Origin of the sequence: Anaerotalea alkaliphila, assembly GCF_010179735.1 — a bacterium.
Taxonomy (GTDB): Bacteria; Bacillota; Clostridia; order Lachnospirales; family Vallitaleaceae; genus Anaerotalea; species Anaerotalea alkaliphila.
This window is the reverse complement of record NZ_JAAEEH010000003.1, coordinates 55563-113233: the sequence shown is the minus strand read 5'-3', so window position 1 is coordinate 113233 and position 57671 is coordinate 55563. Positions and strand designations below refer to the sequence as shown.

General features: G+C 58.8%; 45 protein-coding genes and 1 riboswitch (2 of these 46 cut by a window edge). Of the genes, 7 read left to right on the top strand and 38 right to left on the bottom strand.

Annotated elements, in window-relative coordinates; translation table 11 throughout:
• Together GXN74_RS02195 and GXN74_RS02190 are read right to left on the bottom strand one after the other, a co-directional pair.
• Window positions 1-765, bottom strand: the 5' portion of a protein-coding gene (locus tag GXN74_RS02195) for an ATP-binding protein (RefSeq protein ID WP_162369288.1). 1374 nt of this gene lie to the left of the window's left edge; only the first 765 of its 2139 coding nucleotides appear in the window; its start codon is at window positions 763-765; its stop codon lies beyond the left edge, outside the window.
• Window positions 766-781: 16 nt separating this feature from the next.
• Entirely contained in the window at window positions 782-2374 is a 1593-nt protein-coding gene (locus GXN74_RS02190) for a response regulator (RefSeq protein ID WP_162369287.1), read from the bottom strand.
• A 292-nt stretch (window positions 2375-2666) separates the two neighbouring features.
• Between GXN74_RS02190 and leuC the strand changes: the two genes are divergently transcribed.
• Both leuC and leuD read left to right on the top strand, forming a co-directional pair.
• Complete coding sequence (leuC, locus tag GXN74_RS02185) at window positions 2667-4067, top strand: 3-isopropylmalate dehydratase large subunit (protein ID WP_162369286.1); 1401 nt, start codon at window positions 2667-2669, stop codon at window positions 4065-4067.
• Window positions 4068-4079: 12 nt separating this feature from the next.
• The gene (gene leuD, locus GXN74_RS02180; RefSeq protein ID WP_162369285.1) at window positions 4080-4673 is read left to right on the top strand and encodes a 3-isopropylmalate dehydratase small subunit; all 594 of its coding nucleotides are present in this window, start codon (window positions 4080-4082) and stop codon (window positions 4671-4673) included.
• An 89-nt stretch (window positions 4674-4762) separates the two neighbouring features.
• Here the strand turns inward: leuD and GXN74_RS02175 are convergent, their stop codons facing one another.
• Window positions 4763-5173, bottom strand: coding sequence for a DUF3785 family protein (locus GXN74_RS02175; RefSeq protein WP_162369284.1), 411 nt, complete (start codon window positions 5171-5173; stop codon window positions 4763-4765).
• Window positions 5174-5295: 122 nt separating this feature from the next.
• On the opposite strand from GXN74_RS02175, the gene GXN74_RS02170 reads away from it, so the two are divergent.
• On the top strand, window positions 5296-5721 hold the full coding sequence (locus tag GXN74_RS02170; protein ID WP_162369283.1) for a 23S rRNA (pseudouridine(1915)-N(3))-methyltransferase RlmH: 426 nt from the start codon (window positions 5296-5298) through the stop codon (window positions 5719-5721).
• On the opposite strand, the gene GXN74_RS02165 is transcribed toward GXN74_RS02170, so the two are convergent.
• Entirely contained in the window at window positions 5696-6169 is a 474-nt protein-coding gene (locus GXN74_RS02165; protein WP_162369282.1) for a 23S rRNA (pseudouridine(1915)-N(3))-methyltransferase RlmH, read from the bottom strand. The two genes, GXN74_RS02170 and GXN74_RS02165, sit on opposite strands and share 26 nt — an antisense overlap.
• A 1014-nt stretch (window positions 6170-7183) precedes the next feature.
• Between GXN74_RS02165 and GXN74_RS02160 the strand changes: the two genes are divergently transcribed.
• Window positions 7184-9676 (top strand): DsrE/DsrF/DrsH-like family protein, encoded by a 2493-nt coding sequence (locus tag GXN74_RS02160; RefSeq protein WP_162369281.1) that lies wholly within the window; start codon window positions 7184-7186, stop codon window positions 9674-9676.
• Window positions 9677-9888: 212 nt separating this feature from the next.
• Here GXN74_RS02160 and hslO read toward each other — a convergent pair whose 3' ends face one another.
• From hslO to addA, 3 genes are read right to left on the bottom strand one after another with little or no spacing between them, the layout of a single operon-like run.
• On the bottom strand, window positions 9889-10767 hold the full coding sequence (gene hslO / locus GXN74_RS02155) for an Hsp33 family molecular chaperone HslO (RefSeq protein WP_162369280.1): 879 nt from the start codon (window positions 10765-10767) through the stop codon (window positions 9889-9891).
• 9 nt (window positions 10768-10776) lie between these two features.
• Window positions 10777-11559: a class I SAM-dependent DNA methyltransferase gene (locus GXN74_RS02150; protein WP_162369279.1), complete on the bottom strand. Its 783-nt coding sequence runs from the start codon at window positions 11557-11559 to the stop codon at window positions 10777-10779.
• A 1-nt stretch (window position 11560) separates the two neighbouring features.
• A complete protein-coding gene (addA, locus tag GXN74_RS02145; RefSeq protein ID WP_162369278.1) occupies window positions 11561-15184 on the bottom strand; it encodes a helicase-exonuclease AddAB subunit AddA in 3624 nt (1207 codons plus the stop codon).
• A 192-nt stretch (window positions 15185-15376) separates the two neighbouring features.
• Between addA and pyk the strand changes: the two genes are divergently transcribed.
• The gene (gene pyk / locus GXN74_RS02140; protein WP_162369277.1) at window positions 15377-16795 is read left to right on the top strand and encodes a pyruvate kinase; all 1419 of its coding nucleotides are present in this window, start codon (window positions 15377-15379) and stop codon (window positions 16793-16795) included.
• Here the strand turns inward: pyk and folK are convergent.
• The 22 genes from folK to GXN74_RS02030 all read right to left on the bottom strand — a co-directional run bounded on the left by folK (window position 16792) and on the right by GXN74_RS02030 (window position 37893).
• Entirely contained in the window at window positions 16792-17598 is an 807-nt protein-coding gene (gene folK / locus GXN74_RS02135) for a 2-amino-4-hydroxy-6-hydroxymethyldihydropteridine diphosphokinase (protein WP_162369276.1), read from the bottom strand. The genes pyk and folK overlap by 4 nt on opposite strands.
• A complete protein-coding gene (folP, locus tag GXN74_RS02130) occupies window positions 17588-18454 on the bottom strand; it encodes a dihydropteroate synthase (RefSeq protein WP_162369275.1) in 867 nt (288 codons plus the stop codon). Before folP ends, folK begins: the two co-directional genes overlap by 11 nt.
• 4 nt (window positions 18455-18458) lie before the next feature.
• Complete coding sequence (locus GXN74_RS02125; RefSeq protein ID WP_162369274.1) at window positions 18459-18941, bottom strand: HD domain-containing protein; 483 nt, start codon at window positions 18939-18941, stop codon at window positions 18459-18461.
• Entirely contained in the window at window positions 18929-19714 is a 786-nt protein-coding gene (locus GXN74_RS02120; RefSeq protein WP_162369273.1) for an aminotransferase class IV, read from the bottom strand. Before GXN74_RS02120 ends, GXN74_RS02125 begins: the two co-directional genes overlap by 13 nt.
• Window positions 19695-21104 (bottom strand): aminodeoxychorismate synthase component I, encoded by a 1410-nt coding sequence (gene pabB / locus GXN74_RS02115; RefSeq protein WP_162369272.1) that lies wholly within the window; start codon window positions 21102-21104, stop codon window positions 19695-19697. Before pabB ends, GXN74_RS02120 begins: the two co-directional genes overlap by 20 nt.
• On the bottom strand, window positions 21101-21688 hold the full coding sequence (locus tag GXN74_RS02110) for an anthranilate synthase component II (protein WP_162369271.1): 588 nt from the start codon (window positions 21686-21688) through the stop codon (window positions 21101-21103). Before GXN74_RS02110 ends, pabB begins: the two co-directional genes overlap by 4 nt.
• Window positions 21672-22253, bottom strand: coding sequence for a GTP cyclohydrolase I FolE (gene folE, locus GXN74_RS02105; protein WP_246208553.1), 582 nt, complete (start codon window positions 22251-22253; stop codon window positions 21672-21674). The genes GXN74_RS02110 and folE overlap by 17 nt, the downstream gene beginning before the upstream one ends.
• Before the next feature lie 122 nt (window positions 22254-22375).
• The gene (locus tag GXN74_RS02100; RefSeq protein WP_162369270.1) at window positions 22376-22987 is read right to left on the bottom strand and encodes a V-type ATP synthase subunit D; all 612 of its coding nucleotides are present in this window, start codon (window positions 22985-22987) and stop codon (window positions 22376-22378) included.
• 2 nt (window positions 22988-22989) lie between these two features.
• On the bottom strand, window positions 22990-24387 hold the full coding sequence (locus tag GXN74_RS02095; RefSeq protein WP_162369269.1) for a V-type ATP synthase subunit B: 1398 nt from the start codon (window positions 24385-24387) through the stop codon (window positions 22990-22992).
• A complete protein-coding gene (locus tag GXN74_RS02090; RefSeq protein WP_162369268.1) occupies window positions 24384-26174 on the bottom strand; it encodes a V-type ATP synthase subunit A in 1791 nt (596 codons plus the stop codon). The genes GXN74_RS02095 and GXN74_RS02090 overlap by 4 nt, the downstream gene beginning before the upstream one ends.
• A 14-nt stretch (window positions 26175-26188) precedes the next feature.
• On the bottom strand, window positions 26189-26785 hold the full coding sequence (locus tag GXN74_RS02085; RefSeq protein ID WP_162369267.1) for a V-type ATP synthase subunit E: 597 nt from the start codon (window positions 26783-26785) through the stop codon (window positions 26189-26191).
• Window positions 26786-26794: 9 nt separating this feature from the next.
• The gene (locus GXN74_RS02080; RefSeq protein ID WP_162369266.1) at window positions 26795-27103 is read right to left on the bottom strand and encodes a V-type ATP synthase subunit F; all 309 of its coding nucleotides are present in this window, start codon (window positions 27101-27103) and stop codon (window positions 26795-26797) included.
• Between the two features lie 27 nt (window positions 27104-27130).
• Window positions 27131-27556 (bottom strand): ATP synthase subunit C, encoded by a 426-nt coding sequence (locus GXN74_RS02075; RefSeq protein ID WP_162369265.1) that lies wholly within the window; start codon window positions 27554-27556, stop codon window positions 27131-27133.
• A gap of 18 nt (window positions 27557-27574) precedes the next feature.
• Window positions 27575-29485, bottom strand: coding sequence for a V-type ATPase 116kDa subunit family protein (locus tag GXN74_RS02070; protein ID WP_162369264.1), 1911 nt, complete (start codon window positions 29483-29485; stop codon window positions 27575-27577).
• Between the two features lie 27 nt (window positions 29486-29512).
• On the bottom strand, window positions 29513-30568 hold the full coding sequence (locus GXN74_RS02065; RefSeq protein ID WP_162369263.1) for a V-type ATPase subunit: 1056 nt from the start codon (window positions 30566-30568) through the stop codon (window positions 29513-29515).
• A gap of 4 nt (window positions 30569-30572) precedes the next feature.
• On the bottom strand, window positions 30573-30884 hold the full coding sequence (locus GXN74_RS02060; protein ID WP_162369262.1) for a hypothetical protein: 312 nt from the start codon (window positions 30882-30884) through the stop codon (window positions 30573-30575).
• Between the two features lie 121 nt (window positions 30885-31005).
• Entirely contained in the window at window positions 31006-34422 is a 3417-nt protein-coding gene (locus GXN74_RS02055; protein ID WP_162369261.1) for a PD-(D/E)XK nuclease family protein, read from the bottom strand.
• A gap of 1 nt (window position 34423) precedes the next feature.
• A complete protein-coding gene (locus GXN74_RS02050; protein WP_162369260.1) occupies window positions 34424-34699 on the bottom strand; it encodes a hypothetical protein in 276 nt (91 codons plus the stop codon).
• 168 nt (window positions 34700-34867) lie between these two features.
• Entirely contained in the window at window positions 34868-35284 is a 417-nt protein-coding gene (locus GXN74_RS02045) for a secondary thiamine-phosphate synthase enzyme YjbQ (protein WP_162369259.1), read from the bottom strand.
• 6 nt (window positions 35285-35290) lie between these two features.
• Entirely contained in the window at window positions 35291-35770 is a 480-nt protein-coding gene (bcp, locus tag GXN74_RS02040) for a thioredoxin-dependent thiol peroxidase (RefSeq protein ID WP_162369258.1), read from the bottom strand.
• Window positions 35771-35784: 14 nt separating this feature from the next.
• On the bottom strand, window positions 35785-36822 hold the full coding sequence (locus GXN74_RS02035; protein ID WP_162369257.1) for a Gfo/Idh/MocA family oxidoreductase: 1038 nt from the start codon (window positions 36820-36822) through the stop codon (window positions 35785-35787).
• A gap of 60 nt (window positions 36823-36882) precedes the next feature.
• Window positions 36883-37893, bottom strand: coding sequence for a substrate-binding domain-containing protein (locus GXN74_RS02030; RefSeq protein ID WP_162369256.1), 1011 nt, complete (start codon window positions 37891-37893; stop codon window positions 36883-36885).
• A gap of 203 nt (window positions 37894-38096) precedes the next feature.
• On the opposite strand from GXN74_RS02030, the gene GXN74_RS02025 reads away from it, so the two are divergent.
• Window positions 38097-40004 (top strand): amylosucrase, encoded by a 1908-nt coding sequence (locus tag GXN74_RS02025; protein ID WP_162369255.1) that lies wholly within the window; start codon window positions 38097-38099, stop codon window positions 40002-40004.
• Window positions 40005-40036: 32 nt separating this feature from the next.
• On the opposite strand, the gene GXN74_RS02020 is transcribed toward GXN74_RS02025, so the two are convergent.
• The 9 genes from GXN74_RS02020 to GXN74_RS01980 form a co-directional block, all read right to left on the bottom strand.
• Window positions 40037-40954, bottom strand: a complete 918-nt coding sequence (locus GXN74_RS02020) for a metallophosphoesterase (protein ID WP_246208552.1) — start codon at window positions 40952-40954, stop codon at window positions 40037-40039.
• Between the two features lie 118 nt (window positions 40955-41072).
• On the bottom strand, window positions 41073-44609 hold the full coding sequence (gene nifJ, locus GXN74_RS02015; protein WP_162369253.1) for a pyruvate:ferredoxin (flavodoxin) oxidoreductase: 3537 nt from the start codon (window positions 44607-44609) through the stop codon (window positions 41073-41075).
• Between the two features lie 313 nt (window positions 44610-44922).
• Window positions 44923-45615 carry a Crp/Fnr family transcriptional regulator gene (locus tag GXN74_RS02010; protein WP_162369252.1) on the bottom strand — a complete coding sequence of 231 codons (693 nt, stop codon included), beginning with the start codon at window positions 45613-45615 and terminating at the stop codon, window positions 44923-44925.
• 84 nt (window positions 45616-45699) lie between these two features.
• On the bottom strand, window positions 45700-46095 hold the full coding sequence (gene mscL, locus GXN74_RS02005) for a large-conductance mechanosensitive channel protein MscL (RefSeq protein WP_162369302.1): 396 nt from the start codon (window positions 46093-46095) through the stop codon (window positions 45700-45702).
• Between the two features lie 90 nt (window positions 46096-46185).
• Entirely contained in the window at window positions 46186-47280 is a 1095-nt protein-coding gene (locus GXN74_RS02000; protein ID WP_162369251.1) for an iron-containing alcohol dehydrogenase family protein, read from the bottom strand.
• Window positions 47281-47307: 27 nt separating this feature from the next.
• Window positions 47308-49266, bottom strand: coding sequence for an ATP-dependent helicase (locus tag GXN74_RS01995; protein WP_162369250.1), 1959 nt, complete (start codon window positions 49264-49266; stop codon window positions 47308-47310).
• Between the two features lie 2 nt (window positions 49267-49268).
• Window positions 49269-50198 (bottom strand): AmmeMemoRadiSam system protein B, encoded by a 930-nt coding sequence (amrB, locus tag GXN74_RS01990; RefSeq protein ID WP_162369249.1) that lies wholly within the window; start codon window positions 50196-50198, stop codon window positions 49269-49271.
• A gap of 23 nt (window positions 50199-50221) precedes the next feature.
• Window positions 50222-55078 (bottom strand): Ig-like domain-containing protein, encoded by a 4857-nt coding sequence (locus GXN74_RS01985; protein ID WP_162369248.1) that lies wholly within the window; start codon window positions 55076-55078, stop codon window positions 50222-50224.
• A 106-nt stretch (window positions 55079-55184) separates the two neighbouring features.
• Window positions 55185-56954: a glycoside hydrolase family 10-like protein gene (locus GXN74_RS01980; protein ID WP_162369247.1), complete on the bottom strand. Its 1770-nt coding sequence runs from the start codon at window positions 56952-56954 to the stop codon at window positions 55185-55187.
• Window positions 56955-57093: 139 nt separating this feature from the next.
• Window positions 57094-57277: riboswitch (Lysine riboswitch) on the top strand.
• A 115-nt stretch (window positions 57278-57392) separates the two neighbouring features.
• Between GXN74_RS01980 and dapA the strand changes: the two genes are divergently transcribed.
• Window positions 57393-57671, top strand: partial view of a 4-hydroxy-tetrahydrodipicolinate synthase gene (dapA, locus tag GXN74_RS01975; RefSeq protein ID WP_162369246.1) — the 5' portion only. It continues 606 nt past the right edge of the window; the window shows 279 of its 885 coding nt (coding positions 1-279); it begins with the start codon at window positions 57393-57395; its stop codon lies off the right edge, out of view.

Sequence of the window (57671 nt, the reverse complement as noted above, 5' to 3'; positions counted from 1 at the left end):
CCGTACCGGTTGGCTGACGGTGGAGAGGGGAGAGAAATCGAACTGCACCGGCCTGATATCGTCGTACCCCAGGATCTTCATGTCTTCCGGAATCCTGTATCCCCGCCGGATAAGCTCCTCCATGGCTCCGATGGCCATTTCGTCGTTGGCGGCAAAGATCGCTTCAAAGGTGGCCTTGTTCTCGTCCAGCAGCTTGGCCACACCCTGTCGGCCGGATTCCACCGTATAGTCCCCCTGGACCACCCGCTTCTCGTCGTAGGGGATTCCATACTCCTCCAGCATTTCCTTGTAGGTGTTGAACCGGTTGACGGCATGCCTGTGGGTCTTCTCCCCGTTGATGATGGCTATTTCCCTGTAATCGTGGTCTTCGATCAGATGCCGCAGGGCTCCCCGCAGGCCGCTCCTGCCGTCCTCCACCACCGTGGTTACCCCCTCCAGGTCGTTTCCGACGCACACCAGGGGATGCTTTCCGTATTTCTCGAAGACCCGCCGGAACTGTTCCTCCTCCTCATAGATGGAGATGGCGTTGTTCATGAGCACAAGCCCGTCGATGGCATTGCTGTTCAGGAACTGGAAGGCGATGTTGGTCCCCTTCTTGTCCGATCTGAACCGGGTCGCCAACTCCTCAGGGAACAAAAGCAGGTTCAGGTCCATCTTGTTGCAGAGATAGGCGAATTCCTGCTCGAAATACTCGTCAAAGGCGTTCAGACTGTCCATCAGCACGCCGATGGTGGGCCGTTTGTTGTCAAATACCTTGAAGCTCATAGGATCACCCCGTTCATCATTCCATGGTGTTGGAAGCGGCCTCGTCGTACCGCTTCTTGATTTCCAAAAACTCTTCCATATTCCCAAGGAAAAGGTCAACCAGCCAGGGGTCGAAGCGCTTTCCCTTTTCCGCCTCGAAGAACTCTCTGATCCGCTCCATATCCCAGGACTTCTTGTAGATCCGGTCGCTGGCCAGCGCGTCGAAAACATCCGCAATGGCCGCTATCCTTCCGTAGATGTGGATCCCCTCCCCTGCAAGCCCTTCCGGATACCCTTTCCCGTCATAGCGTTCGTGATGCTGTCCGGCCACGATGGCTCCGGCCTTGAGCACGAAGCGTTTGGAATTCCTCAGGATTTCCTTTCCGGCCCGGGCATGATCCTTCATCACCTCGTATTCCCGGTCGTCCAACCTGTCCGGCTTGTTGAGGATGCGGTCCGGCACCGCCAGCTTGCCGATGTCGTGGACAGGAGAGGCAAGCCAGAGCATTTCCGCCTCCTTCTCCGGCATGCCCGCCTTCAATGCCAGCAACCTGCAATAATCGGCAACCCGGTGCACATGGTCGCTGGTCTCCTTGGACCTTGCCTCCGCAATCTCTCCTAGGGTGAAGAGGATTTCCCTCTGGGTGGCCTCCAGCTCATCGGTCAGCGAAATGTTGTTCATGGCGATGCTCATGTTGTGGACCAGGATCTCCATCATGTACTTCTCCCAATCCCCCAGGGCCTTCTTCCGGTGCAGCAGATACGCGTAGGACAGCTGCTGGTCCACTTCGATGTACAGGCATACGTTGTTCCCTTCGTATTTGGTCTTCCGCTCCCGGGCAGCAGCCTGGACCAGCTCCCGCATCTCCCGGTCCTCCACCTCCTCCAGGAGCTTCCCCTGGAGCGGGACGTGCTGTCCCGTACCGATCATGGCCTTGAACGGCCCTTCCTGGACACTGGCGAACAGGACCGCAGCCGAATCCTTGGAGAAATCCTCCAGCTTCCAGGACATGACCTTGCATACGCTCTGCAGGATGCCCTCCGCAAACCGCTGCAACGCCCTCTCCTGGAAGATCTTTGCGGACGCTTCGATGATCTGCTCCAGTCCCTGCTCGTTCTTCACCAGCGCCAACAGGTCCTCGTAGGAACGCAGTGCGGTCACGACGGAAACGAACAGTTTGTCCGCCGTCAGCTCCGTCTTCAGCTTGTAGTCGTTGATGTCGTAGTCCACGATCACCTGCCGCTCCGGCGCCCTTCCCGGCTGTCCCGTCCGCAGTATGATCCGCACCAGCTTGTTCTTCAGTTCTTCCCGGACGTATTGGACAAAGGTCAGCCCCGCATCGTGGGCCTCCATCACCACATCCAGAAGGATGAGGGAGATGTCCGGATGCTGCCGCATCAGGTCCATGGCCTGGACCTGGGAAAAGGCGCTGTACAAGGACAGCTTCCTTCCGTTGAACTCGAAGTTGTCCAGGACCAGCCTTGTCACGCTGTGCACCGAATCCTCGTCGTCCACGATCAGGACCTTCCAGGACTCTTGCTGCTCCTCGACCGGAGCCTCCTCCTCTTCCGGCTCTTCCTCGTAGAATGTCAGGTACTCTTCCTCCTGCCGGTTTTCTTCCGCTTCCATGGAACCACCCCCTTGCATCAGAGTCGCTTGTATATTCCGACAATGTCCTTTCCTTTGTTTTTTTCAAGCGCAATTCAACGGTTCCGCTGTCTATATTATACAACATTTTACGTTCCAATTGTAGTTCTAATGGAAATGGCCGGCAATTCCATTAGACTTTTTCCTACTTTCACTTTATAATGGATTGCATCAGGGTGCGTGCCCCGCACGCACCCCAACAGGCACGAACCATGTCTGCGTCAACCGTCAACAACAGGACAGAACGCATGTCCAGAATGGAAAAGGTGAAGGAATGGCAGGTAAAACGCTCTACGAGAAAATCTGGGACCAGCACTTGGTCCATTCTGAAGAGGATGCCCAGAGCATCCTTTACATCGATTTGCATTTGCTCCATGAAGTCACGTCCCCCCAAGCCTTTGAGGGATTGCGCCTTGCAGGGCGGAAAGTCCGCAGGCCCGGACGCACGTTCGCGACCATGGACCACAACGTACCCACCAAGGACCGCTACAACATCACGGACCCCATCTCCAAGAAGCAGATCGAGACCTTGTCCCAAAACTGCGCGGATTTCGGAATCACCCTATATGACCTGAACAGCCCGGAGCAGGGAATCGTCCATGTCATCGGACCCGCACTGGGCCTGACCCATCCTGGAAAAACCATTGTCTGCGGCGACAGCCATACGGCCACCCACGGAGCCTTCGGAGCCCTTGCGTTCGGCATCGGCACCAGCGAGGTGGAGCACGTCCTGGCCACCCAGTGCCTTCCCCAGAAGAAATCCAAAACCATGAACATGGCTGTGAAGGGGCGCTTCGGCTACGGCATCACCGCCAAAGACCTGATCCTGGGAATCATCGGAAAATACGGCACGGACTTCGCCACGGGCCATGTCATCGAATTCACGGGAGACGCCGTCAAATCCTTGTCCATGGAAGGCCGCCTCACGGTCTGCAACATGGCCATCGAAGCCGGCGCCCGGGCGGGACTGATCGCACCCGACGAGACCACCTTCAACTACCTGGAGGGACGCCGGTACGCACCCCAGGGCGTTGCCTTCGACGACGCCGTGGAGCGTTGGAAATCCCTGGTTTCCGATCCGGACGCCGTCTATGACGCGACCCTGGAATTCGACCTGGATTCCTTGGCCCCGCAGGTGACTTGGGGGACCAGCCCCGGAATGGGCGCAGGCATCAACGACCTTGTGCCCGACCCGAAATCCTTCCCCACAGCGGAAGAGCGGAAATCCGCGGAGAAGGCTTTGGAATACATGGGCCTTTTTCCCGGCACCCCCATGAAGGAAATCCCCATCGATTATGTCTTCATCGGATCCTGCACCAACGGACGGATCGAGGACCTGCGTGCGGCAGCCGCGGTCGCCAAAAGCCGCAAAGTTGCTGAAAACGTCACCGCCATCGTCGTTCCAGGTTCCCAGAAGGTCAAGCTTGCCGCCGAGGCGGAAGGCTTGGACAAGGTCTTTGAGGCAGCCGGTTTCGAGTGGAGGGAATCCGGCTGCAGCATGTGCCTCGCCATGAACCCGGATGTCCTGCAGCCTGGACAGCGCTGCGCATCCACATCCAACCGAAACTTCGAAGGACGCCAGGGAAGGGGCGGCAGAACCCACCTGGTGTCTCCCGCCATGGCTGCGGCAGCCGCAGTCACCGGCCATTTCACCGACGTGCGCACACTGGATTAGGAGGAGAGAAGCATGGAACCATTCGTAAGGCAAAACGGTCTCGTGGCCCCCATGGACCGCACAAACGTGGATACGGACGCCATCATTCCAAAGCAGTTCCTGAAACGGATCGAACGGAGCGGCTTCGGCCAATTCCTGTTCTATGAGTTCCGTTTCGACGAGGCCGGAAAGGAAATTCCGGATTTCACCCTGAACCTGCCCCGCTACAGGGGCGCTTCCATCCTGATCGCCCGCGCAAACTTCGGCTGCGGCTCTTCCAGGGAGCATGCCCCCTGGGCCCTACAGGATTACGGATTCCGGGTCATCATCGCCCCAAGCTTTGCGGACATCTTCTACGGCAACTGCCTGAACAACGGCATCCTGCCCATAAAGCTCACCAATGGGCAGATGGACGTGCTGTTCGAGCGTACGGGAAGCACCGAAGGGTACCGCTTGCTGGTGGACCTGGAGAACAAGACCATCACGGACGACCAGGGTCTCGCCTACACCTTCGAGCTGGACGACTTCTACACGGAGAAGCTTCAAAAGGGCCTGGACGACATCGCCCTCACCCTCCTCCACGAAGAGGAGATTGAAGCATACGAAAAGGCCCACGGCATCGCGTAGGCCTGGAAAAGGAAAAAAGCTGGACAGGGGGCGACCTTGTCCAGCTTTTTTCCTTTTCCAAGCATGCTTTCTCGTGGGGGCGGCATTTGCTAGAAGTCGCAGGGAAGGACTTCGATGGAGTATTCTCCGCAGTTGGGGCACAGTACCACCTCCACCAGCAGGCTTCCGTCCACCATCCCCTTCTTCTCCATGGCCAGCACCCCATGCTCCTGGTAATCCTTGTCCAGGCTGCTTGCCACTATGCGCCCCTCCTTGGTGAAAATATAGAAGTCGAACGCCAGGAACCGGTAACTCTTGGCCTTCCCTCCTTTTCCATGTTCGCAGTTTTCACACCAGCTGTCATAATAGGCGGGCTCGAACTCCAGAACGCCCCCTTCTTCCATGAAACCGGACACACGCTCGAAGTCGAGGCCCTCCACTTCCAGGCCCTCCCCAATCTCAAAGGCATAGCACCCCGCCTCTTCCAAAACATATTCCTTGCCTTCTGCCTTTATCAGCATCGCATCCTCCTCCTTGTTCCGATCGGCCTTTGCCATCCCCCCCATTATAACATTCCTACCGGTAGTGTAAAACACCCGTTTGTGGTAAAATATCCACATCATCCAAAAAGGGGGAACATCCCATGATGCACCTGCGGGTTCTGGTGGCCACAGGCCACAAAAACAAGGACATGCTGGCTGCCTTGCAGGAATATGGCAAGCGGCTCGGCAAATACTGCAAAATTTCCCTGCGCTGCTGCACCGAAGGGGCAGCCTTGGCCAAAGACCTCAAATCCCGGGGACAGACCTACACCATCGCAATCCCCACCGCCGGTCCCTTCCGGAATGTCCGGGAGATGGACTCGGAATCCTTTGCCGAAACCCTGGAATCCCTGGCCATAAGCGGCACATCCGACGTCACTTTTCTGGTGGGCCCCACCGGCCTCCCCGCCGACACCGCCATCGCCCTCAGCCGAATGGACACGGATCCCCTATTGGCTGCGGTGGTCCTCTATGAACAGGTCTACCGGGCCTTTAGGATCCTCAACAACCATGCCTACCACAAGTAGGCGACACCCTGGCCAACTGTTCCATCAGCAGGACCTTCATCAGCTGGTGGGGAAACGTCATCTTCGAGAAGCTGAGCAGCAGGTCCCCCCTGGCCAAGACCTTCTCCGACACGCCAAGGGAACCGCCGATCACAAACGCCACATGGGGCTTCCCCTGGTCCGCCCAGGTCCGCATCTGCCTTTCCAGCTTCGGCGTGTCCCATTCCCTTCCTTCGATGGCCAGAACCACCAAGGTCATTTCCTTCCGCACCTGCTGCAGGATCCTTTCCCCTTCCCTTTCCTTGACCTGCCCCTTCTGGGCCTCGCTCAAGTTCTCCGGCGCCTTCTCATCCGCCACCTCGATGGCCTGGAAGGGGATGCGCCTTTCCAGGATTCTTCCATAGGATTCCAACAGATTGGCGTAATGGGACTCCTTGACCTTCCCCACGCTGATGACCGTAACCTTCATGCTTCCCTCCCTGTCCACGCACAGGAAGAAGGCAGGGACCGGATTTTCACTCCTGCATCTCTGCCTTCCTCTCAAAGTCCAGATATCGTACGTAGGACTTCTTATTATTCAGTTTCATCAAATTCCACTTCATGTCCACAGCATATCGACAGTTGCAGGTTTTACTGTTTTGAACAACTTCCTTGTCGGACAATTTATCAAACGGTTAAACTGCTACTTGCCACGTCACAATCAACTACGCGACCGGATTGGAACTCTTCCTTGTGAAGACCATTCCTACTCCTGATTTAAATTCCTGCCATCATCTACCCTTCGGCACTGTCTCGCGCTGCGAACGATCCTTTCATCGAACCTGTTCGCGTGCTGCAATCCGTCCCGAATCATATCCGTAAACTATGCTTAGACTTTAAATGTGTCTCATATTGATTGCAACTGTCAGCCGACCGTTGTGACCTTTTGATTGCACCATGGTCTTTGCCATGCACCAATCCTACTTCGTATCAAACAAGTCGGTTACCACAATCCGTCTTCTTTACGGCGGGGATGCGGTTACATGCTGCTTCTGGCCCCGCTCCGCTTGGGGGCTTAATTTACTGCCCTTATGAACCCTACCATCTGGAGTATGCTTTTCACAATCACCACTCCTTTTCTGGATGCCGTAAGCTGCTTACGATTGGTTGGTTATAAAGGTTGAAGGTTCCAACCTTTGATTTATTATACATCAGATAATTCCGTTTGGCAAGCCTTTTTTATAAGATATTTAAAGACTAAATTTTCTCATTGTTCGAATATTCTGCTTTCCATATTGTCAGCTGAAACCCTTTCCAGATTCCGGAAAACAACCTTCCAGGAACCTCTTGACATAATCATTCAATTATTGTAATATATAGATAACTGGTTCTTGCGGGGATGGCCCGAAACCAATTTTGGCCCGTCTTGTTAAACCGATAACAAACTATTTGCCGGTCCAAGGCCGGCTGCACATCAACCAAAGACATGGAGGAGATTCGAAAAATGGCTAAAAAAATCTTGATTGTAGGCGGCGTGGCCGGTGGGGCCACCACCGCCGCCAGACTCAGAAGGATCGACGAGGAGTCTGAAATCATCCTTTTCGAGCGTGGCAAATACATTTCCTTTGCAAACTGCGGCCTCCCCTACTATATCGGCGGCGTGATCAAAGACAGGAACGCACTGCTGGTCCAGACGCCGGAAGCCATGGGTGCCCGCTTCAACATGGACGTGCGCATCGAAAACGAGGTGACCGCCATCCACCGGAAGGAAAAAAGCGTTTCCGTGCGCAACCACGCCACCGGGGAAACTTACAAGGAAACCTACGACGTACTTGTGCTCTCCCCAGGCTCCTCTCCCCTGAAGCCCCCCATCCCCGGCATCGACAGCCCCAACATCTTTTCCCTGTGGAACATACCGGACACGGACGCCATCAAGGGCTATGTGGAAAAGAACCAGGTGAAGACGGCCACGGTCATCGGCGGCGGATTCATCGGAATTGAAATGGTGGAGAACCTCCACGAGCTCGGCATCGACGTCACGCTGGTGGAGATGGCGGACCAGGTGCTGACGCCGGTGGACTTCGAAATGGCGCAGCTGGTCCACAGCCATGTGTCCAGCCAGGGCGTGAAGATGTACCTGAAGAACGGTGTCAAGTCCTTCACCTACAAGGATGGCAGCACCACCGTCGAACTCCAGGACGGAACCAAGGTGGATGCGGACATGGTCATCCTGTCCATAGGCATCCGCCCCAACGGGGAGCTGGCCAAGGATGCAGGACTCGACGTCAACCAGAGGGGAGGCATCGTCGTGGATTCCCATCTGAAGACCAGCGACCCGGACATCTACGCGCTGGGCGACGCCATCGAGGTGGTGGACTTCGTGAACGGCGTACCCACAATGATCCCCCTCGCGGGCCCCGCCAACAAACAGGGAAGGATTGTGGCCAACAACATCGCCGGACGTCTTGAACCGTACGAAGGCACCATGGGCACCTCCGTCGCCAAAGTCTTCGACCTGACCGTAGCCTCCACCGGCGCCAACGAAAAGGCCCTCCATCGGCTGGGCAAGGTCTATGGAAAGGATTATTTCGTCACGGTCATAGAACCCAAGTCCCATGCAGGATACTACCCCGGAGCCATGCCCATGACCTTGAAGCTGATCTTCACCTCCGACGGAAAGATTCTGGGAGTCCAAGCCGTAGGATACGACGGCGTCGAAAAACGGGTGGATGTCATCGCCACAGCCATGCGCCTGGGGGGCACCGTCAGCGACTTGAAGAAGCTGGAGCTGGCGTACGCCCCTCCCTTTTCCTCCGCCAAGGATCCCGTCAACATGGCCGGATTCACCGCCGAAAACATCCTGAACAAGGACCAGGAGGTTGTGCGCTGGGACGAGGTAGGGAACTTGAGCGCCGACGACACCCTGGTTCTGGATGTCCGGGAGGATGTGGAAAGGGAACTGGGCTTCATTCCAGGCTCCATCCACATCCCTGTGAACGACCTGCGCCAGCGGCAAGGAGAGCTTCCAAAGGACAAGACCATCGTCGTCTATTGCGCTGTCGGCCTGCGGGGCTATGTGGCCGCCAGGATCCTGAGCCAGCTGGGCTTCCAGGCAAAGAACCTTCTTGGAGGATACAACCTCTACAAATACTTCTACAAGGACTACACCAATCCCCTTTGCGTGGTGACGGATACGGTCCATTCCCTGGGTGACGACGGAGCCCCCGAGTTCGTGGAGCCCAAACCCGAAGAGGCCCTGCAGGGCGTCCAGACCGTCCAGCTGAACGCATGCGGTCTGCAATGCCCCGGCCCCATCATGCAGGTGAACAACACGATGCCTACCCTGAACCCCGGCGACATTCTGGAGGTTTCCGCCACCGACCCCGGCTTCATCGTGGATGTGCAGGCTTGGGCCAAGAAGACCGGCAACACCTTTCTGAAGAGCGAAAAACGGAACAGGGAATTCGTTGCCTACATCAAGAAGGGCGCCCCGACGCTGGCAGGCCACCGGGCCGCCGCGGCGGAGAAGAATGGCAGCACCATGGTTGTCTTTTCCGGCGATCTGGACAAGGCCCTGGCGTCCCTGATCATCGCCAACGGCGCGGCTGCCATGGGCAAGAAGGTCACCATGTTCTTCACCTTCTGGGGGCTGAACATCCTCCGCAAAGCCGAAAAGGTCCCTGTGAAGAAGACCTTCCTGGACGCCATGTTCGGGGCCATGATGCCCAGAGGCACCGGCAAGCTCCCCCTGTCCAAGCTGAACATGGGCGGAATGGGAACCGCCATGATGAAGATGACCATGAAAAACAAGCATGTGAACACCCTGGACGAGCTGATCGCATCCGCACAGAAGGCGGGAGTGAAGTTCGTGGCCTGCACCATGTCCATGGACGTCATGGGGATCACCGAGGAGGAGCTGATTGACGGCGTCGACTTCGGTGGCGTGGCGGCCTATCTGGGCGAAGCGGAAGACGCCTACCACAACCTTTTCATCTGACCAAAGGTAGGCGCAGCAATAAAGCTGGTCGATAAAAGCGGCTCCCCGCAGGACCTTCCTTTAATACAATAAACAAAGGGAACCCGACAGGTTCAGGGATTTGGAAAATCCTGAACCTGTCGGGTTCCCTTTTTGCAGGGTGGGACACTTCGTCCGAGCCCGCTTGGGACCAGACTTTGCTTGCAGGCAAAGCGGCGGGCGCGCCGGGCCGTCTAACCGATCCGGTCCCGCAGGTCCTTCACCTCGTCGATTTCAAACAGATACCGGCTGTTGCAAAAATGGCAGTGAAGCTCCACAGGCTTCCCTTCGCCGATCATGTCCTCCAGCTCCTCCTTGCCCACGCTGAAGAGGGCCTCCGCTACCTTTTCCTTGGAGCAGTTGCAGTAATAGGAGGTCTCCGTGACCTCGCTGACGACGAAATCCAGACCTTCCATCACCATCCCCAGGATATCCTCCATGGTGTTTCCCTCTTCCAGCAGTTCGGTCACCGGCCGGAGCCGGCTGAGGTTCGTCTCCAGCCGGTTCACCGCATCCTCTTCCGCCTCCGGGAGCAACTGGATGATGAACCCTCCGCTCTGTTTCACCGTGCGGTCCCGGTCGATGAGCACGCCCAGGGCAACCGCCGATGGCGTCTGTTCAGAAGTGGCGAAATAGTAGGTCAGGTCTTCCGCAATCTCGCTGGTGACCAGATGGGTCTGTCCCACGTAGGGTTCCTTCATGCCGATGTCCTTGATGACCGTCAGAAGGCCGATCCCCACCGCTTCGGCCACATCCAGCTTCCCTTTGCTGTTCAAGGGCAGGTCCACCTCCGGATGGTTGACATACCCCTTCACCCTGGACTTGGAATCCACGGTGACCAGGATCCCCTCCAGCGGGCCGTTTCCCCGCACCTGCAGGGTCAGCACGTCCTGTTCCCCCTTCAGCATGGCACCCATCATGCTGCCTGCCGTCAGCAGCCTGCCCAATGCGGCGGTGGCCACCGGGCTGGTGTCGTGGATCCGTCTCGCCTCCTCCACAAGCTGGCGCGTGTCTGCCGCAAACGCACGGACTTGGTGGTTCGCGGCTGTTCCTCTAATGATCCTGTTCTCCATATGCATCTCCTATTCCATGGGTTCTTGTTTTTCCAAGGCGCGTTTGCGGACTTCCTTCGCAACGAAATAGAGCCTTTCCGAAACGGAAGTGGGGGGCTCCATGGTGTCCGCGTCCAGGACCGCCTCCACCGACAGGCCGGCCTGCTCCAGCAGGTCCGTCACCCGTTCCGGCGGATAGGCGCGCTCCTGGTGCACTTCGTCGAAGCGCTCATAGCGGCCGTCCTCCTCGCGGATGAAGAAGGCCACCTCGTATTCGTTGACCATTTCATCCCCGTAGTAGGCGTTTTGCCAGATGTAGGCGTATCCTTCGTGGCAGGAGGCGTAGGTCCCGTCCCCGTACACCTGGGCGAACTTGTATTCCGTGTTCATGTCGAAGATGAACAGTCCGCCCGGATCCAGATAGTTCTCCACCAGGCGGAAGGCTTCCAGAAGCTCCGCCTCTTCCAGCAGGTAGTTCATGCTGTCGCATATGGAAACCACCGCATCCACGGTGCCGTAGAGCTCGAACTCCGTCATGTCCTGCTGCAGGTACAGGATTTCCAACCCTTTGGCTTCGGCCTTTTCCTGGGCCTTTGCAAGCATCTCCCCGGAAAGGTCCACACCGATCATGTCGTAGCCCTTTTCCGCCAGCAGCTGCGTCATGTTACCCGTTCCGCAGCCCAGGTCCAGCACCAGCCGGGGAGCGCATCCCCAACGTTTCCAGATCTCCAGCAGGTTCTGCGCCCAATCCCCATAGGGGGTCTCCTGCATCCATAGGTCGTAGACTTCCGCAAAACGTCCATATCTGGACATATTATACATCCTCCCCCTCGATTGTCAATGCCTTTCCCAAAGGAAAGCTGTAGATATAGGCCTCTTTCACCTTTTTCCCTCCCAATTGCTCCAACGCCCTCCGGTAATGGCCCATCTGGGAGTTGTACCTTTCCCGCAGCGTCCCTTCCTCCCGGGGGGCCACCTTGTCCGTTTTGTAGTCCACCAGGACATAGCCGCCTTCCTCCTCGAAATAGGCGTCGATCACCCCTTGCAACATGACCGTCTCCTCCGTGTCGTAAGCCTTCGACAGCTCCCTGCCTGGGATGCCCACCACAAAAGGTCGTTCCCGTTCCAGCATCCCCTTGGCGGCGGCTTCCCCCATCCTTGCGGCCAGGGAAGTCCCCAGGAAGCGTTCCAGTTCCCTGACCCTGATGTGCCTCCGTTCCAGAGGGGTGAGGACGCCCCTCCCCTCCAATTCCGCCAGATAGGCTTCCAGCCTCCCCGACGTCCGGTCCGGACCGAAATCCAGGTGGCGCAGCACCTTGTGGTACGCGGTTCCCAGGGCCGCACCTCCCAGATGTCCGGCGGACTCCCTGGCCTGGCGGATGAAGGCGGGTTCCGTCCCCCCGGGCTCCAAATCCCTGGATTCCGCCTCCGTTCCTTGCCGGTCTTCGGCCGGCAAAGCCCTTTTCAATGCGGAGACGGTGGTGGATACGGGCACCTTGGTCTCCACTTCATGTCCGTAGGACCAGTCCAAAACGGCGGACAGCTCCGCAAGCGCCTCCGGATCCACAGGCCCCTCCAGCCATTCCCCCATGTCCTCCAGATAGGCTTCCCTGGCCAGGATAGGCGCCTCCTGGAGGTCTTGGGGCGGCACGACCGCCACCTCCCAACCCGAGGCCCCTCCGTCTTCTAGAGCGAGCATGACCCAATCCAGCAGGCTGCCGGCTCCCCACAGGCGGCCGAAGGGTACCGGACCGCCTGTGGGGACGCGGGACCAGGTCTCCCTCTTTTTCTCCAGGTCGGTTACGGTTCCGCAGAGGAAGAGCTTTTCCTTGGCCCTGGTCATGGCCACATAGAGGATCCGCATCTCCTCCGACAGGAGTTCCCGCTGGGCCACCTGCCGGATGGCTGTCTTGGCCAGGGTTTCCAGCCGGTAGCGCCTGTCCAGATCCACATAGTCCACGCCGAACCCCAGCTCCTGGTGGAGGACCAGACTCTTGTTCAGGTCCATCTTGTTGAATTTCTTCCCCAGGCCGGCCACAAAGACCACGGGGAATTCCAGGCCCTTGCTTTTGTGGATGCTCATGATCCGAACCAGGTCGTCGTCTTCCATGAAGAGGCTCGCCTCCCCCATTTCGATGGAGAACTTCTTGATGTGTTCCAGGTAGCGGAGGAAGGCGAAAATCCCCTGGGAGCCCGTTTTTCCGTAAGCCAGGCTTTTGTCCACCAGAAGGTCCAGGTTGGCCTGGCGCTGCTTGCCCCCGGGCATCAGGGAGGCGTAGGCATAGTAGCCCGTCAGGTCGTAGGCTTTCAGGAGCAGCTCATGGACCGGCAGGGTTCCCGCCTGCTCCCGCAGTTCCTTGTGGAGATCCAGGAACCGGGATACCTTGGCCTCCAGCCCGTTGCCGCTGTCCAGGTCCTCCCTGGATGCGAACACCTCCAGGGCGTCCATCAGCTCCATCCCTTCCCCGCCCCCCCGGATGCTTGCCAGCTCGTTGCCGCTCAAGCCCACCACCGGAGAGCGCAGCACGGCATAAAGGGGGATCTCCTGCCTGGGATTGTCCAGCACCTGCAGCAGGCTTACCATGATCCGGATTTCCACGCTCTCGAAATATCCGGTGGCTCCCTGGGCGTGGACGGGAATGTCCAGGGACTTGAATTCCTCCAGGAACACATCCGTCCAGCCCGCAGGGGAGCGCATCAGCACGGTGACGTCCTTGTACCGCAGGGGCCGCAGGCCATCCAGCTGCTTGTCGTAAACCTGGAAGGGCGGATCCATCCGCACCAGCTCCTGGATCTTCAGACCCACGGCCCTGGCTTCCAGCTGGGGCGTCTTCAGGTCCTGCTCCCCTTCCTCCATCTCTTTCCTGTCCACCAGCATCACCGCGGGCAGGTATCCCGGACCTGGAGCGTAGGAGGCCCCTGGGTTCAGGCGGGCCTTTTCGTCATAGGCGACGTCCCCCAGCTCCGGACCCATGATCCGGGTGAAAACGGCGTTGACCCCCTCCAGGACCTCCCTCCGGCTCCGGAAGTTCTTCTGGAGGTCGACCTTCATGTGGGTCCCATGGCCGTAACCGTAGGCATGGTACTTCTGGATGAAGATTTCCGGCTTGGCCAGCCGGAACTTGTAGATGCTCTGCTTCACGTCCCCCACCATGAACCGGTTGGGTTCCCCGTCCCCCTCCCGGGAGACGCAGGACAGGATGGCCTCCTGGACCTCGTTGCTGTCCTGGTACTCGTCCACCAGAACCTCCACGTACTGTTTCCGCAGGTCCCTGGCCGCCTGGGAGGGAATCCTGGTCCCGTCCTCACCCAGAGGCAGCAGGATCTCCAGTGCATGGTGTTCGATGTCGTTGAAGTCTATGAGGTTCCTGCGGACCTTTTCCTGGGCGTAGGCTTCCAGGAACGATTCCACAAGCTCCACGAACACTTCCATGATGTCGTGCTGGAACCCGAGATGGGCCAGCTTCCGGTTGTCGTCCCCGTTGAACCATGTGGCTTGGAGGGGCTTCAGGAGTTCCCGGGCGGCTTCGATTTCCCTCTTGGCCTCCTCCCGGAGCTCCGGATCCACCCCTTTGCTGGCGGTGCTCAACCGCTGGGAAGGGAATGCGGCCCGGACATGGGCCTGGCCGTCCTCCTCCTCCACCGCCCGTTCCAGCCCGTCCACATGCTCCAGGTAGACCCGGATGGTTTCCCTGTACTTTCCAGGGCCCTGGTCCATGGAGGCGATTTCCGCCGCAGCTTGCATGTGTTCCCTTGCCTCCTGCAGGATCCTCCCCACCTCCTTCCGCATGATCCGGTAGTATTCCGTGCGGCGGTACGTCTGCAGGTCCCGCACATCCGTCTTCTCCAGGCAGCTCCGCAGCCATTCCACCGGCCAGGGGTTGCTCATGGCGAAGGCATAGGCCTCCTCCACCATCTCCTCCAGACGTTCGTCCGTTTTTCCGGAGGCATGGCTTTCCACCAGGCGGAGGAACCCAGGGTCGCCCTCCTCGTATTTGGCCTCCAGCACCTCTTCCATGACCTGGTGCCTGAGCAGGGCAAGTTCCGTCTCATCCCCCACGCGGAACCCCGGATCCAGCCCGATCCGGTCATAGTAGGTCCGCAGGACCTTCAGGCAGAAGGCATGGATGGTCATGATGTCTGCCGTTGGGAGGAGGGTCATCTGACGGTTCAGGAACCTGCCTCCTTCGGGGGATTCCATGGCTCTTTCCAGCGCTTCGCCGATCCTTTCCCGCATCTCGCTGGCAGCCGCGTGGGTGAATGTCACCACCAGCAGACGGTCGATCTCCAGGGGATTTTCCTGGTCCAGCACCCTTCGGATGATGCGCTCCACCAGCACCGCCGTCTTGCCGGACCCGGCTGCGGCGGACACCAGCATGTTCCTTCCCCTTGTGCAAATGACCGATTCCTGTTCCTCTGTGAATTGCATGTTGCCCATGAGAATATGCCTCCTGTCCGGTCATCGATTGTGGGAATCCTACAAGGACACCCGTCGGGGATGGATTGTTTTTATGAAAAAACCTCTTTTTTTCCCTGGCACGCCAATTTAAGGAAATTTACAACACAGGCCACCCCTTTTCATGTATAATAGTGCATGAGTTTAAATACATATAAAACGAGGAGATTCCGTATGACGAAAACCAAAATCATTTGTACCATCGGACCCGCATGCGACAACAAGGAGACGCTCTCCCAGCTTGTCTTGAACGGATTGAGCATCGCCCGCATCAACCTTTCGCACAATACCGGAGACACCGCCAAAGTCATGATCGACCTCATCAAGGAGGTCCGCGAGGAGCTGGGTGAGCCTGTTGCCATCCTTTTGGACACCAGGGGACCCGAAATCCGCACAAAGGATTTCGTCAACGGTTCTGTGGAATTGCAGTCCGGCCAGATGATCACCGTCAGCAACGGGGACTTCGAAGGCACGGAACACGCCTTCTGCGTCAACTATCCGGAACTTTACAAGGATGTGAAGGTGGGCTCCTCCATCCTTGTGGATGACGGCCTGATCGAGATGGAAGTGGTGGCGATTGAAGGTACGGACATCCAGTGTCTGGTGAAGAACGGTGGAACCGTGAAGAACAAGAAGGGCGTGAACGTGCCCAACATCAGCCTGCAGCTCCCCATCCTTTCCGAACAGGACCGGGAGAACATGAAATTCGCCGTGGAGCAGGACGTGGATTTCATCGCAGCCTCCTTCATCCGGAACGCCCAGGATGTTCTGGAGATCCGCGCCCTGCTGGACCAGCATGGCGGCCAGGGGATCAAGATCATCTCCAAGATCGAGAACCAGGAAGGCTTGGACAACATCGATGCCATCATCGAAGCATCCGACGCCATCATGGTGGCCAGGGGAGACCTGGGTGTGGAAATCCCTCCCGAAAGGATCCCCGTCGCCCAGAAGACGATCATTGAAAAATGCAACAAGGCGGCGACCCCTGTAATCACCGCAACCCAGATGCTGGAGTCCATGATCAAGAACCCACGCCCCACCCGCGCGGAAGTCTCCGACGTGGCCAATGCGGTGCTGGACGGTACGGATGCCATCATGCTTTCCGGCGAGACGGCCGCAGGAGCCTATCCCGTGAACGCGGTGTCCATCATGCGCAAGATTGCGGCATCCGCCGAGGAGACCATCGACTACGAGCTGGTCTTCCAGAAGATCGTGAGCATGCGGGAGAAGAGCGTCACCAACGCGGTGAGCTATGCCACTTGCAGCACGGCCATGTATCTGGGCGCAAAGGCCATCATCTCCCCCACCGTCAGCGGACGCACGGCTCTGATGCTTTCCATGTTCCGCCCCAAGGTTCCGGTGTTCGCCACCACGACCAACGCGCAGACCCAGCGGCAGATGCAGCTGTACTGGGGCGTGAAGCCCATCCTGATGATGAAGGAATCCTCTTCCGACATCCTGTTTTACAAGTCCGTGGAAGTCGCAAAGAAGATGGGCTATCTGAAATCCCAGGACCTGGTGGTCATCACCGCCGGCGTGCCTTTGGGCGTCACCGGCAAGACCAACCTGATGAAAGTCCAGGAAGTGGATTAAGGCCAGAGGTCCCCGATCCGTTTCCTTTCCAGCGGATGGAGCACGTAGGGGGCAATCTCCTTCAAGGGCTCCATCACAAATCCCCTTTCCAGCATTCTAGGATGGGGAACAATCAAATCCCCTCCCTCCAGAACCAGGTCGTCGTACAGCAGGATGTCCAGGTCGATGGTCCGGGGACCCCAACGGATGATGCGCTCCCTATGGAGCGCATTTTCCATTTCCTGGAGCTTTTCCAGCAATACGGCAGGCTCCAGCAGGGTCCGCAGCTCCACCACCCCATTGATGAAGGGGCCTTGCTCCAGGTAGCCCACCGGTTCCGTTTCCACCAACGTGGAGCAACGGCCCAGCCGGATTCCCCTCTCCTTCCCCATCCTCTCCAGCGCCTGCCGGATCGTCTCCTCCCGGTCCCCCAGGTTGGAGCCCAATGCCACATAAGCCCGGTGCCACTTCCTGCGCACCTGCACCGCCGGATACTCCAGGTGCAGATGGATGGGGGCACGGGGCTTTTTCACCGTCAGCAGGATCTCCCGGATCTGGGGATGCCCCTCCAGCAGGGCGTGGCAGACATTCTCCGCCGCCGCCTCGATCAGCTGGCAGGTGTCCTTCCGGAAGGCTTCCAACGCCTCCCGGCTCAGATGGCCGTAGTGCAGGGTTCCTTCCAGCCGGTCCGTCAAGCCTGCCGACTGCAGGTCCAAAAAGACCTCCATGTCCAGGATGAATTTCTGTCCCATGCTTGTCTCCTCCGGCAGGACGCCATGAAAGGCGAACACCTCCAGGCCTTTGATGATGATCCTATCCTCCATGGGATCCACTCTCCCCTCCGCTCCCCGCCGCCAGGACGGCTTCCGTCATCCGCAGGGCCCGCACATTCTCCTTCACGTCATGCACACGGAAAACCGTGCATCCAGACATCCGTCCAAGGACGGTGGTGGCCAGGGTTCCCTCCAGGCGCTGGTCTACAGGCAGGTCCAGCGTAAGTCCGATCACGGATTTCCTGGACGTGCCCAGCAGCACGGGATGCCCCATGGCCACGAACCTGTCCAGGTGCTTCATCACCAGCAGGTTCTGTTCCCGCGTCTTTGCGAACCCCACACCCGGATCCAGCAGGATGTCCTCTTCCCGGATCCCCGCCTCCCGGGCGATGGATAGGCTTTCCAACAATTCCCTGCAGACAAGCTCCACATAGGCCTGGGGTTCCAGGTTCCGGTAGACGTCCAGACCTTCCGGTTCCCTGTTGTGCATCAGGCAGCAGACCACCCGGTGCCTTGCGCACACCCGGGCCATTTCCTTGTCCCGCTTGAATCCCCAGACGTCGTTGACCATGTCCGCACCGGCCAGGATGGCGGCTTCCGCCACCGCCGCCTTGGAGGTGTCGATGGACAGGGGATGGCTTGTCCGTCTCCGGATCCCTTCGACCACCGGAACCACCCGGTCGATCTCCTCCTCCTCCGACAGGGGACTGTGCCCAGGACGGGTGGATTCCCCGCCGATGTCGATGATGTCCGCCCCTTCCCCGATCATTTCCATGCAACGGGCCACCGCATCCTCCACCCGGTTGAACCTTCCCCCATCGGAAAAGGAATCCGGCGTCACATTCAGGATGCCCATGACCAGGGCGCGGTCCGTCCTCTTCAGTTTCCAAGGTTTCCCTTCTGTCATCTCCCTATACCCTCCATTCCTTCTGCTTCTTCCCCTCCGGCCAGTCGCATTCCCTTGCCGCCCGGCAGAGATGGCACTGGCGGGAAAGCTTGTCCGCCCTGTAGAGGAGGCCGGAAAGGTCTTTCCTGCCGGCCGCCTCCGGATTCCCGTGCTGTGCCACCGCCTCCAGGATCTCCTTCCGCTCTTCCTCCAGGAACCCCGCCCTTTCCAGCAGGGCACGGGCAACTCCTACCCCCGCCTGGGCATGGGGCACGCCTCCCCTGTCCTCCACGGATCGCCCCACATCATGGACCAATCCGCAGGCATAGACCAGTTCCTTCTCGATCCCGACCCCTTCCTCCAGGTTCAGTATCTGTGCGATCCGGGCCACATCCATGCAGTGTCCCAACCCATGGCCGCAAAAGATCCGGTCCGCCTCCAGTTCTCCAATCCTGTCCAAGATCTCCTTGAAGGCGGGATCCCGCAGGATCCTGTTCACCCTTTCCATTCCGTCGCCTCCCCGTAATGCCGGCGGACAGCTTCCAGGACCTCCGGCCTGGGAAGCTCCCTCCCCTCCCAGGAGGACACCGCCATCACCCCCAGCACGCTGTTGGTCATGATCACCCCTTCCGACGCCGCAAACGCCTCCGGACCGTAGTTTCCCTCCATCACGGCCAAGCCTTCCGGCAAACGGTTTCCCTGCCCTTCCTCCAGCAGCCATCTCCTGACGGTCCCGTCCAGCAGTCCGTTTTCCAAGGCCGGCGTATGCAGCTTCCCGTTCTGGAGGAAGAAGAGGTTGGCCGTGGTCGTTTCCGTGACGCAGCCCTTTTCGTTAAGGAAAAATGCGTCCGACCACCCCTGCCCCTTGGCCTTCCGGTTCTCCAGAAGGTTTTCCAGATAGTTCAGGCTCTTGATCCGGACCGCCGGCGAGAGGCTGTTCTTGCCCACCGACGAAGGTCCCAGGACCGCCCCCTGGGCGTAGTCCGACTGCCTGTAGGGATTGGGCCTTGCGGAAAAGACCGTATTCTTCTCGGACACGGCCACCTTCAGCACCTGCCCCCGGCAGGAGAGCAGCTCCACCGCCTGTTCCACTTCCCAGGGCTCCACCCGGCGGCCGATTCCCAGAACATCCAGGGCCCGGTGGAGGCGTTCCAGGTGCATCCTCAGGAACACCGGCGGCGCCTCCGCCAGAAGGGTCTCGAATGCCCCGTATCCGAAAAAGTAGCCTCCGTCCAACTCCACCTTGGGGTCGTCCGTCTTCCTACCGTTGATGATCCACATGGGGTTCCTCCTCCTTCGCTTCCAGTGTCTTGAACAGTGCGGCGGCCTTGTCCAGGGTCTCCTGGTATTCCGCCGCGGGATCCGATTCCCAGGTCACGCCTCCTCCTACCCCCAGATAGGCCTGGCCATCCTTCAACAGGATGGTCCGGATGGCGATGTTCAGGTCCACCGACCCGTCGAAGCCCAGGTAGCCGATGCATCCCGTATACAGGCCCCTTTGGTGGCGCTCCAGTTCCGCGATGATCTCCATGGCCCTGCGCTTGGGCGCTCCCGTGATGGAGCCTCCGGGAAAGCAGGCCCGCACGCAGTCCAGGGGGCTTTTCCCCTCCTCCAGCAATCCCGTGACCCCCGCCACCAGATGGTGGACGGTGGCATAGGACTCGATGGTGAACAGGTCCTTCACCTCCACCGACCCCGGACGGCAGACCTTGCTCAGGTCGTTCCGTTCCAGGTCCACGATCATCAGAAGCTCCGACCGGTCCTTTCCGCTTTCTTCCAAAGCCTTCCTGTTCTCCTGGTCCTCCCCGGGAGTCCTCCCCCGGGGCCGGGTCCCTTTGATGGGCCGGGTCTCCACCCTGCCCTGCCTGATCTCCAGGAAGCGTTCCGGCGAGGAGGAAAGGACGGCGAATCCCTCCAAAGGAAGAAAAGCCCCGAAAGGGGCGCTGTTGAAGCTCCGCAGCCTCCGGTAGGCGGCGAAGGGGTCGCCGGCATAGGAGCCTCGGAAGGTGTGGGTCAGGTTTCCGATATAGATGTGCCCGTCCAGGATGTAGGAGCGCATCCGATCCACCGCCTCCATATAGGCTTCCGGGGTGAACGGGGAGGTGAAGGTGCCGCCTCCTTCCGTCCATTCCTTCCCTTCTCCGGATTTTCCGGCTTCACGGGCCTTTAGGATCTTTCCGATCCCATCGATGGACTCCGCCGGATCCGCCAGCACGCCCATGGCTGTAAGCCAAGTCCTTTTCTCCCGTCGGTCCATCACCACAAGGTTGTCGTAGAAAACCCAGTAAGCCTGGGGAATCTCCACCAGGGACCGGGAAGGAGGAAGGCCCTGCTCCATTTCCCCGGACAGGTCGTAGGCGAAATATCCCAGGGCGCCCCCCGCCAGGGGAAGCCCTTCCACCGGCTCCAGGGGATGCATCTCCAGAAGCTTCTGCAATTCCTGGAAGACGTCCCCCCCCAGGACGCTGGCATTTCCCTGGGCGTCCTCCAGCAGCACCCTCCCCTCCCGGACCTGCAACCGCTGGAAAGGATGGAGTCCGATGATGGAAAACCGTCCCAGTTCCCCTTCCCGGGCGCTGTCCAGAAAAATGACTTCCCTTCCGGCCAACGCACCATAGACCGCATCCGGTTCCAGGGATGTATGGAATTCTTCAATTCTTGGTTCTCTCATTTCCTGCACCTGCCCACAAAGTTATTCAGCAGCGCGTGCCCATGCTCCGTCAGCACCGCTTCCGGATGGAACTGGACCCCTTCCAGGAGGAGTCCGCTGTTCCGGATCCCCATCACCGCCCCGTCCTCCGCCCGGGCGGTGATCTCAAGTCCGGCCGGCAAGTTCCGGGGGTCCACCACCAGGGAATGGTAGCGGGTCGCCAGGAATCCGTCGGGGATTCCCCGGAACACCCCTTTCCCGTCATGGAGGATCCGTGTCACCTTGCCGTGCATGGGCTTGTCCCCCCTGCGGATGGTGGCCCCCAGCACATGGGCGATGGTCTGGTGCCCCAGGCAGATGCCCAGGATGGGGACCCGACCGGCCAGGTTCCGGACCAGCTCCCGTGTGGGACCTGTCTGGAGGGGACTCTTGGGACCGGGGGAGAGTACGATGCCCACCGGGTCCATGGACCGGATGTCTTCTGGAGAAATCCGGTCATGGGAAAGGACCACCATGTCCTCCCCCAGTTCCTTGAAATAGCGGACCAGGTTGTAGGTGAAGGAATCATGGTGGTCGATCATCAGGAACTTATTTGTATAGCGCATAGAACTTGTTCTTCAGGTCGGGATCCGTCTTGAAGCGTCCGCGGAAAGTGGTCGTCAGTGTCCTGGTTCCCGGTTTCCGGATCCCCCGGGTGGTCATGCAGCTGTGCTCCGCTTCCACGACCACAGCCACATCCTCTGTGTCCAGGATCAGGGAAAGCACATGGGCGATGTCGGATCCGATCCGCTCCTGGAGCTGCAGGCGTTTTCCCACCATGTCCACCGCTCGGGCCACCTTGCTCAGGCCGATGACCTTGGACTTGGGCACATAGGCCACCGTCGCCTTCATGTTGTACATCAGGGCGATGTGGTGCTCGCAGTAACTGAAGAATCCGATGTCCTTCATGAGCACAAGGTCCTCATGCATTTCCTCCAGTTCCAGCTCGTCCACAAAGGTCACATCCAGCTGTCTGGCAATCTCCTCGTTGGAGAGGTGGATGGAGGCGAAAACCTCCTGGTACATGCCGGCCACCCGGGCGGGGGTGTCCCTTAGGCCTTCCCGGTCGGGGTCTTCCCCGATGGCCTCCAGGATTCCCCGCACGTGCATGATAATCTTCTCTTTATCCATAGGAACTCCCAACCCCTTGAAAAGGGGCATCATTTGATCTGTTTTGTCGTGAATACCCAGCTATTATATCACAGAACCCCCGGGGAATCCATAGGTAGAAAAAGCGCGCATTCCTGCGCGCCTCACCTTCTTGTCTTGATGGTTTTCAGACGGGAGAACTCCTCCCTTTCCTTTTCCTCCAGGAAGTTCTGGATCTCCTTGGTGATTTTCTCATATTTGGGGATGGTCACATTCTTCAAGGCGTTGGCCCTCTTCTGCGTCCTCTTGATGTTCACGGCCAGACGGTAGATGGCGTTCTCCACCTCCGCCAGCTGCATGCTGAGCATCTTCACCCGCTCGAAATTGTTGTGGGCCTCATCCAAGGATACGGTGGTCCGGGCGAATCCATACATGGGGATCCGCCGGTTCTCCAGCTTGTTTAGAACCGGGATTTCCACCCCCATGATGCTCCGCACCTTGACTTCGATACGGTCCTCTTCCTGGACGGAGTTTCCGATCTGCTCCACCGTGTGGATGCCCATCTTGATGTTGGCGTCCTGGAGCGCCTTGTACGCGGCGCTGAAGGTGGAGTCGATCTGGCTTTGGATCGTCTGGGCGGTGTCGATTAGTTCCATCATCTCCCGCACCAGGATGTTCCTTTTCTTGTCCAGAAGTCCGTACCCCTGTTGGGACAAGGCCAGGGTGTTCTTTGCCACGATGAGGTTCCCCTTGGTGGGAAAAAGGGTATTGTCCATTTCTAATCACGATCCTTTGTCTTCGGCTTGTGGTGCCGGTCCAAACGTTCTTCCGTCAGACGGTCCAGTTCCCCTCTGGGCAGGATTCCCAGCAGGTCCCATCCGATGTCCAAGGTGTCTTCGATGACCCGGTTCTCCTCCTGGGTCTGTGCGACGAACTGTTCCTCGAATGCTTTCCCGAATTCCATGTACAGCTTGTCCGTGGGGGACAGCTCGTCCTCGCCGATGACCGCCGCCAGGGCTTTCACCTCCTGCACCTTCGCATAGCTGGCGAAAAGCTGGTTCACCACGTCCGGATGGTCTTCCCGGGTGTACCCCTCCCCGATGCCGTCCTTCATCAGGCGGGAGAGGGACGGAAGCACGATGATGGGGGGATAGATCCCCTTCTGGTGCAGGCTCCTGTCCAGAACCACCTGGCCCTCGGTGATGTAGCCCGTAAGGTCGGGGATGGGGTGGGTGATGTCGTCGTTCGGCATGGTGAGTATGGGAATCTGGGTGATGGAGCCTTCCCTGTCCTTCAGCATGCCGGCGCGCTCGTACAGGGATGCCAGGTCGCTGTAGGTGTATCCGGGATACCCTTTCCTGCTGGGGATTTCCCCCTTGGAGGAGGAGATCTCCCGGATGGCCTCACAGTAGGAGGTCATGTCCGTCAGCACGACCAGCACGTGCATGTTGTGCTCGAAGGCCAGGTATTCCGCGGCTGTCAGGGCGCACCGGGGGGTGACGATCCTTTCCACCACAGGGTCGTTGGCCAGGTTCATGAACATGACCACATTGTCCAGGACCCCGCTTTCCTCGAAGCTCTTCCTGAAATATTGGGCCACGTCGTTCTTCACGCCCATGGCGGCAAAGACCACGGCGAAGCGCTGGTCCCCGTTGCCATGGCTCCTGATCTGTGCCTGCTTCACGATCTGCACCGCCAGCGCGTCATGGGGCAGCCCGTTGCCGGAGAAGACCGGCAGCTTCTGCCCCCGGATCAGGGTGGTCAATCCGTCGATGGCGGAGATGCCCGTCTGGATGAAGTCCCGGGGGTATTTTCTGGAGATGGGGTTGATGGGGTTCCCGTTCACATCCCAGTGCACCTGGGGAAAGATGGGACCCAGGCCGTCGATGGGTCTTCCAAGGCCGTCCATTGTCCTTCCCAGGATTTCCTTGGAGAGGGGAATCTCCAGCGCCTTCCCCTGGAACCGTGTCCGGGTGTTGGAATTGGAGATGCCCGTGGTGCCCTCGAAGACCTGGATTACGGCCACGTCCTCCCGGATCTCGATGACCCTGCCCCTGCGCCTTTCCCCGTTGGCCAGCTGGATGTCCACCATTTCCTCGTAGGAGGCGTCCCGGACCCCTTCCAGTACGATGAGGGATCCGGCGACTTCCCGCACGCCTAAATATTCTATGCTCATGAGCTTCTCGTCCTTTCAAACCCTCTGTAGCTTTCAATGACCTCGTCGCATACCGTGTCGATCTTCTCATGGAGGGCCACGAAGGGGGTCAAGTCTTGGTTGAGGATGGCATACTTCATTTTCACCAACTCATCCAGCAGTCCGGTCTTGCGGATTTGGGAAACCGGAATCCCCGCCTCCACCACATTCCGCATCCTTCTTTGCACATGGAGGATGATCCGCATCATCTTGTACTGTTTCTGGATGGTCACGAAGGTGTCCACGTCATGGAAGATGTTCTGTTGCAGGAAGCCAACCCGGATCAGCTTGGCCACCTCCAGGGTCAGCTTCTGCTCTTCCGGCAGGATGTCCGATCCGATCAGCTTCACGATTTCCATCAGCTTGCTTTCCTCCTGGAGGATCCGGAGGATTTCCTTCCGGTTGGCCTGGAACCCTTCCGCCACCTCCTTCTCATACCATGGCTCCAGCAGCTCCGTGTACTCGCTGTAGCTGGTCAGCCAATGGATGGCCGGATAATGCCTGGAATAGGCCAACTGCCTGTCCAAAGCCCAGAAGCAGCGGATGAAACGCTTGGTGTTCTGGGTGACCGGCTCGGAGAAATCCCCTCCCTGGGGGGATACGGCGCCGATGATGCTGACGGAGCCTTCCGACCTGTTCAGGTTCTCCACATAGCCTGCCCGCTCGTAGAACTGGGAAAGCCTGGAGGGCAGGTACGCCGGAAACCCCTCTTCCGCCGGCATCTCTTCCAGTCGGCCGGAGATCTCCCGCAGGGCTTCCGCCCAACGGGATGTGGAGTCCGCCATGATGGCCACATGGTATCCCATGTCCCTGTAGTATTCCGCAATGGTGATGCCGGTGTAGATGGAAGCTTCCCTGGCCGCCACTGGCATGTTGGAGGTGTTTGCGATGAGGATTGTCCTTTCCATCAGAGGCCTTCCGGAACGGGGGTCAGTCAGTTTGGGGAAATCCTCCAGCACTTCGGTGATCTCATTCCCCCGCTCTCCGCAGCCGATGTAGACGATCAGGTCCGCATCGCTCCACTTGGCCAGCTGGTGCTGGGTCATGGTTTTTCCGGTCCCGAAGCTTCCAGGCACCGCAGCCGCTCCTCCCTTGGCGATGGGAAAGAGGGTGTCGATGACCCTCTGTCCCGTCACCAGCGGTTTGGTAAGCGGGTGTCGCAGACGGAACGGCCGGGGTTTCCGGACCGGCCAGCGTTGGCAGAGGGACAGGGAGACCAGCTCGCTGAACCTGTTCTTGATGGTGACCACCGTGTCGTTCACCTTGTATTCCCCATCCGGAACGGTCTCCACCACGGTTCCTCCCATGCCGGGAGGGACCATGACCCTATGGGTCAGCAGCCCCGTCTCGGGGACAAGGGCGTAGACGACCCCTTCCTCCAGCTGTTGCCCCACCTTCACCGTTATTTCCACGTCCCAGTAGCGTTCCGGATCCAGGGACTGGGTGTCCAGCCCGCGGCCGATGAAAGGACCGGTAAGGGCTTCCAGCGTAGGCAGGGGACGCTGGATGCCGTCGAAGACGCCTCCCACGATGCCGGGACCCAGCTGCAGGGACATGGGCTCTTCCGAAGAGTACACCGGTTCCCCCACCTTGAGTCCCGTGGTGTTCTCGTAGACCTGCACGATCACATTGTCCCTGTTGATGGCAATGACCTCGCCGATCAGTTTCTGCCAGCCCACGTACACCATCTCCATCATCTCGAAAGCCCTGCTGCCTCCGATTGTCAGGACCGGCCCGTTGACGCCGACGATCTTTCCTTTCTCTTTCAATCCATCCACCACCTTTACTCGATCGACAAGTCGCAGTTTTTCATGAATTCATCCCTTTGGCTTTCCAGCCTTTTGGCAAAAGAGTCATCGATGAAAATATTGCGCGCCGCATCATAGATTTTGCAGCCGCCGATCATGTTCGCATTCCTGTCCTCCACCGTCACCAGCACCTTGTACTTGTCTTTGATCTCTTCCGCCAGGACCGCGTCCTGGGCGGACAGGTAGACCGTCACCTGTTCCTTCCCTGTGGCCGCCAGGTTCCTGTCCAACATTCCCATCAGATACTCCTTGTAGGCATCCGACGCGGCGAAAGCCGCCAATTCCTTTTCGGCCCCCCGGAAGACGCTGTCGATGATTTCCGTCCTCTTGTGGAGCAGCTTCCCCCTGTTTTCCATCTTCTTCTTGGACTGCAGCTCGTTGATTTCCCTTTCAACCTTGCGCATGCCTTCCTGGATGATTTCGTAGGCTTGGGCCAGATATTCCTCTTCCTTCTTTTCGTAGACCAAGGCGTTTTCCTTTTCGAATTCCGACAGGATCTTTGCCTTCTTCTCCTGGACCTCCGCCATGATGTCCCGGGCGAACTCCGCTATCTTTTCATCCATTTTGCTCATTTGAACACCTCACAACTTCAGACCGATGGCTTCCCGCACATATTTGGTGATGGAATCGGCTGTACGCACGGTTCCATGCCTGTCGGGTATTTCCACCACAAGGGGCAAATGGTATTCCAGCTTGATCTGTGTAATCTTCTCCGGAACCAGCTTGCCCAGTTTTTCTGTAACCAGCAGGATCCCAACGCTCCGGTCCAAAACCACCTGGTCGATGGCCCTCTGGACTTCTTCCTTCTCGTGGACGACGACCCCCTCCACCCCCGCCAGACGCATGCCTGTCAGGGTGTCGATGTTGTCGCTGATCAAGAACATCCGCATGCTATCATCCCCGCTTTTCTGTCCCTTTTAGTTGCCCAGGATCATGATGGATACGATCAGGCCGTAGATGGCGATCCCTTCGGAAAGTCCGACGAAGATGATCGTCTTTCCCAAAAGGGCCGGGTTCTCGCTGATGGCTCCAATGGCCGCCGCGGCGGAAACGGAAACCGCAATCCCCGCACCCACACTGGCGGCGCCTACGGACAGGGCAGCAGCCATGTAGCGGAGGCCGTCCGAGGAACCGGCCACCGCTGTCGCGGCATCCGCCGCCAAGGCGGTGTTTCCGCTGAGCAGCCATAAGGTCGCGCCCACCATCAGCAAGGCGAAGGCGGTGACGTTCATTCCCAGGAACCGCTTCACCTTCCTGTCTTCCACCGAATGTTTGACCGCATAGGTGCCATACCCTACGGTGATTGCCACAAGGGCCAATGCCACAATCAAAATTGTTGTCATACGAAAATCCTCCTTACGTCATCCGTTCATGTTAAAGGGTTTGAATTCAATGCCCTCTCCTGTGAAGAAGCGGCCGAACAGTTCATAATATTCCAGACGCAGTCCCTGGATGCCCACGATCATGCCTTCCAGGACGATGATCAGGATGTTGCCGAACACCATGACCGCAATGCTCCCGGCGCCCTCCATCATGTCCGAAAGCATGTGGAAGGCCATGAAGAAGGCCACATGGTTCATGGCGAAGGCTCCCACGCGGATGAAGGAGATGGTGTTGCTGAGGAACCCCAGCAGGGTCTCCATCATCTCGAAGCCGGACTCCACAAAGAATTGCCCCTTCCCTTCCGGGAACAGGTTGCCCTCCTTGGCCAGAAGCCGCTCCAATGGATGGGCCAACAGCATGATCAGGAAGGGCAGCACCAGCAGGAGCAGCACATAGGCCAACGGTATGGCCTTGGCTTGGAAGATGCGGACCCCCAGGACCAGCAGGGCCACATAAAACACCATTCCCGCCAGTCCGTTCCTGTCGAAGAGCATCTTCCCCACCTTGCCGGCCCTCCATGCGTTGAGCATGTTCAACAGCATGGCCCCCAGCAGCAGGAAGGCTCCGAAGCCCACCGCTCCCAGCAGGACCGTGGTCATCTCGTGCATGGGATGGATCAGGGGCAGGAACGGGACCAGTTCCCCGATGACCTCCTCATTCCCGAACACGGATCCGTAGACCAGGCCGAACACCGCCGACATGCCCCCCAGATACGCCATGATCCTGCCCAGCTTGACGCCTTTTTTCTTGAACAGCCACCAGCCCAGGCCGGCGATCACCAGACCTTGACCCAGGTCCCCGAACATCATGCCGAACATGAGGATGTAGGTCAGGGCCACCAGGGGGGTGGGATCCAGTTCCTTGTATCCCGGCGTGCCGTACATGGTCACCAGCGCTTCGAAAGGACGGAAGAAACCGTTGTTCTCCAGCTTGGTGGGCACAGGCGCCTTCCGGACGGCCTGGGCCTCCTCCACCATGTAGGAAACCGCATGGTGCTTTTCCAGGCTCTCCTTGAGGGCCTCCAGCCTGTTCCCCGGCACCCACCCCCCCAGGAAGAAGGCGCGTTCCGACTGGGCAAGGTACTTGTGGGCCCCGTAGACCTGGTTCAGTTGGAAAAGGAAGATGTGTATTTCCTTCAGCCGCTCCCGGTTGGTGGTGAAGAAGTCCTTGAACTGGGCCTCCACCTCCTGGATCCGGGTGTTTAGGATGGCGATCTCATGGTCCACCCTTCCCAGGGCCTCTTTGGGGTATCCCTTCACCTCGTCCGAAATCCAGATCCGCTCGAAGAACAGGGACTTGAACAGGTTGTCGATGCCTGCGCTTTCCTTCTCCGGCATGAAATACATGAGGTAGGCGAAATCCCCCTCCAGCTTCACATTGTACATGATCACCTGCCGGTCTTCGATGTACTCCTGCATCTTGAAGAAATTGGCCTTGGGCATCCGTCCGAAACGGAAATTCAGGAACCTGAAGTTGAACAGCTTGTCCACCTGTATGTTCAGGTCCTGGATGGGCAGGATCTGGTTGCGCATCTGCATCTTCCTGCTCAGGTCTTCCCTGGTGGTCTGTATTTCCTTCTGCATGCTGTTGATGACCTGCTCGTAGGACCGGATTTCTTCCTCCACGTCCTTCAACGCCATGGTGGGGCATTCCTGGTCCTTTCCACACTCGACCTTGATCCCCTCCATGGCGAACAGGTCGTCCATCTTGGCCAGCAGGGTGTCATACGGGTTTTCCGTATGCATTCCCTTGACTCCGTAATCCTCGTCCAGCACGGACAGGACATTCACCAGTTGGAGCTCGCTCCCGCCCAGGGATTGGATGAGCACGTCGTTCATCTTCTCCTTGGGACCTGCGATGCTCACGAAATGCATTTTTTCTATAGCCACGCGATTACCTCCTTTCCATGGTCCTCCCTATGCCTCCCCGCCGAAATTTCCGATCAGCATGGATTTGATCTCCTTGGGGTCCACCTGGTACCGGATGCCTTCCACCACGGTCGTGATGTTCACGATTTCCATTTCCTTCAGGAAGAGATACGCAAGCACCGGTGCGAAGGAAAAGGGTGTTTCCCGCATCCTTCTGGACATGTCTTTCGTCGTCTTCTGGTTGTACTGCCGCTCCCATTCGCTTTCGGTGAAATCAACGATTTTCATCATCCGGTGCTTCCTGGAGACGATGCGCACCACCTCTTCGGCAGAATCCGCATCGATCATCTTGTCGAAATCCTCCTTTTTCAAGGCGTAATGGTAGGGGATCAGATACAGCTGGAGAACTTCCCTGCCGACCTTGTAGTACCTTTTCCCCCGGTAGATCATCAGCACGTTCTTGAAGTCCACCTCCTGGCCCAGCATCTCCTCGATCATCTCCCGCCCGCTTCCGTTCGGGTAGGACCGGACCTGCTCGAAGGTCCGGTCGTAGTAATAGCCGTCCAGGGCCATTTCCGCCGCGAACAGGTCGATGCCGCCGTCCTCCCGGACCAACGGATTCAGGATGGGATAGAAACGGGTTCCGTGGAGCGAATCCACCAGTTCCCGGACATCGTTCGCCTTCAAAGTCTTGTTGAAGTCGATTTTGCTGTATTTGCTGATGAAGAGGATCTTCCGGTCGATTTCCGTCAGGTTGTTGCCTGTGGCAAGGATCCGGAGCATCTTCTTCAAGTCCTCGATCTCCTGTTTCCGGTACACCATCCGGTAGACGGCCTGCTCCCCGCCCTTCAGGTAGCGGGCGATCTTCAGCGCATCCCCGATCAGGGACCGGTAGAAGAGGATTTCCAGATACCCCCGGTGCACGTCGTCTTCATTCACGGTTGCCAGCGCATCCGCATAATAGGTGTTGTGCTTCAGGTAGAGGGCAACATCCCGCACGTTCCTCTTCTGCAGGAGCTGCTGGAAATCCTCCCTGGTCAGCATCTTTCCCCGCATGGCCCGGACTTTGGTGCTCAGATGGCTGTATCGAAACATATCCAGCATAGCGTCACCTCTTAAGGACTGATTCCACCAGTTCTTCTTTCCATTTATCGGCCATTTCCCTGCGCCGGTCTTCCATGGCCCGCAGGATTTTCTGGGTCTTTTCCGCTTCCCGCTCCTCGAACCGCTGGAATTCCTTCAACTCTTGCTGGCGGTAGCGTTCGATCTCCAGTTTAGCGTCCATTCCGGACTTCAGCTTCAGGGCCTTGAGCTTTTCCTGCAGTTCCTTGTCGGTCTGCTCCTTCAATTCCTTCGCCTCGTCCAGGACCGCCTGGGCCTGGTATTCGATGTCGATGATCTTCTTGATGATCTCTTCCATCCTCCGTCTCCTTTCCCTATGGATTCTGCGCTCCACGTTCCCTGGTCCATTTGGACCTGATGTTCTTAATTTAGCACATCAGATGGAAACTGTCTACATTTTTGGCAATATCTATGATAACTTACTGTTCATTTTTGTTTTTCATGTCCAACATCACCTGTTCTTTTTCACTTTTCTTGATCAATTTATAGGCATTTTCCCTCAAACCCTCATCAAACTGGCAGATGCCCGCATAGGCGCAGTAGTCGCAGGCCTTCCTCTCCTGGTATTTGTAGGGAACGATGGCGATGTTCCCTTCCACGATGCCGTCCCCCAGTTCCTTCACCTTCCCACCCACATACTCCAGGATGGCGGCGAACTCCTCCAGGGTCGCTGTGGAGGCGGCGGCGGAGACCCTCCCATCCTTGTTCAAGGAGACGGGGATGACGGTGGAACGGCTGCCCATGTCCCTTTCATACCGCCTGTAGACCTCCTCCTCTTCCAGAACAAGTCCTTTCAGCTTGAAGGCCTTTTCCGTTTCCTGCCGTAGGGTCTCTTCCGTAGGCTCCCCCTCCATTTTCAGCATGGGATCCTGGATTTGGCAATACCAGACTCCGGCGGGCAGGACTTCCTGCGTCCGCTCCAGGGACTCGATTTCCAGCAGCGCCCGCAGGTATACGAAGAGCTGGAGCTGCAGTCCATGGTAGAGGGCCGTCAGGTCCAAATCCCGGGAGCCCGACTTGTAGTCCACTACGCTCAGCCAGCAGCGGTCCCCTTCCTGGGAGATGTCCACCCGGTCCACGATTCCCTGCAGCCGCATGACGGTCCGGTTCGACAGCGGGACCTGGAGGCTGGGGGGCAGGTCCTTTCCGCCGCCGAACCGGTACTCCGCCTTGTAGGGCCTGAAATCCCCCTTCCCCAATTGGACCTGCATGGCCCAGACGGATTTTTTCAGGATTCTGGTCAGCCTTTTGACCAGGTATCCGGTCCGGAAGGTGCTTCTGAAAACATCCCGCACCTCTGCATCCAAGGCTTTCCTGACGGCCTCCTCCACCCGCAGGTCCCTCTGTTCGGGATCCAAGCCACAGAGGTCCCTTCCTTCCTCCATCAGTTCCCGGACCAGGATCTCCAATGCCTTGTGGAAAAGGTTCCCCATGTCTGGAGGAGCCACACCATAGAGGGAACGTTCCCTTGCCTGGAGGCCATACTTGACGAAATGGGAAAAGGGGCAGCCGGCGAACTGCTCCAGCCTGGACACGCTGTTCACCAGCGCGGGACCATAGAGCAGCCCGGAAATCCGCCCATCCAGAGGCGCTTCCCTGTTCTCATGGGCCATGCCCTGGAGCGCCTTCTCCATTAGGGGGGCATAGGCCTCCTGTCCGGACATCCAGGCATGGAATGCTTTGGCCTGGGTTGCGAAGCTTCCGCTGCGGTTGTCCCTGAGCATGGAGAGCCAGTGCATCATGGTTGGAAGGGGCCTGTTCACCACAAAGCGTCCCTCATAGGCCTTTGCGAAATCGGTGACCCTGGCCTGGGGGAACATCTTGCGCAGGTTGTTGGCCAGGGGCGCAGGGCGCAGGGCCTTCCCTTCCAGGTCGGCCTGGGCGAAGCTTGCGTACAGCCGTTCCCCGGCCCTGCAGAACCCTCCATAGATGTTCAGCTGGTCGCGGATCAGCATTTGCTTCCGGTCGGGTGCCAGCACCACATCCCGGCCCTTGAGCACGGCCTTCTCCTGGTCTGTCAGATAGCCTGGGGGACGGTCTCCTTTGGGTACCTTTCCCTCGTTCAGCCCCAGCACGAAGAGGACCTTCACTTCCTTGATCCTGGTCCGCTCAAGGTCCCCCACCACCACCTGGTCCAGGCCCGGTGGAATCAACCCCAGCTCTACCCGGGAGGCTCCCGCCTCCAGCAGGTCCGCAAAGCCTTGGTTTCCGACGCCTTCCCCTCCCAGGATTTCAACCATCTGGTCCAGAAGCTCCAGGGCGGCGGGCCAGATCCTTTTGTAGAACAGGGCCTCCTCCAACCTTCCCTTGGCTTCCAGATCCCGGGCCTCCTCCCCCAGACGTTCCTCCAGACCCAGCCAAGCCATCCAACGGAAGAGGGCTTCCGCCTTCCCCCGGACCTTCCTGGAACCCGCCAGGGATTCCCCCAGGCTCCGGTAGGCTTCCCACAGTTGTGCCCGGCTCCCTTCCAGGCGCTCCAGGGCCAGGTCCTCCCCGGGGCCTTCATAGGGCACCGGTTTGTGGAAGGGGACGGACCACTTCCTCCTTCCCTTGATCCCCCAGGCAAGGGCATAGTTCTCCAGCCGGTCTCCCGCCGCCTGGTCCAGAGGCAGATACCCGGTCTTCACCGCCGCGAACACATCCTCATAGCGGAAGTCCCGGATCACCACGTCCAGCGATGAAAAAAGGAACCGGAAAAAAGGATGCTCCAGCACCCTGCTCTTCTGGTCCATGAACACGGCTATCCCATATTGTTCGAACGTGCGCCGGATGACCGGCTTGTATCCCTCCAGGTCGGTGCACAGCACCGCCACATCCCGGTAGCGGAGCCCCTTCTCCTGCAGAAGCCTGCTGAGGGTGTCCGCCATGGCCCGCACTTCCATCCGCATGTGGGCTCCATACCCCAGATGGATGCCTGCAGGCTTTCCCGCAAACTTCGCATACGGGTAGCGGAACAGGTTCTTTTCCAGATGGACCAACGCCTTGCTCCGGAACCGCTTCCCCTCCTCCACCTCCAGCCTGATGGTGGGCAGCCGGTCCACCCCCAGGGTATGGAGCAACGCCTCCACGCTGCGCCATGTTTCCAGGCTCTCCTGGAAGAGTTCCCCGCTTCCGTCTTCCGGTTCCCCTCGCCCTTCCACCAGTTCCGGGTCGACCAGGAGGGATATGGACGCATGGGAAACCTTGCGCAGGGCCGCTTCCAGCACCTTGGTCTGGCTGGGGTTGAATCCATGGAATCCATCCAGGTGTATTTCCGCTTTTTCCATCCAGTCGGCCTTCTCCACCGCCTCCGGCAACAGGTCCAGGATGCTTTCCAGGGTCAGGTAGTGCTCCTCCATGTAGGACCTGTACCGTGCATACAGCCGTCCCGCGTCCCGCAGCTTGTCCCCCAGCACTTTGTCCACCCCTTCCTCCAGGACGGCTTCCAAGTCCTGGGGGGCGACTCCATACTGCTGGAACTCGTCCAGCAGGTCGCACATCTTGTCCAGGTAGCCCCTCTTTTCCACCAGGGAAGGGAGCTGCAGATACCCCTCCTCCCCCAGGAGCCTCCGGATGACCATGCCTTTCCCGGTCTCCTGCAGGATTTTCCTTTCTCCCGTCCCCAGGCCGTCATAGAGGCGGAAGGCCAGCCGCTGGAAGCTCAGGACTTCGATGTTGAGCAACCCCTTGGACGGGTGCAGCGCCACCAGCTCCTTCTGGGTTTCCAGGGTGAACTGCTCCGGCACCAGGACAAGGAATGTCCTGTCTGCGGCCTCCAGGGACTTGCGGACCACTTCCCCGTACATCCTGCGGGTCTTGCCGGATCCCGCTCTGCCTACAATCCATTGAAATGACATGCTACAGCTCCCATCCCTGCCAATACTCCTCCAGCGCCCCATCCTCGATGGCCAGGAGATACTTGTCCACAATGCCGAAGAGTTCGGATTCGTCCTCCAGGACCACCATCCGCTCGCCATCCTCCTCCACGATCTTGCCCTTCCCGTCCCTCTTCTCCGCGATATAGGCCTCCAGCCTGTTCAGCCAATCCTGGGCCAACGCCTGGGTGATGTCCTCATATCCGCTCATTTCCACCGCAATCTCCGCCTTGAACTCTTCCACCGGCATTTTGAACATACGCATACCTCCCGATTTTCCATATTGTTTTCCATACCTTGATTATACCCCCATCGGGGCGCCAAATCCACAACAACGGGAAAAGCGGCTCCGCCGCGGTTGCGAAGCAATTTTCCTGCAATACCGGAAAAGCGGGGCCTGGAAGCACCGCCTCCAAGCCCCGCAATCCTATTCGCCGACCAGTTTCACGAGCACCCTCTTGCGCCTTTTCCCGTCGAACTCGCCGTAAAAGACCTCTTCCCAGGGGCCCAGGTCCATCTTCCCTTCCGTCACCGCCACCACGACCTCCCTGCCCACCAGGGTCCGCTTCAGGTGGGCGTCGGCGTTGTCTTCCCCTCTGTTGTGCTCGTACTGGCTGTGGGGATGTTCGGGCGCCAGCCTCTCCATCCAGCGCTCCAGGTCCCTGTGCAGGCCGGATTCGTTGTCGTTGATGAACACGCTGCTGGTGATGTGCATGGAGTTGCACAGGAGCAGCCCCTCCTTGATTCCGCTCTCCCGGATGCAGTCCTCCAGGTCGGAAGTGATCCGCACCATCTGCCGCCTTCTCTCCGTCTGAAACCAAAGTTCTTTCCTGTAGCTCTTCAAAACCGCCTATTCCTCCTTCATCGCCCTGAGGTCCGCCAGCACCTGTTCCACATGGCCTTCCACCTTCACGTTCCTGTATGCCCGGACGATGATTCCGTCCCCGTCCACAAGGAAGGTGGACCGGACGATTCCCATGCTTTCCCTGCCATAGTTCTTTTTCAGCCTCCAGACGCCAAACCGCTCGCACACCTCTCCGCTTTCGTCGCTCAGCAACAGGAACGGCAGGTCGTGCTTCTCCCGGAAGTTCCGGTGGGATCGGGGGGAATCCTTGCTGATCCCCACCACCACAGCCTCCGCATTTTCAAAATCCTGGTATAGGTCCCTGAAGCCGCAGGCTTCCTTGGTGCAACCGGGCGTGTTGTCCTTGGGGTAGAAATAGACGATCATGGGCTTGCCCTGGAACGTTTCCGACGAAACCGCTCCCCCATCCGCACCCGGCAATGTGAATGCGGGCATCCTGTCCCCCTGTTTCAGCTCTTGGTCCATGCTGGTCCTCCTCGTCATTTTCCCTCCGGTCCATGGGCCTCTTCCAGCCGCTCGATCAACTCCAGATGCAGCAGCGCTTCCGCCGGCTGGACCAGCGGCTGCTCCTCGAACAGGAGCACATCCGCCACATTGTCATAGAAATGCCTGTAATTTCCCGGCAGGGTGGGAACCTTCTCTTCCCTTCCGTCCCGGAAACGCACAATCCCCCAGCTTTCCTCTGGCTCCACCCCGTAATCCTCCTCTTCGGTGGACATGCCTGCAGACAGCTGGGCCTCCTGCACCTCAAATCCGTACTTCTCGTAGACCCCTTCCGCACCGGTCACATGGAACCTGGGCGTCTGCTCCTTGGCCGCTCTGGAAGCCTCCAGTTCCACCACCAGGGAGTCGTAATCCATCCGGATGGCGAAACTGTCCGCCACCTTGGTCCCGGGCCTTTCCTTCTCCAGCCTCCCCTCCACATGCAGGGGAAGTCCGAAGATCTGCAGGGCTTGGTCCAGCAGGTGGGGCCCCAGGTCGTAGAGGAGGTCGTTCCCCTCCAGTTCGGCTTCCTTCCAGGGCCTTGACTGCTGTTCCAACGGCAGCACCGGCCTGTCCAGATTCCAGGTGCTGACAAAACGCTGGATCTCCCCCAGCGTGTTTTTTGCTATCAGGTCCTTGACCGTAAGGAAGTCCCCGTCCAACCGCCTGTTCTGGAAGATGAAGATCTCCCGTTCCACGGCATCCGCAAGTCGGATCAGTTCCTCCCCTTCCGCCTTGTGCAGGACGAAGGGTTTTTCCACCAGCACGTGCTTACCGTGCTCCAAGGCTTCCTTGGCCATGCTGTAATGCAGGTGGTTGGGGGATGCGACGACCACCAGCTCGATGGATTCGTCCTTCAGCATTTCCAGGTGGTCCGTGTAGTGGGTCGCCTGGGGATATGCCTCTTGGCAGGCGTTGCCGTGTCTCTGGACGATTCCGGCCAGCTCGAAGTCGGGATGGCTTGCAACCATGGGCGCGTGCAGTATCCGGCTGATTTGACCGAATCCGATGATTCCTGTCCTGATTTTCCTCATACCATCAACCCCCTGTCTACGTGATGCATCTATTGTACTCCATTTTCAGAAATCATTCAATTACATTATTTTTTTGACGCTTTTCCGGACCATGAGCTCGTAATTTGCCACATATTTCTTGACTTCCGGCTCCTTTTTGTGGAGTATTTCCAGCAGCAGGTCCGCCGCCCGGGTGCCCACCTCCCGGTTGTCGGACCGGATGGTCGTCAACGGAGGATTGTAGACATGGGCCATGTTCACATCGTCGAAACCAACGATGGAAACGTCCTCCGGAATCCGCAACCCGCGCTCCAGCAGATGGTGCATGGCTCCCATGGCCATGAAATCCGTTGCCACGAACAGTGCCGTCGGCGGTACGCTGCAGCGCTCCAGGATGGACTCCATGGCCTTGCCGCCGCTTTCGATGGAAAAATCCCCCTCCGCCATGGCCTCCGGCTCCAGATGGAGCTGGTTCAGGAGCATGGCGGCTTCATATCCCCGTCTCCGCTCCGCTCCGGCCGCCCTGTCCATCAATGGCGCCCCTATGAAACCGATCCGGCGGTGCCCCTGGGAGATCAGGTACTCCGTGGCATGCTTGGCGGCATGGTAGTTGTTGTGGACCACGCAGGGGAAATCCAGCACCGCATCCTCCTGCCCGATCATGACGATGGGGATGGGGTAGTTCTTCAGCAGCTTGTAGTGCTCCTCGGTGAAGTCCACCGCAAAATACAGGATGCCGTCCACCCTTTTTTCCTGGAACAGCTTGAAGAAATCCAGCTCCTCTTCCGGGTCGAACCTGCTGTTTGCGAACATGATGCTGTAACCGCTCTTTTTCAGCACGTCCGATATGGCGTTGATGGTGCTTCCCAGGGAGGTCAGGTCCAGGGCCGGCGCCGAAAGCAGCACACCGATGGTGTTCGTCTTGTTCCTCTGCAGTTCTTTGGCAAGGGAATTGGGACGGTATCCGGTCTCCTGGATGACGGCTTCCACCCGCTGCTTCACTTCAGGACGCACGTTCGCAGTCCCATTGATCACCCGGGATACCGTGGAAATGGATACCCCCGCCCGCCTTGCCACTTCCTTGATGTTCACGGCGCTCCTCCTTTCTGCTTGACCCATCATTGAATCCCATCATACCTTCATTCCCTTGTCTTGTCAATCCTGGGGCATGATGCAATTTGCACGGATGGAGTGGGTTTTTGCGTCGGTATTCCGGCACTTTTTTCTTGACTTTTCCCCTCCAATGGCATATGATGGTTATGAAAAGCTTTTCATTTCCGGAAGGAGGCAACACTATGATCGATTCCCTTTTGGCGCGCCCATCCCTAGACCCCCTGCTGTCGGAACGCCTCCGACACCATCTTCCCCGGCTGCACGAACTGTACGGTTCCCTTTATGGATCCGGCGCCTACCGCAAGACCGCGGAGGCATCCTTCGAGGAACTCTTCGCGCTGATCCAGTCCAAGTTCGACGAGCGGAATTCCGCCCTGAAGGAAATGGACCGGACCCAGACCGGCTGGTATCTGGAACAGGATGTGGTGGGCATCACCCTTTACATGGACCTTTTCGCCGGGGACATCGCCGGTTTCAAGGCGCAGATCCCCTACCTGAAGGAACTGGGTGTGACCTTCATCCATTTCATGCCTCTGCTGGCAACCAGGGAAGGACAGAACGACGGGGGATACGCCGTGGCGGACTACAAGAACATCCAGCCCCGGTTCGGCACCACCGAAGGGTTCGTCCAACTGGTAGAACAGCTCCGGGAAAACGGGATCAAGTCCTGCGTGGATTTCGTGGTGAACCATACGGCCAAGGAACACCCCTGGGCCCTAAAGGCCATGGAGGGGGACCCCTGGCACCAGAGCCTCTACATGATGTACGACACGGACGAAATCCCCCGGGCGTACGAGAAGACCGTCCCGGAAGTCTTTCCAAAGGTTGCGCCGGGGAACTTCACCTATTACGAGGAAATCCAGAAGTGGGTCTTCACCTCCTTCTATGAATTCCAGTGGGACCTGAACTTCAAGAATCCGGCCGTCTTCGGGAAAGTGGTGGACATTCTCCTGCATCTGGCCAACATGGGGCTCGGAGCCATCCGTCTGGACGCCATCCCTTTCATGTGGAAGGAATTGGGCACCACCTGCCGCAACCTTCCCCAAATCCACGTCCTGCTGGAGATGATGGACCTCATCGTGGAAATCGCATGCCCTTCCCTGGTCCTGCTGGGTGAGGCCATTGTGGAGCCGGAAGAGATCGTGAAGTACTACGGGGAGGAGGTTCCCGAATGCAGGATGATGTACAACGCCACCCACATGGTGAACCTCTGGAACAGCCTGGCCACCCGGAACACACGGCTGCTGCAGGTCGACCAGTCCCGTTTCCCCCTTCCTTCCTGGGCCTGCTGGATCAACTACATCCGCTGCCACGACGACATCGGATGGGGCTTCAACGAGCAGGCCGTCTGGGACATGGGGCAGAATCCCTTCGACCACAAGCAGTTCCTGATCCATTTCTACGAAGGCAAGTTCCCCGGAAGCTTTTCCACCGGACAGCTCTATGAATTCAATCCGGAGACCATGGACGCCCGGAACTGCGGCACATTGGCCAGCCTCTGCGGACTGGAGGTTTCCCTTCGGGAGAAGAGCCGCTACCAGCAGGAGCTGGCCCTGAAGCGGATCCAGACGGTCTATGCGGTCCTGATGGCTTCCAAGGGGATCCCCCTGATCTACAGCGGCGACGAAATCGCCACCCTGAACGACTACAGCTACCTCCACGACCCCACCAAGTCCCACGATTCCCGCTGGCTCCACCGTCCTTTCTTCGACCCGGACCGGGCTGCGAAACGGAAGGATCCCCTGGCTCCGGAAGGCGTCGTCTTCCAATCCCTTGCACAGCTCATCACCCTGCGCAAGAAGGAAGGGGTCTTCCATTCCGGTGTCCCCATGACGGTGATCCCTCTGGACAACCCCGGCGTCTACTGCTTCGTCCGGTCCAGCGGGACCCAGGACTTCGTCGGCTTCTTCAATTTCACCGAGGACCGCCAGCCTTTCTCTCCGGCACCTGTCCTGGGCCACCTGCTGCATGCCGTGGGGCGCCCCTACAGCCTGGCCGACAGCAAGACGGACCTTCTCCAGGGAAGGACCTTGTCCCTCTCCTCCCCGCAAATCGAACTGGGACCCTACGAATTTTTCTGGCTGCTGTGATCCATGCCGGGCCCAACAAAAAAGGAAGAGCTTCAGCGGAAGCCCTTCCTTTTTGTTTTGTTGCGGGTGTACCTCTCCAAGGGCACCGGTCCCCGGATCACCTTTTTCGAAATGACCAGCTGGCCGTCTTCCTGGGGGCGGATGCGCCAGTCGATCAGCATGATCTGGCCGTCCCTGATTTCGATGCCGTTGATCCCTCTGGGATGGATGCAGCAGCCGGTGTTGAAATACGGCAGCTCCTTTCCTTTGGGGAATTTCGGCCTGTGGGTGTGTCCGCAGAGGATGGCGATGTCCTTGTCCCGGATCCACCGGGAGAAGTTCACCTCGATCTTATGCCTCTTCACCCTGTTCTTGGCCGGACTGGCGGGATTGTGCAGTCCGATGGTGTGCATGTACCTCCAGAAGTTCCTGAGGGAAAACATGGAAATCCACCAGAGCTGGTCGTTGAAGAGGTCCCCCTGGTGCCCGTGGACCGCCAGGAATTCCTGCCCGGTCTTCCTGTAGACGAAACGGATGGCTTCCACCGCCACAAGCCCCGGGAAGAGTTCGCTCTGCTTGTCCAGGTATTCGTCATAGAACCGGTACATGTTCTTCTCCACGAAGCGCCTGTTCCTTACGGCCATGTTGTGGTTCCCGAAGAGCATGTGGAATCGCCCCCTCTGGTAGAACTCCCGCAACAGGCAGAACACGTCGCTGTGGGCTCCCCGGATGTCCTTGAACTTCGCATGCTCCCAAAGCTCGTCCCCATCCCCCAGCTCCACGTAGGTGTATCCCTCTTCCAGGTACTTGCTCAACGCATGGAAATAGATGTTCTGGTTGTGGGCGAACTCGTCCGACATGCTGTTGTCTCCCCGGTGCACATCGCTGAAGAAGATGAGCTTCGTATCCTCATCGACCATCATCGTTTGGGCCCCCGAATACGCTTCGTCCAGCCGCTTGTTTGTTTTCAATCCACACCACCCCATTCCTGTTTTGGCCTCATTCCTCTACTCCCAGTATACCATAGGATGCAGGGGAAAAAAAAGAAGATCCTCCTGGAAGAGGACCTTCTTTTTTAGGCCGGAAATCCTAGTACTGCATTTCCGCCATTCTCTTGTAGCCTTCGTATCTTTCTTTTGCTTCCTTTTCCGCCTTGGCGAACAGTCTTTCCGCCTCTTGGGGGAACTGGCTCATCAATGTGGTGTAGCGGATTTCTCCCTTGATGAATTCCTGGAAGTCTGCTGTGGGCTCCTTGGAGTCCAGGACGAAGGGGTTCTTGCCTTCTTCCCTCAGCAGGGGATTGAATCTCCACAGGTGCCAGTAACCGGCTTCCACGGCCCTCTGGGTCTGCTCCTGGGTCTTGCCCATGCCGATCCGGATTCCGTGGTTGATGCAGGGAGCGTAAGCGATGATCAGGGAAGGTCCGTCGTACTTCTCGGCCTCCACCAGGGCCTTCATGAACTGGTTCTTGTTGGAACCCATGCCCACTTGCGCCACATAGACATAGCCGTAGGTCGCGGCGATCATGCCCAGGTCCTTCTTCTTCATTTTCTTTCCGGATGCAGCAAATTTTGCCACAGCACCGGTGGGTGTTGCCTTGGAGGATTGTCCTCCCGTGTTGGAGTATACTTCCGTATCGAACACCAGCACGTTCACGTTCTCGCCGGAGGCAAGGACGTGGTCCAATCCGCCGTAACCGATGTCATAAGCCCATCCGTCACCGCCCACGATCCAGACGGATTTCTTGATGAGGTAGTCCTTGTTGTCTTCGATGGATGCCAGCAGCTTGTCCGCTTCCGCGTTTCCTGTGGCCTTTCCGAATTGCGCGCGGATCGCTTTGTCCGCCAGCTTGGAGCCTTCGGCATCTTCCTTGTTGTCCAGCCACAGCTGGGCGGCATCCTTCAGTTCTGCGGGGATGTCCATGGCGACAAGCTTTCCGGCCGCGTCTGCGATCTGCTTTCTGATCTGCTTCACGGCAACCGCCATGCCCATGCCGTACTCCGCATTGTCCTCGAAGAGGGAGTTGGCCCAAGCGGGTCCTTTTCCTTCCGCGTTCTTGCAGTATACGGTTGCCGGAGCGGATCCGGACCAGATGGAGGAGCATCCTGTGGCATTGGCCACGATCATCCTGTCTCCATACAGCTGGGTGACGGCTTTGATGTAAGGCGTCTCGCCGCAACCTGCGCAGGCTCCGGAGAACTCAATCAGGGGTTGTGCGAACTGGCTGCCTTTGACGGTGTCGAGGGCCACTTTGTCCGTCTTGTAGGTGATGTTGGCGACCGCATAATCCCAGTTGCCCACTTCCTGTGTCTGGGTTTCGATGGGCTTCATGACCAGCGCCTTGTTCTTGGCGGGGCAGATGTCCGCGCAGTTTCCGCAACCCTGGCAGTCAAGGATGTCCACCTGCATTCTGTACTGTACGCCTTCCATGCCTTTGCCCACACCCTTGATCGCCTTGAAGGTGTCCGGGGCTCCCGCCATCTCTTCTTCCGTAGCCAGGAAAGGCCGGATGGATGCATGGGGACAAACGAAGGAGCACTGGTTGCACTGGATGCAGTTCTCGGGAATCCACTCGGGCACATTGACGGCGATTCCACGCTTCTCGTAGGCGGATGTTCCGTTGGGGAACGTTCCGTCTTCGGCGCCCAGGAACGCGCTGACCGGCAGGTCGTCCCCTTTTTGGGCGTTTACGGGACGCAGGATGTTCTTGATGAACGCGGGTACGTTGTCGTCTTCCACCAGGGTGGGCTCGGCGGATGCCCAGCTTGCAGGAACTTCCACCTTGACGACGGCGTCGATGCCGGCGTCTACGGCCGCATTGTTCATTGCAACGATCTTGTCGCCTTTTTTGCCGTAAGCCTTCTGGTTGGCTTCCTTCATATAAGCCACCGCTTCATCCACAGGAATCACATCAGCCAGTTTGAAGAAGGCAGCCTGCATGATGGTGTTGATTCTGGTTCCAAGACCAAGCTCTTCCGCCTTGTCTGTGGCGTTTACCGTGTAGAACTGGATGTCGTTCTCCGCGATGGCCTTCTTCAGTTCGCCCGGCAGGTGCTGGTCCAACTCCTCCGCGTTCCAATGGGTGTTCAGTACGAAGGTTCCGCCCTTCTTCAAACCTTTGAGCAAGTCGTACTTGTCCACATAGGACTGGTTGTGGCAGGCGATGTAGTCCGTCTCGTCCAGCAGGTAGGTGGACTTGATGGGGCTCTTTCCGAAACGCAGGTGGGATACGGTGATTCCACCGGACTTTTTGCTGTCATAGGAGAAATATCCCTGGGCATACAGGTCGGTCTTGTCTCCGATGATCTTGATGGCGTTCTTGTTGGCTCCAACGGTTCCGTCGGATCCCAGACCCCAGAACTTGCATCTCTTGGTGCCTTCTTTTTCCGTGATGATCCTCTCGCTGCTGTCCAGGGAAAGGTTGGTCACGTCGTCCACGATTCCGATGGTGAACTGGTCTTTAGGCTGCTCCAGCTTCATGTTGTCGTAAACCGCCTTGATCTGGGGAGGCGTCGTGTCCTTGGAACCAAGTCCGTAACGTCCGCCGACGACCATGGGGGCGTTGGGCTTGTTGTAGTACGCCGCGCGCACATCCAGGTACAACGGTTCTCCAGGTGCACCGGGCTCTTTGGTCCTGTCCAGGACGGTGATCTTCTTCACGGTGGCGGGGAGTTCCGCAAGCATCCGGTCCGCTGCGAAGGGTCTGTAGAGCCGCACTTTCAGAAGGCCCAGCTTTTCTCCCTTGGCCGCAAGGTAGTCGATGGTCTCCTCGATGGTCTCGCATACGGAACCCATGGCGATGACCACGTTCTCCGCATCCGGTGCGCCGTAATAGTTGAACAGCTTGTAGTCCCTACCGGTGACTGCGCTGATTTTTTCCATGTAATCTTCCACAACCGCAGGAATCGCGTCGTAGAATCTGTTGATTGCTTCCCTTGCCTGGAAGAAGATGTCCGGGTTCTGTGCCGTTCCTCTTGTCACAGGATTTTCGGGGTTCAGGGATTTCTTTCTGAAGGCCTTGACCGCATCCATGTCCACCAATTCTTCGAACACGCTGTAGGGGATGGTTTCGATCTTCTGCACTTCATGGGATGTCCTGAATCCGTCGAAGAAATGCAGGAAAGGAACGCTGGATTTGATGGCGCTCAAGTGGGCCACACCGCCAAGGTCCATGACTTCCTGCACGCTTCCGGAAGCCAGAAGGGCGAATCCTGTCTGTCTTGCGGACATGACGTCGGAATGGTCGCCGAAGATGGACAGCGCATGGGATGCCAGCGCACGGGCGCTTACGTGGAACACGCAGGGCAGAAGTTCGCCCGCGATCTTGTACATGTTGGGGATCATCAGCAACAGGCCTTGGGAAGCCGTGAATGTCGTTGTCAATGCTCCTGCCTGCAGGGAACCATGGACAGCACCTGCCGCTCCACCTTCCGATTGCAACTCCGTGACGCTGACTTCCTGGCCGAAAATGTTCTTTTGGCCGTATGCGGCCCATTCGTCCACCAGTTCAGCCATGGGAGAAGATGGGGTGATGGGATAGATTGCTGCAACATCTGTAAACGCATAGGATACATAGGCTGCGGCGGTATTCCCGTCCATCGTCTTCATTACTTTCTTATCTGCCATTTTTTTCCTCCTCGTTTTTTTAAAAAATGTCTAGATAATTTGGGGATTGCCAGCAATCCCTGTGCAAGAAAGCATACTTCGTATGCATTCAGACTACACCAGGAAAGTTTGGTCCCAAACAAGTTTGGACGAATTTTCCTAGTGTATGAAAAACACCGGCAGGTGTTTTTATCGGGTAAGGATGGTTCCAAAGGCGAATCCCAACATCTTTTCGCCTTTCCACAATGGATATTATACCATTTATGTTTATTGTATACAAGGCGAAATCTAAAAAAGAATTATTTTTCACACCCATCAAACCGTTTTTCAACCGTCACTTCATCGCCTCCACCAATGCCTCCAGCTGCAGGATCTTGAAGCTGGCCTGGTAGTAGTCGATGATCCCCTCGTCCTTCATCCGGGCGATCTCCCTGGACATGGAAGGTCTGGACACATTCAGGAACTCCGCCAGCTCGTTCCTGGACAAGGGGACCATGAAGGTGGTCTTGCCGGCCTTGTGGTACTGCTCCAGGAGGAACTTGGCCAGTTTGCTGCGCATGCTCTTGATGGACAGGTATTCCACTTTCCGGTTCAAGAGGAGCGCCTTTTCCGAAAGGATCTTCAGCATGTTCAGGACCATCCGCGTATGGTAGGTGCAGCTCGCCTGGCATGTTTGGATCATCCGGTCGGGAGGCAGGAACATGACCTCCACATCGCTGCTGGCATAGACGTTCACGATCCATTTCTTCATTCCGGAAAAAGCGATCATTTCCCCGAAAATATGTCCCGCGTCCAGCTTCACCAGGATGACCCGGTCCCCTATTTCGTTTTCCTTGGCGACTGTGACCTCTCCCCGCAATACGATGCCCAATCCCTCGAAAGGGTCCTCCACCATGCAGATGGTCTCCCCCTTCGCATAGGCTTTCATCGTCGGCCGCAGGCAAGTGAGCAGATGCTCCAGCTCCTCCGTGCGGATGTCGTCGAACAGGGAAATCCCCTTCAATACGCTATGCCATTTCTGATACATTCCGATTCCTCCGATGGCCATGGCCGCATATAGATTCGAAAAGCCTCCGGCCATGGCCGGAAGCTTTCCTTTTGTAACGGCACTTCATGCCTTCTTTTTCAACAGGTCCCGGATTTCCTCCAGCAGGACTTCCTGCTTCGGAGGTTCTGCCGGCGCCGGCGCCTCTTCCTGCTTCCTCTTGAACGAATTCATGGCCTTCACCGCCAGGAAGATCGCCAGGCCGATCAGGACGAAATCCAGCACGGACTGCAGGAAAGCCCCATACCGGATGGCCGCCTCCTCCATGGTTTCCGTGCCTTCCGCAATCACATACTTCAACTCCGCAAAGTTGACCCCTCCCAGAAGGAGGCCCAGAACCGGCATCAGCAGGTCGTTGACCAAGGAAGTCACGATCTTGCCGAAGGCTCCGCCGATTACTACGGCGACCGCCAGATCCACAACATTTCCCCTCAACAGGAACGCCTTGAACTCTCCCGCCATCTTCTTCATTCCCCACACCATCCTTTCCAACATACTGGTGTTGTTCGCACAAGGATATTATACACCCATCTTTTTGGCATAGCAAGGGTTCTAGTAGACGATCAGGCTCTTCAGGATCATGTCCAGCAGCTCCTCTTCCGTCACTTCATAGGGGTGGTTTGCCAGCTTCCCCTTGTTCCTGTACATGTTCTGGGCATAGTCCGCGGCTTCCTGGTAGCTGATTTCCACCTGGCCCACCAGCTGCACGATCCGGTTCTTGAATTCCTGGACCGAAGCCACACCCAGGGAGGACAGGATCTTGTCCACTTTCTTCCTGTCCTGGTGGTGGTTCAGAAGCTCCCCCAGAAAAAGCGCGGTCGCCTTTCCGTGGGAGATGTTGTGGTAATAGGTCAGATGGTAACCCAGACCGTGGGGCAGGGAGGTGCCCGTCTGGGAGATGACGACCCCCGCCCAGGTGGATGCGTGGATCAAATGGGTCCGCATCTCTTTGGTGTAATTGCGCAACAGCAGGTCTCCGGAAGCCAGGGCCCAATGGTTCAGCGCCTGCTCCGCGATGGCGTCCGAATAGCTGTTGGCCTTCTTCACCAGATACCCTTCGATGATGTGGGACAGGGAATCCACCGCCGTGCTGTTGGTGATGTGGACGGGAATGTCCATGAAATACCGGACGTCCACCAGGGCCATCTTGGGGAAGACCCGGCATTTGAAGTTCATCTTGGTCCGCTGGGAGTCATCGGTGAAGACCGCATAGGGGGTCGTCTCGCTGCCGGTTCCGGCGGTTGTCGGGACCGCCACAACAGGCAGCGCCTCCAGGTCGGGATTCAGGAAGAGGTCTTCCGGCTTCATCTGCCGGTTCTTCAACAGGACCGCAAGGGCCTTGGCCGTGTCGATGGCGGATCCCCCACCCACGCCGATGACGAAATCCACCGGATAGGTATGGAACAGGGCCATGGCCCTCTCCAGGATCTGGATGGAAGGGTTCTCCTCCACCTCGCTGAAGATGTAGTGGTGGACACCTGCAGACTCCAAGGCATTCTTCACGTCCATGTAGGAACCGTTCAGAAAGGCCGACTGCTGACCGGTGACCACCAGTGCGGAGCTGCCCAGCTTGGCCAGCTCCTGCTTCATCTCCTCCACCACATTATCTTGAAAACAAATCTTTGTAGGCATGTAAAACTGTTCCATAACAACCTCCTGTCCTATTCGATGGTGTCATCCCTTGGCCTTTTTCGCCGTCCTTTTCCCTTGGGACAGCACTTCTTCCACTTCCGTAAGGAATAGGGAGGGCTCTACGGGCTTTCCGTTGTAGTTCTTCACCTGCAACAGGTGCAGGTCCGTCCTGGCCCTTGTCTTGGCCACATAGAAGAGGCGGCGCTCCGCTTCCAGCCTGCCGCTGTCCCCCTCCGCTGCGGCTTTGAGGGCTTCCGCCCCAGGAAAAACCGAATTGAACAGGTCCACCATGTAGACATGGTCAAATTCCAGCCCCTTGGAACTGTGCACGGTGGAGAGGACGACGCCCTCCGCCCGGTCCCGGACTCCCGCCCGGGCCATGGCCGCCTCCAGCAGGTCCAGACGGTCCAGGAATTCCTGGATGCCCCTGCAGCGTTTCCCTATGAATTTCAGGGTGGCCAGGATGTTGGCAACCCCCTCCCTGGTCATCCCACGTCCTTTGGCTCCGCTCTCCGCCCATTTCCCATAACCCAAGTCCTCTTCTATGGTGACGATGGCCAGGTCCAGAGGCTTCTCCTTCAGGGACCTGAAATCGTGACGGAACCCGTACAGCCGGTTCTTCTGGAACTCCTGAAGCCCTCCATGGAGAAGGAGCGCGTCGAACAGGTCACGCTTCCTGTCCACATGGGATTTCGCCTTCCCATAGCCTGCCTTGGACAGGAACATGCCGTTCTTGTAGTAGATGCCGTCGAAGGAGGACAGGTCCCTAAAGTCCAGGGAGAACCGGAGGAAGTTCCGGATGTCCTCCAGCACCCAGTGCTTGAAGAAGTGCCCCTTGTTCCCGCGGATGGTGAAGGGGATTCCCTGGCGCTCCAGGGCTTCGGCAAACAGCACGGCGGTCAGGTTGTTCCTGTAGAGGACCGCCTTCTCCTCCAAGGGTCCCTTCTGCCCGGCCAGGTCCTCCAGGACGAACTTCATCTGGGCCACCTCATTGTAGACCTTGTGAATCCCTACCGGTTTCACCGGGGGATTTTTCGTGATGATCCGCTTGGGATGCCGCTTCTGGTTCTTCTCGATGAACCTGCCGGCCAAATCCACGATTTCCCGGCTGGAGCGGAAATTCTCTTCCATCCTGTAGAGGGTGGCCGAAGGATAGGTTTTGTCGAACTCCAGCACGGCCCCTGGATCCGCCCCCCGCCATTCATAGATGGTCTGGTCGTCGTCCGCCACCATGAACAGGCTGTTGCCAGGTCCCCCCGCAAGAAGCCGGATGATCTGGTTCTGCACCCTGGAGTTGTCCTGGGCCTCGTCCACCTGCAGATAGGGGTGGAGCCTTTGCTGGCGTTCCAGCAGTCCCTTGTCCCTTTTCAGCAACTGGTACGCCAGCAGCAGCATGTCGTCGAAATCATACAGCTGGTGCTTTTCCTTGAATGCCGCATAGATCATGTAGATCTTCTGGATGTTGGCGGTGGCGAAGTCGTGTTCCTTGTATCTTTCCGGAGGGATCAGGAGGTTCTTGATGTAGGAGATCTCTCCCGCCAGGGTCTCCACCATGTCCTCCGTGGGCTTTTCCTTGTTCACCTCTTCAAAGATGTTGGTCAGGATCTGCATCTTCGTGTAGCCGAAGCTGTTCTTTCCCTCGATGTTCTGCCGCAACACCCCCGTCCTCCTGCACTCCTGCATCATGATGCCGTAGCAGAAGGAATGGATGGTGGAGAACCGGGGCATGGGACCCTCCGCCCCCCCAAACAGGGCCCCATACCGCTTCCGCATGTCCCCGGCCGCAGCCACGCTGAAGGTCAGTGTCAGGATGTTCTGGGGCGGGATGCCCCGTTCCCTGATCATGTAGGCGGTCTTCACCACCATGACGGTCGTTTTTCCAGAACCGGGACAAGCCAACAGAAGGCTGTGTCCTTCCCCATGGAGGACGGCGGCCTTCTGTTGGCTTGTCAGTCGTATTCCCTTTTCCTGTTCCAGTTCCTGGAAAAAATCCATTTCCATACCTATTCCCATCTGTCTGTGGTTGCCATGAGGATCATGTAGCTGGTGGTGTCCCCAAGCTCCGGCCTTTGGAGGATCCTTGCGGAATTCCCCTTGTCCAGGAGCCGGATCCGGACCCCTGGATCCTCCAGTTCCAGGAGAAGGGACCAGAGGACGAAGCTGGAGGGGGAGTCCAGATGCCGGTTGGAGAGACCGATGACTTCCCGGTGATTACGCTCCAAAACCAGCGGCGCCGTCAGGGCGTCCATCCTGTCCGCCGCTTCCAGCGGCAGGTGGTGGGAGAAGTCGATGGATGCCAGATACAGCACCGAGGCGTCCCCCAGCACCTCCGCCAACCCTTCCGCCAGGGTCTTGAGACCCTCCATCCTTCTGGGCTCGTTCAACAGCAGGACCACCACCGGCACACCGGGAAAGAACTCCCCGATGTAATGGAGATGCACTCCCGTACTGTGCTCCCGCTGCAGGACCCCAGCCAGGGCCGGACTGCATGCCCCCTTTTCCAGAAGGGGGGCCACGACGTTGGAGGCATGGAAGATCCTGCCCACCCCCTCCACATGGAAGTCGGTCCTTGCAGCCTGCACCTGGGGCCCTTCCCCCCCGTGGTTCGGACCCATGAGTACGATTATATCCGGATTCGCCTTTTCTTTCAAGGTCTTATATGTTTTATGTAGAAGCTGCCCGGCCACCAGGTGGTGGGGAACCACCGCCCCCAGGACCTTTTGCCCCTCCTCCAGGGGATAGGCCTCTCCCGCCTGCATCCTTCCCCTCGCAAGGAATTTGTCCGGAAGGAAGGCGGACATGTCCATGGCGGGTTCCAGTGTTGCGGATACCGGCCCGCAACCCGCCGGTCCCCCGGTTTCCAGGCCATCCCTTCCGGCAAGGAGGGCCAGCAGGACCAGCGCCACGACCAGTAGCCTGTTGCTGCGGCTCATCCCTTCCTCCCCCCTTCCACCGGTCACTCCCGGATCCGGATGCTGCCGGGCTCCGACACGGCCGTCTGGCTGTCCCACCAGGTCCTGGCCACCGCCGGTTCCCCATGGTAGTTGCCGGACGCCACCGCCCGGGCCTCATAGGTTACGGCCAAATCCTGGCCGTCCCAGACCCCTATGGACAGCTGCAGGGCCTTGCCTTGGATCCGGTCCCATACCCAGACCCCTTCCCGGGTCTTTTCCTGGATCCGGACATACGCCAGCCCCGCAGGCAGCATCTCGTCGATTCCGTAATACCGGAAACCTTCGGACTCCAATTCCTGTCCCCCCTCCAGGACCAGCTCCACCTGGACCAGATCCCCCACGGACACGCTTTCCACAGGCTTCCCGTCCTTCAGGTAGCGCCGGGTCAGGGTCAGTCCTTGGGTGGGCGTCAGGTCCCCGGCGCTGCCCACATGCCGGATTCGCACCATGGTTTCCCCTTCCAGGGGTTCGAAGCGGACCACATCCGCTTCCTGGGCGTCCAGGACCAGGCGCTCCGCCTTCCCCCATCCCAGGGAGAGGGTCTGGGTCCGGCCTTCCAGGGTGTAGCGGAACCGGCTCACCGGGTCCTTCCCTTGGAGGGTCGACAGATACAGGTAGCGGGCGGCCGCCGTGCTGTAGGTCCGGTCCGCGCCGTCCTTAAGCAACCCATAGATCTCCTCGGCCAAACCGTTCCTTCTTGCTTCCAACGCCAGGGCAAGGCCCAGTGCCTGGATGCGCCGGTCCGCCTGTTCCCACCGTCCGCTTCCGGCAACCGCCTCCAACACTTCCCTGGCTTTCTCCAGGTCTCCCGCCTCTCCCAGGCCCAGTGCCAAAAAGAGGGCGGCAACCGGCTCCTTCTTCCAGTCGCTTTCAGCCAGAAGGGCCTTCGTCTCCAGCAGGACCGGTTCCCCCAGGGAAGCCAGCGCCCATAGCGCAGCCCCGTTTTCCTCCAGCGGCCGGTCTGCTGCCTGCCATGCCTGCGAAAGGGCCTGGACCATTTGGGCCCGGCTCGGCATGCCCGTCCCTTCCCCATGGTTCTCCCCGTACGCTTCGGGAAATCCCATGGCCAGCACCCAGGCGGTGGCCTCCATGCTTTCCTCCCCGTCCGGCAGGGCCTTGAACATCCCTTGGTTTCCCAGATAGGGATACAGGTCCCCCTGGAACACGCCGTGGAATAGGTCCGCCTCCAGCTCTTCCCCCAGCAGGAGGTCCACCATGTAGGCGGCCGCCTTTTCTTCCATCCGCAGACTCCGGCTCAAGCTCCGGATCCCCTCCAGTGCCTGGAACCGTTCCTCCGACGCCTTGTTGTAGAAATCCAGCACCACATTCTGTCCGTTGTGGGGGATCCGCATGCCGTCCGCAAGGAGTTCCTCCCGGACCAGTTCCAGGTGCTGCCGGCTGGGGACCACGGCGAATTCCTTGGACACGGCATCCGACAGGGAACCCGTGGATGCGGTAAGGGTCAGGGTCCACTTGCCCTCCTCCAGCACACCCAGGGGCAGCTGGTTGTAGGCCCGGAAGGGGACGCTTCCGGAATGGCTTTCGATTTCCCCCGTACCTTCCCTGACCAGCGCCGCCTCATAGGCCACCGGCGCTTCAAGGGAATCATCCCCCAGGAAACCCGCGGTGCCCCCCGTCGTCCAGGTGAGGGCAACGTCGTCCTGGACCAGGTATTCCTGGAACACCCGCAAATCCAGGAAGAAAGGCAGTCCCACCTGGATGCTGCCCTTCACCTTCTCTCCCAGCACCCTTCCCCCAGCATCCATGGCAAGGGCATTGGCGGTGATCCTGAAGCTGGTCAGGTTGTCCGGCAGGGTGAATCGGACGGTCCCCTTTCCGTCCGCGTCCGTCTGGACGGTCTGGAAGAAGGCCGTATGCACGAAATTCTCCCGGATCCTTGCAGCGGACCCTTCCCCGCCCTGCTCGGCTCCCCCATGGGGACCCTCATCCCCTCCCCCCGCCAGGACCGTTCCCCGGATGCCGGTGTCGTGGAGGTAGCTGTAGACCTCCTCCAACAGGCTGTGTCCGTCTTCCGCCAGGGCAAAAAAGGCTTCGTCCACCACGGAAAGGTTCACGTCGGCACCGATGGGATTGCCTTCCGGATCCCGGGTGGTCAGGGAAACCTCCACCGTCTCTCCGGGAGTATAGCGTTCCTTGTCCGGCTCCACCTCCAACTGCAGCCTGCGCTCCTGGATGTCCAGACCCAGCATCCTGCGCAGGTCGTAGGAGTGGTGCAGGCGGCCTCCGTCAAAAAACACAACCGCAATGGTCGCGTTTGGCACCATGGATTCCTCAAAGGTCACGGACAGCTCCGTCCCCTGCAGGATCCTGCTCTCCCTGAACCCGTCCTTCCAGGTCATGGCCAGGATCTTTTCCTTCCCTGTGGCTGCCAGCCGGGTGCCGTTCCTGTGCACCGCATAGGATACGGATTCCCCCAGGGCGGCCTGGAACTTGTCGCCTTCCAGGCTGTAGTACTCGAACATCCCTTCCCCGTCCGCCAGGGCCTGGCTGTAGTAGGCCTCCTCCCTTACCGGACGTCCTTGGGAATCCGCAAGGCGCACCACCAGCCTGTATCCCCTGTCCTTGTAGACTTGGGAAAACGTGCCGGAAGCCTTGCCGTCCCCATCCGTCGTCAGGGGGTAGGCCGCTACGGTGTTCTCCACCAGATTGTAGTCGAACGTCTCCACGGTCTTCTTCTGGATGGGGTCGTACGTACGCCCCACCAGGACCTTTTCATAGAAGCTTTCCACAATCTCCACTTCCACGGCCTTTCCGGAAAAAGCCCCTCCCCGCAGGCGCTGGAAGTCATACGGGTCTCCGGCGTAGTTTCCCAGGTCCCAGCGGTGGACTTCCAGGCCGAATTCCATGGCCCCCTCCCCCGTCTTCCGGGTCTCCACCACCAGCTGCACGTCCCGGGGAAAAAGCACGAAGCCTGCTTCCTTTGTGTCGTAGAAGCTTTCCAAGGCGCCCACCCTGGTCCGCACCTGCACATATTCCGGCCACCAGCTTTCCGTCTCCACATGGGGGGTCAGCACGGCCCGGAAATGGCCTGTGGAATCCGACTGCACCATCTGCTGCCTGGTTCCCGGCCTTCCTCCCAGGTCCGCCTGCCAGCTGTCCAGGACTACGGTTTCCCCTCCCAGGGGAGTCCCCTCGTAGTATCCCATCCAACCCTCCAGCTCCACCGTCTGGCCCATTTCCACAAGCTCTTTGGAAAGGGATGCCTCCAGGTTGTAGGTGGGTTTTTCGAACATGGCCACGGTAAGGGTCCTGCGTCCCACCTCCGCATCGCCCACCTTCAAGACCAGGTCCGCATGGCTGTTCCTGTAGTCCTCCAGGGAAAACGCGGACTGGAAGGTGTTCCTGGGGGAAAGGGAGAGGGGCTTTTCCTCCAACACCTTCCCCTCAAACTGCAGCTCCAGCGTGGCGCTGGCTGCCCTTCCTCCGCTCCGGGGGACCAGCATGCCGAACACCCGGATCTCATCCGTGGGGAGGAACAGCGTCCTGTCCGTGTAGAGGGTATGCAGATATCCCTTGGCGGGGTCTTCCGCTACAGGGGCCACCTGAAGGAACAGGACCAGGGGAGTTCCTTGTCCCGGGTCCAGCAGGATCCGGGCACGCTCCTCCTCCACCACGGTGGCGGGGAATTTGCCGAAACCTTCCCGGTCCGTGCTGCCCAGAAGCTTGTCCCCGTAGCTGACCCTGGCCACATTGGAAAGGCCCTGCCCATTGGCCAGCCACACCAGGAGCTCATCCCTGTCCACCGCTCCGAATGCGTTGTATCCGGTCACCTGCAGAAGCACCCCGTCCTGGCGTCCTTCCACTTCCGCCATGACGTAGTACATCCCTTCTTCCAGGCTCCGGGGCAATTCCATGGTTTGGCGCCATCCGCTTTGCACCAGGCGCGTCTTTCCCTGCGTCACCTGGGTCTGGAGCCTTTCCCTCTCCAGGATCCCCTTCACCTCATAGAGGTTCTTGCCGGCAAGGGCGGTGAACGCCTCCACGTCCTCCATCTTGTGGATCTTCAGGGAAACCACCGCCTCCTCGGGAAGCCCATAGGCATAGGCGTGGATCCATCCCGCCTCTTCCGGGGCCAGATAGGTCACGGGACCTTCCTTCACCAGCTGGAATTCTGCAGTGCTGTCCCCATGGGCTGTCCTGAAACTGAAGGCCGCATCCCCCGCCAGGACTTCCCCTTCCGCCCCATACCCCTTCCTGACCTGCACCTTGTAGAGGGTGTCCGGAAGCAGGTTGGCTTTGGGCACGAACACGATCCTGTTCCCCGCCACGGACAAGGACCCTTCCGCATAGGGTTCGATGGAAAAGAACGCTTCCGGGGGCGGAGCCCCTTCCAGTTTCCGGGTGAAAGCGACTTCCACGCCTGTGTCCACCGCCACTTGGGAGGCTCCGTCTCCTGGGTGGGAACCGGAGAACCGGAAATCCTTCTCCGTTTGGAAGGCCCATCCCTGGATCTCCTCCCCTTCCGCGGCAACCTGGACCTTCAGGATGCTGTTCCGCTCCAAAGGCTCCGCCAGCCGGAGTCCGAAAGTTTCCTTTTCCAACGGTTCCAGGGCGAAGGGCACGGCCGGATCCAGGAGGATGCTTGCCTGCAGCTCCTCCAAGGTGGTGCCGGGCCGGGCCAGAAGGCGGTATCCAGAATCCGGTTTGACCCCGTATTCTGTGGATTCCATGGCCGCCACATCCAGCAACAAGCCTCTGGAGGCGGTCTGGCCGTCCCCTCCCGGCGGCTCGGCCTCTTCCCGCCAGGGGCCCCATTGCCAGAGGGCGCCTGCCAGGGCCAGAAGGAGGACACCCAGTCCCGTTCCGAAGGCTATCTTGCGTTTCGTCGTTTTCAACATGGAAACCACCTGCCATTCCTAGTCCGATCCGTTGGTTTTCCTACACTTCCATTATACTCCTTTTCCCCTTGAATACAAGAAGGCCCCGGAACACCGGGGCCTTCTCCTACCAAAGCAGCTGCAGGCTTTCCATTTCCTTGTCCATCAGGGAGGCGGCTCCCGGTTCCTGCCGGAAGAGATGGTTGTAGCGGAACAGGATGAACCCCTTGTAGTTCCCCTGCTTCCTGGCGTCGTCCACCATCCTTGCCAGGATGTCCCCGGACGCCAGCCATTCCCCCTTGCCGGCCCCCGCCCAGGCGTCTGTTGTCCCCACCTTGTAAGCGGCCAGTCCCACCAGCAGGTCCACGCCGGATCCCTCCAGCATGGCCTGCCATTCCTCCAGCACCGCCCTGTAGGGCATGGTTCCGTGTTCATAGCCGAAATAAATCTGGGGGCTGATGTAGTCCACATAACCCTCCTGGGAAACCCACTTGCGCACATCGCTGTATTGCCCCTCGTAATTGGAGGGGATGGAGGCCTGGGGGCTGATGCCGAACACCAGGTCCGGATCGTGCTCCTTCACCGTCCTGTGGACCCAGGCCACCAGGAAGTCCACCTGCTGCCTCCGCCAGTCGGGCTGGGACAGCCCTCCTCCCCCCTGGAGATACCGTTCATAGTCTCCCAGGTCGTAGGACAGGTCCCGGGAAGGATAGAAGTAGTCGTCGAAATGGATGCCGTCCACCGGATAGTTCTCCAGGATCTCTTCCACGCCCCCGACGATCAGCGCCCGCACCTGGGGACTGGCCGGATTGTAATAGAGTCCCTGGGCGACCGCCAGGACCCGGTTGCTTCCGTCCTCCATCCAGGCGTTTGCCGGATTCCCCTTTGCCAGCGGCGCCTGCACGCTGTCATTGCGGATCCGGTAGGGATTGATCCACGCCTCCACCTTCAGGCCCCGGGCATGAGCCTCCTCCACCAGGATTCCAAAGGGGTCGTAGCCGGGATCCCTGCCTTCCTCTCCCGTCGCCATATGGGACCAGGGAAACAGTTCCGAAGCATAGAAGGCGTCCCCGAAGGGACGGACCTGGACGATGACCGTGTTCATCCCCGCCTCCCGGAGCTTGTCCAGCATGTCGCCGGCCGTTTCCCTCCAGCGGACCCCATCCGCCCCTGGGAGCAGTTCCCGGAGTTCCAGATAGGAAATCCATACGGCCCTGACCTCCGACCGGTCGCCCTGGGAATCCGCATACGGGGCGAACCGGCTGTCCAGGGTGGCCGCCCTAGCCAGCTGTACGCCGGAAAGCACCCCTTTTTCCCGGAAGACCTCCACCAAGGGACGTCCTTCCCCTTGGACTTCCATGAAGAGGGCATCGTAGGAAAGCTTGGCCATCAGGTCCCTGGACAAAGGGCTTGTCCCCGCCTTGTCCCCGGTGGTCAGCCCCGCCTGTGCCCCGTACTCCGCCGCCCTTTCCCAGGTGAATCCATCCTGGCCGTCCTTGTGCCCCAGGGCCCGCAGGAGCATGGTGGAATAGTCGTTTACGGTCACAGGCCGGTCCGACCCGTAGGCACCGGCCCCCATCCCCTTCACCAGTCCCAGGGCGTACAGATGGCCCACATGGGCGTCCGCCCAATCCGGCACATCCTTGAAGGGATGGCCCCCACGGTTGGCGGCGGACTCCTCCTGGCCCAGCAGGCGCACCAGCATGACCGCCGCCTGCGCCCTGGTCGCCCCTTTCTCCAGCTCCAGCCCCTGGCCCGTCCCCTTCAGCAGGCCCAGTACCTGGAGCACCTCCCCTTCCTTCTGCCAGCGTACCGCCTCCGCTCCCCCGGCAACCGTTCCCGCCAGCAGGAACGCAGTCAGGAGCAGGGCCGTCATCTTCCTTGCAATCCTCTCCATGGCGATTCTCCTTTCATCCGTGCCGCCGGTTTTCCCCTTCCGTCGCTTCCCCTTGATTCTACCTGTTTGGAGGCGGAATGTCAAAGTGCGTGTTGACAATGCCCCGAACAAGATGTTATCATTATTGTAAATTTATATTTCATATGGTAGAGGCGCATCCTTTATCAGTACCCTTGGGGATACACCAGATGTAGGCGATCCAAGGGGAAAGGAACGGATGCCGAAGGCCGTCGGGACTGGAACCGGCGCCCTGGTTGCTTGGTTAAGAGCCCTGCGACTGTCATAGGACAAGGCTTCCTTGTCTATGGAGTGCTACTGAAGATACGCATGCAACATCCTGTATCCTTAGTCGGCCAACCAGCCGGCTTTTTTATTGGATTTTGGAAGACGCCCATCAACCGAACACCCTGGGGCATTGCCCCGGACAGGAGGAATCCCATGGCTATTTTTACAGGATCCGGTGTGGCCATCATCACACCTTTCAACGACGACTATTCCGTCAACTATGAAAAGCTCCACGAGCTGGTGGACTTCAACATCGAAAACGGCACCGACAGCATCGTCATCTGCGGCACCACAGGCGAAGCTTCCACCTTGGACGACCAGGAGCATCTTGCCTGCATCCGCACCGCAGTGGAGGCGGCAGGCAAACGGGTGCCCGTCATCGCCGGCACCGGAAGCAACGACACCGCCCACGGCGTCCACCTCTCCAAAGAG

Coding starts and splice junctions, on each gene's coding strand:
- amrB (WP_162369249.1), bottom strand. CDS start 50,198: ATGAGCCGCAGCAACAGGCTACTGGTCGTGGCGCTGGTCCTGCTGGCC.
- GXN74_RS02085 (WP_162369267.1), bottom strand. CDS start 26,785: ATGAGCAAAATGGATGAAAAGATAGCGGAGTTCGCCCGGGACATCATG.
- GXN74_RS02095 (WP_162369269.1), bottom strand. CDS start 24,387: ATGAGCATAGAATATTTAGGCGTGCGGGAAGTCGCCGGATCCCTCATC.
- GXN74_RS02160 (WP_162369281.1), top strand. CDS start 7,184: ATGGCTAAAAAAATCTTGATTGTAGGCGGCGTGGCCGGTGGGGCCACC.
- GXN74_RS02170 (WP_162369283.1), top strand. CDS start 5,296: ATGATGCACCTGCGGGTTCTGGTGGCCACAGGCCACAAAAACAAGGAC.
- GXN74_RS02025 (WP_162369255.1), top strand. CDS start 38,097: ATGATCGATTCCCTTTTGGCGCGCCCATCCCTAGACCCCCTGCTGTCG.
- GXN74_RS01985 (WP_162369248.1), bottom strand. CDS start 55,078: ATGTTGAAAACGACGAAACGCAAGATAGCCTTCGGAACGGGACTGGGT.
- GXN74_RS02080 (WP_162369266.1), bottom strand. CDS start 27,103: ATGCGGATGTTCTTGATCAGCGACAACATCGACACCCTGACAGGCATG.
- GXN74_RS02000 (WP_162369251.1), bottom strand. CDS start 47,280: ATGGAACAGTTTTACATGCCTACAAAGATTTGTTTTCAAGATAATGTG.
- GXN74_RS02120 (WP_162369273.1), bottom strand. CDS start 19,714: ATGTGGATCATCAACGGTAGGAAGACGGACGACCCCAAGGTGGAGTTG.
- GXN74_RS02110 (WP_162369271.1), bottom strand. CDS start 21,688: ATGCGCTATACAAATAAGTTCCTGATGATCGACCACCATGATTCCTTC.
- addA (WP_162369278.1), bottom strand. CDS start 15,184: ATGGGCAACATGCAATTCACAGAGGAACAGGAATCGGTCATTTGCACA.
- GXN74_RS02060 (WP_162369262.1), bottom strand. CDS start 30,884: ATGGAAGAGATCATCAAGAAGATCATCGACATCGAATACCAGGCCCAG.
- leuD (WP_162369285.1), top strand. CDS start 4,080: ATGGAACCATTCGTAAGGCAAAACGGTCTCGTGGCCCCCATGGACCGC.
- folE (WP_246208553.1), bottom strand. CDS start 22,253: ATGGATAAAGAGAAGATTATCATGCACGTGCGGGGAATCCTGGAGGCC.
- folP (WP_162369275.1), bottom strand. CDS start 18,454: ATGACAGAAGGGAAACCTTGGAAACTGAAGAGGACGGACCGCGCCCTG.
- GXN74_RS02150 (WP_162369279.1), bottom strand. CDS start 11,559: ATGTCCAGATATGGACGTTTTGCGGAAGTCTACGACCTATGGATGCAG.
- GXN74_RS02055 (WP_162369261.1), bottom strand. CDS start 34,422: ATGTCATTTCAATGGATTGTAGGCAGAGCGGGATCCGGCAAGACCCGC.
- GXN74_RS02100 (WP_162369270.1), bottom strand. CDS start 22,987: ATGGACAATACCCTTTTTCCCACCAAGGGGAACCTCATCGTGGCAAAG.
- GXN74_RS02125 (WP_162369274.1), bottom strand. CDS start 18,941: ATGGAAAGGGTGAACAGGATCCTGCGGGATCCCGCCTTCAAGGAGATC.
- pyk (WP_162369277.1), top strand. CDS start 15,377: ATGACGAAAACCAAAATCATTTGTACCATCGGACCCGCATGCGACAAC.
- GXN74_RS02075 (WP_162369265.1), bottom strand. CDS start 27,556: ATGACAACAATTTTGATTGTGGCATTGGCCCTTGTGGCAATCACCGTA.
- GXN74_RS02010 (WP_162369252.1), bottom strand. CDS start 45,615: ATGTATCAGAAATGGCATAGCGTATTGAAGGGGATTTCCCTGTTCGAC.
- GXN74_RS02050 (WP_162369260.1), bottom strand. CDS start 34,699: ATGTTCAAAATGCCGGTGGAAGAGTTCAAGGCGGAGATTGCGGTGGAA.
- GXN74_RS01980 (WP_162369247.1), bottom strand. CDS start 56,954: ATGGAGAGGATTGCAAGGAAGATGACGGCCCTGCTCCTGACTGCGTTC.
- GXN74_RS02165 (WP_162369282.1), bottom strand. CDS start 6,169: ATGAAGGTTACGGTCATCAGCGTGGGGAAGGTCAAGGAGTCCCATTAC.
- bcp (WP_162369258.1), bottom strand. CDS start 35,770: ATGGACCAAGAGCTGAAACAGGGGGACAGGATGCCCGCATTCACATTG.
- GXN74_RS02175 (WP_162369284.1), bottom strand. CDS start 5,173: ATGCTGATAAAGGCAGAAGGCAAGGAATATGTTTTGGAAGAGGCGGGG.
- GXN74_RS02065 (WP_162369263.1), bottom strand. CDS start 30,568: ATGCTGGATATGTTTCGATACAGCCATCTGAGCACCAAAGTCCGGGCC.
- pabB (WP_162369272.1), bottom strand. CDS start 21,104: ATGAGAGAACCAAGAATTGAAGAATTCCATACATCCCTGGAACCGGAT.
- GXN74_RS02035 (WP_162369257.1), bottom strand. CDS start 36,822: ATGAGGAAAATCAGGACAGGAATCATCGGATTCGGTCAAATCAGCCGG.
- nifJ (WP_162369253.1), bottom strand. CDS start 44,609: ATGGCAGATAAGAAAGTAATGAAGACGATGGACGGGAATACCGCCGCA.
- GXN74_RS02190 (WP_162369287.1), bottom strand. CDS start 2,374: ATGGAAGCGGAAGAAAACCGGCAGGAGGAAGAGTACCTGACATTCTAC.
- hslO (WP_162369280.1), bottom strand. CDS start 10,767: ATGGAGAACAGGATCATTAGAGGAACAGCCGCGAACCACCAAGTCCGT.
- folK (WP_162369276.1), bottom strand. CDS start 17,598: ATGGAGGATAGGATCATCATCAAAGGCCTGGAGGTGTTCGCCTTTCAT.
- mscL (WP_162369302.1), bottom strand. CDS start 46,095: ATGGCGGGAGAGTTCAAGGCGTTCCTGTTGAGGGGAAATGTTGTGGAT.
- GXN74_RS01995 (WP_162369250.1), bottom strand. CDS start 49,266: ATGGAAATGGATTTTTTCCAGGAACTGGAACAGGAAAAGGGAATACGA.
- leuC (WP_162369286.1), top strand. CDS start 2,667: ATGGCAGGTAAAACGCTCTACGAGAAAATCTGGGACCAGCACTTGGTC.